Annotated in this window: 36 protein-coding genes and 2 pseudogenes; 17 read left to right on the top strand and 21 right to left on the bottom strand. The window is 39.7% G+C overall.

What is annotated here, in order from left to right; genetic code table 11:
• Positions 1-123: 123 nt before the first annotated feature.
• Positions 124-741: pseudogene (locus L2764_RS12035) on the top strand (outer membrane protein); the annotation flags it as partial.
• Positions 742-819: 78 nt separating this feature from the next.
• Here L2764_RS12035 and glnG read toward each other — a convergent pair.
• From glnG to L2764_RS12000, 7 genes and pseudogenes are all read right to left on the bottom strand, one after another.
• Entirely contained in the window at positions 820-2,226 is a 1,407-nt protein-coding gene (gene glnG / locus L2764_RS12030) for a nitrogen regulation protein NR(I) (RefSeq protein WP_248940489.1), read from the bottom strand.
• A gap of 60 nt (positions 2,227-2,286) precedes the next feature.
• Entirely contained in the window at positions 2,287-3,339 is a 1,053-nt protein-coding gene (gene glnL, locus L2764_RS12025) for a nitrogen regulation protein NR(II) (protein WP_248940487.1), read from the bottom strand.
• 372 nt (positions 3,340-3,711) lie between these two features.
• Positions 3,712-4,227: a DUF4124 domain-containing protein gene (locus tag L2764_RS12020; protein ID WP_248940485.1), complete on the bottom strand. Its 516-nt coding sequence runs from the start codon at positions 4,225-4,227 to the stop codon at positions 3,712-3,714.
• 125 nt (positions 4,228-4,352) lie between these two features.
• Positions 4,353-5,681 carry an MFS transporter gene (locus tag L2764_RS12015; RefSeq protein ID WP_248940483.1) on the bottom strand — a complete coding sequence of 443 codons (1,329 nt, stop codon included), beginning with the start codon at positions 5,679-5,681 and terminating at the stop codon, positions 4,353-4,355.
• Between the two features lie 310 nt (positions 5,682-5,991).
• Positions 5,992-6,634, bottom strand: a pseudogene (locus L2764_RS12010) (type 1 glutamine amidotransferase domain-containing protein); the annotation flags it as partial.
• A 54-nt stretch (positions 6,635-6,688) separates the two neighbouring features.
• Entirely contained in the window at positions 6,689-7,846 is a 1,158-nt protein-coding gene (locus L2764_RS12005; protein WP_248940481.1) for an iron-containing alcohol dehydrogenase, read from the bottom strand.
• Positions 7,847-7,894: 48 nt separating this feature from the next.
• The gene (locus tag L2764_RS12000; RefSeq protein ID WP_248940480.1) at positions 7,895-8,491 is read right to left on the bottom strand and encodes a TetR/AcrR family transcriptional regulator; all 597 of its coding nucleotides are present in this window, start codon (positions 8,489-8,491) and stop codon (positions 7,895-7,897) included.
• Between the two features lie 179 nt (positions 8,492-8,670).
• Between L2764_RS12000 and L2764_RS11995 the strand changes: the two genes are divergently transcribed.
• Entirely contained in the window at positions 8,671-10,284 is a 1,614-nt protein-coding gene (locus L2764_RS11995; protein WP_248940478.1) for a GGDEF domain-containing response regulator, read from the top strand.
• Positions 10,285-10,392: 108 nt separating this feature from the next.
• Here L2764_RS11995 and L2764_RS11990 read toward each other — a convergent pair whose 3' ends face one another.
• Both L2764_RS11990 and glnA read right to left on the bottom strand, forming a co-directional pair.
• Entirely contained in the window at positions 10,393-12,546 is a 2,154-nt protein-coding gene (locus L2764_RS11990; RefSeq protein WP_248940476.1) for a carbohydrate-binding family V/XII, read from the bottom strand.
• Between the two features lie 353 nt (positions 12,547-12,899).
• Entirely contained in the window at positions 12,900-14,309 is a 1,410-nt protein-coding gene (gene glnA, locus L2764_RS11985; RefSeq protein ID WP_248940474.1) for a glutamate--ammonia ligase, read from the bottom strand.
• An 809-nt stretch (positions 14,310-15,118) separates the two neighbouring features.
• Here glnA and typA point away from each other — a divergent pair.
• Positions 15,119-16,948, top strand: a complete 1,830-nt coding sequence (typA, locus tag L2764_RS11980; protein ID WP_248940472.1) for a translational GTPase TypA — start codon at positions 15,119-15,121, stop codon at positions 16,946-16,948.
• Positions 16,949-17,056: 108 nt separating this feature from the next.
• On the opposite strand, the gene L2764_RS11975 is transcribed toward typA, so the two are convergent.
• Complete coding sequence (locus L2764_RS11975) at positions 17,057-17,275, bottom strand: hypothetical protein (RefSeq protein ID WP_248940471.1); 219 nt, start codon at positions 17,273-17,275, stop codon at positions 17,057-17,059.
• Positions 17,276-17,349: 74 nt separating this feature from the next.
• Between L2764_RS11975 and L2764_RS11970 the strand changes: the two genes are divergently transcribed.
• The 4 genes from L2764_RS11970 (at position 17,350) to L2764_RS11955 (ending at position 20,027) form a co-directional block, all read left to right on the top strand.
• Complete coding sequence (locus tag L2764_RS11970; protein ID WP_248940470.1) at positions 17,350-18,228, top strand: virulence factor BrkB family protein; 879 nt, start codon at positions 17,350-17,352, stop codon at positions 18,226-18,228.
• 85 nt (positions 18,229-18,313) lie between these two features.
• Positions 18,314-18,751, top strand: coding sequence for a D-aminoacyl-tRNA deacylase (gene dtd / locus L2764_RS11965; RefSeq protein WP_248940469.1), 438 nt, complete (start codon positions 18,314-18,316; stop codon positions 18,749-18,751).
• A gap of 50 nt (positions 18,752-18,801) precedes the next feature.
• Positions 18,802-19,260 (top strand): thioesterase domain-containing protein, encoded by a 459-nt coding sequence (locus tag L2764_RS11960; RefSeq protein ID WP_248940467.1) that lies wholly within the window; start codon positions 18,802-18,804, stop codon positions 19,258-19,260.
• A gap of 173 nt (positions 19,261-19,433) precedes the next feature.
• On the top strand, positions 19,434-20,027 hold the full coding sequence (locus tag L2764_RS11955; protein ID WP_248940491.1) for an FMN-dependent NADH-azoreductase: 594 nt from the start codon (positions 19,434-19,436) through the stop codon (positions 20,025-20,027).
• 8 nt (positions 20,028-20,035) lie between these two features.
• On the opposite strand, the gene fucP is transcribed toward L2764_RS11955, so the two are convergent.
• The gene (fucP, locus tag L2764_RS11950; RefSeq protein ID WP_248940465.1) at positions 20,036-21,310 is read right to left on the bottom strand and encodes an L-fucose:H+ symporter permease; all 1,275 of its coding nucleotides are present in this window, start codon (positions 21,308-21,310) and stop codon (positions 20,036-20,038) included.
• Positions 21,311-21,683: 373 nt separating this feature from the next.
• On the opposite strand from fucP, the gene L2764_RS11945 reads away from it, so the two are divergent.
• On the top strand, positions 21,684-23,825 hold the full coding sequence (locus L2764_RS11945) for an LruC domain-containing protein (protein WP_248940464.1): 2,142 nt from the start codon (positions 21,684-21,686) through the stop codon (positions 23,823-23,825).
• Between the two features lie 5 nt (positions 23,826-23,830).
• Positions 23,831-24,454: a hypothetical protein gene (locus L2764_RS11940; protein ID WP_248940463.1), complete on the top strand. Its 624-nt coding sequence runs from the start codon at positions 23,831-23,833 to the stop codon at positions 24,452-24,454.
• 43 nt (positions 24,455-24,497) lie between these two features.
• Here the strand turns inward: L2764_RS11940 and L2764_RS11935 are convergent, their stop codons facing one another.
• Together L2764_RS11935 and rsmD are read right to left on the bottom strand one after the other, a co-directional pair.
• Entirely contained in the window at positions 24,498-25,511 is a 1,014-nt protein-coding gene (locus tag L2764_RS11935; RefSeq protein WP_248940462.1) for a glycosyltransferase, read from the bottom strand.
• A gap of 63 nt (positions 25,512-25,574) precedes the next feature.
• Positions 25,575-26,150, bottom strand: coding sequence for a 16S rRNA (guanine(966)-N(2))-methyltransferase RsmD (gene rsmD / locus L2764_RS11930; RefSeq protein ID WP_248940461.1), 576 nt, complete (start codon positions 26,148-26,150; stop codon positions 25,575-25,577).
• 210 nt (positions 26,151-26,360) lie between these two features.
• Between rsmD and ftsY the strand changes: the two genes are divergently transcribed.
• From ftsY to rpoH, 4 genes are all read left to right on the top strand, one after another.
• A complete protein-coding gene (ftsY, locus tag L2764_RS11925; RefSeq protein ID WP_248940459.1) occupies positions 26,361-28,076 on the top strand; it encodes a signal recognition particle-docking protein FtsY in 1,716 nt (571 codons plus the stop codon).
• A 54-nt stretch (positions 28,077-28,130) separates the two neighbouring features.
• Positions 28,131-28,826 carry a cell division ATP-binding protein FtsE gene (ftsE, locus tag L2764_RS11920; protein ID WP_248940458.1) on the top strand — a complete coding sequence of 232 codons (696 nt, stop codon included), beginning with the start codon at positions 28,131-28,133 and terminating at the stop codon, positions 28,824-28,826.
• The gene (ftsX, locus tag L2764_RS11915; RefSeq protein ID WP_248940456.1) at positions 28,826-29,797 is read left to right on the top strand and encodes a permease-like cell division protein FtsX; all 972 of its coding nucleotides are present in this window, start codon (positions 28,826-28,828) and stop codon (positions 29,795-29,797) included. The genes ftsE and ftsX overlap by 1 nt, the downstream gene beginning before the upstream one ends.
• 279 nt (positions 29,798-30,076) lie before the next feature.
• Positions 30,077-30,934 carry an RNA polymerase sigma factor RpoH gene (gene rpoH, locus L2764_RS11910; RefSeq protein ID WP_248940454.1) on the top strand — a complete coding sequence of 286 codons (858 nt, stop codon included), beginning with the start codon at positions 30,077-30,079 and terminating at the stop codon, positions 30,932-30,934.
• 54 nt (positions 30,935-30,988) lie between these two features.
• Here the strand turns inward: rpoH and L2764_RS11905 are convergent, their stop codons facing one another.
• Positions 30,989-31,417, bottom strand: coding sequence for an Lrp/AsnC family transcriptional regulator (locus tag L2764_RS11905; protein WP_248940453.1), 429 nt, complete (start codon positions 31,415-31,417; stop codon positions 30,989-30,991).
• Between the two features lie 152 nt (positions 31,418-31,569).
• On the opposite strand from L2764_RS11905, the gene yjeH reads away from it, so the two are divergent.
• On the top strand, positions 31,570-32,817 hold the full coding sequence (yjeH, locus tag L2764_RS11900; RefSeq protein WP_248940451.1) for an L-methionine/branched-chain amino acid transporter: 1,248 nt from the start codon (positions 31,570-31,572) through the stop codon (positions 32,815-32,817).
• Positions 32,818-33,030: 213 nt separating this feature from the next.
• Here yjeH and L2764_RS11895 read toward each other — a convergent pair whose 3' ends face one another.
• Together L2764_RS11895 and L2764_RS11890 are read right to left on the bottom strand one after the other, a co-directional pair.
• A complete protein-coding gene (locus L2764_RS11895; RefSeq protein ID WP_248940450.1) occupies positions 33,031-33,480 on the bottom strand; it encodes a tellurite resistance TerB family protein in 450 nt (149 codons plus the stop codon).
• 40 nt (positions 33,481-33,520) lie between these two features.
• A complete protein-coding gene (locus tag L2764_RS11890) occupies positions 33,521-34,087 on the bottom strand; it encodes a DUF2780 domain-containing protein (RefSeq protein WP_248940449.1) in 567 nt (188 codons plus the stop codon).
• A 174-nt stretch (positions 34,088-34,261) separates the two neighbouring features.
• On the opposite strand from L2764_RS11890, the gene L2764_RS11885 reads away from it, so the two are divergent.
• On the top strand, positions 34,262-34,999 hold the full coding sequence (locus L2764_RS11885; protein ID WP_248940448.1) for a hypothetical protein: 738 nt from the start codon (positions 34,262-34,264) through the stop codon (positions 34,997-34,999).
• 84 nt (positions 35,000-35,083) lie between these two features.
• On the opposite strand, the gene L2764_RS11880 is transcribed toward L2764_RS11885, so the two are convergent.
• The gene (locus L2764_RS11880) at positions 35,084-35,446 is read right to left on the bottom strand and encodes a hypothetical protein (RefSeq protein ID WP_248940447.1); all 363 of its coding nucleotides are present in this window, start codon (positions 35,444-35,446) and stop codon (positions 35,084-35,086) included.
• A gap of 136 nt (positions 35,447-35,582) precedes the next feature.
• Positions 35,583-36,563 (bottom strand): LysR family transcriptional regulator, encoded by a 981-nt coding sequence (locus tag L2764_RS11875; protein ID WP_248940445.1) that lies wholly within the window; start codon positions 36,561-36,563, stop codon positions 35,583-35,585.
• A 109-nt stretch (positions 36,564-36,672) separates the two neighbouring features.
• Between L2764_RS11875 and L2764_RS11870 the strand changes: the two genes are divergently transcribed.
• Positions 36,673-37,878, top strand: a complete 1,206-nt coding sequence (locus L2764_RS11870; protein ID WP_248940443.1) for a multidrug effflux MFS transporter — start codon at positions 36,673-36,675, stop codon at positions 37,876-37,878.
• A gap of 57 nt (positions 37,879-37,935) precedes the next feature.
• Here L2764_RS11870 and L2764_RS11865 read toward each other — a convergent pair whose 3' ends face one another.
• Positions 37,936-38,883, bottom strand: a complete 948-nt coding sequence (locus L2764_RS11865) for a hypothetical protein (RefSeq protein ID WP_248940442.1) — start codon at positions 38,881-38,883, stop codon at positions 37,936-37,938.
• 203 nt (positions 38,884-39,086) lie between these two features.
• Between L2764_RS11865 and L2764_RS11860 the strand changes: the two genes are divergently transcribed.
• On the top strand, positions 39,087-39,683 hold the full coding sequence (locus L2764_RS11860) for a tRNA-uridine aminocarboxypropyltransferase (RefSeq protein ID WP_248940441.1): 597 nt from the start codon (positions 39,087-39,089) through the stop codon (positions 39,681-39,683).
• Positions 39,684-39,744: 61 nt separating this feature from the next.
• Here L2764_RS11860 and L2764_RS11855 read toward each other — a convergent pair whose 3' ends face one another.
• Together L2764_RS11855 and L2764_RS11850 are read right to left on the bottom strand one after the other, a co-directional pair.
• On the bottom strand, positions 39,745-40,629 hold the full coding sequence (locus L2764_RS11855; protein ID WP_248940440.1) for a hypothetical protein: 885 nt from the start codon (positions 40,627-40,629) through the stop codon (positions 39,745-39,747).
• A 327-nt stretch (positions 40,630-40,956) separates the two neighbouring features.
• A complete protein-coding gene (locus tag L2764_RS11850; protein ID WP_248940438.1) occupies positions 40,957-41,796 on the bottom strand; it encodes a putative porin in 840 nt (279 codons plus the stop codon).
• Between the last annotated feature and the right edge of the window lie 912 nt (positions 41,797-42,708).

The following is a 42,708-nucleotide window of genomic DNA, read 5'->3' as shown; positions in this document are numbered from 1 at the left end:
AATGGTTATCTTGCCATGATTTTATCACTTTTGATGCACTCAAAGAGAGTGTAAAAAACATCATGGATAATTATCCGTCAAAATATACGATAACTTTTAGTTAAGCACTTATTAACGGGTCTTTTTGGATCGACATCAGTTGTTGCTGAGACTGACAGAGAAGGTTTTTATGTGGGTGCTGATATTGCTCATGTGACAGTGACGAATGAAGAATATGATATTTTTAATAAAGCAGATGAATCAAATACCAGTTTAGGTTTATATACTGGGTATAATTTTTCTGATTGGTTTGGAATTGAGGCTAATTATTATCAAATAGATTTCAGTGATATGAGTTATGGTGAGGATAATGGTTTTTTTGCTTATGATGTAAATATCAAGCAAGATGCAAGTGTTTTTTCTTTAGCGCCTATATTCAGTTATGCATTTGACGATACGTATTCTATTTACACTAAAGTCGGCATTAACTATATGTTCAGTCGCCAAGATATTTCTGGTGAAATGAGATTTTCTAATAGTTCAGCTTCATCTTTTGACACTAAATTTGACTATTCTGGCATTGGTTATGTTATTGGTGCAGGGCTAAGAATGGCTGTCACTGAGAGCTTAAATATCAGGTTTGCCTATGAATTTGTCTCTACATCTCTTGAGTATGATGATGATAACTATGATGATTATAGTTACGATGACATCGATGTGAATGTTTCTCGATTCAGCTTAGGTATGCATTACCAGTTCTAGATTATTATTGAATTGATAGCATTAAATCAAAGGGATCATGATGATCCCTTTGTGTTTTTATTGCTAATAAGATTTATTTTATTCGATGGTTAATTCTTTTAATTTCCGCGTAAGCGTATTGCGACCCCAGCCTAAGCGTTTTGCGGCTTCTTGTTTATGCCCATGAGTATGTTTCAAAGCCGTCGTCAGTAAAATACGCTCAAAGGTGGGCTGTATTTGTGTTAATAAATCATTATCCCCTCGACTGAGACGTTCATTAATTAACTGTGTTAGCGCTTGCTCCCAGTCATTCACCTTATTGTCGGCTAGATCTGTGGTGGTTGCTTCTAATAATTCTGGTGGCAGATCTTGAGGTAAAATCTCTTGGCCTGAAGCCATGACGGTTAACCATCGACAGGTATTTTCCAGTTGACGCACATTACCTGGCCAAGGTAGTTGAGTTAATTTAATGGCCGCTTCTTCGGTTAAAATTTTACTATCGACGCCTATTTCTCTTGCTGCAGTATTGAGAAAATGATGAGCCAATTGAGGAATATCTGCTCGACGATCAGAAAGGGTGGGTAGGTGGATACGAATGACATTTAAGCGATGGAAGAGATCTTCTCTAAACTCTCCGATAGCGACTCTTTGTTCTAAATTTTGATGGGTCGCGGCGATAATGCGTACATCAACCTTAACGGGTGCATGGCCACCGACGCGATAAAACTGCCCATCGGCTAATACTCTTAATAAACGTGTTTGTACGTCAATGGGCATATCGCCAATTTCATCGAGAAATAAGGTACCGCCGTTGGCTTGTTCAAATCGACCTTGTCTGATCCCAGAGGCGCCGGTAAAAGCCCCCTTTTCATGGCCGAAGAGCTCTGATTCAATTAAATCTTTGGGAATGGCGGCCATATTGATTGCAATGAAAGGTTGCTGCTTTCTGGGGCTGTGCTTATGTAATGCACTGGCAATGAGCTCTTTTCCTGTACCTGATTGGCCATTGATGAGGACACTAATGGAGGAGCGAGATAATCGTCCAATGGCGCGATAGACCTCCTGCATAGCAGGTGCTTCACCAATGATCTCAGGGGTGTTGATGATGGACTCTTGTTGTTTCTTCTCTGGTTCATTTTCATGTGAGAGTGTGATCGCCCGTTCAATTAAGGTCGTTGCTTCATCGATATCGAAAGGCTTGGGGAGGTATTCAAATGCACCTGCTTGATAAGCGCTGACAGCACTGTCTAAGTCTGAATGTGCTGTCATGATAATGACGGGGATATGAGGATAGTGGGTTTGTAACCTTTCGAGTAAGGTTAAGCCATCGGTACCAGGCATGCGAATGTCAGATATGATGACTTGTGGTTGACTCATTTCAAGTGCTTGCCATAAAGATTCAGCCGCAGCAAAACTAGCACAAGTAAGCGGTACGCTTTGTATTGCACGTTCAAGTACCCAGCGTATAGAGGTATCATCGTCTAAGATCCATACTTGTTCTGTCATATCATTGCCTTAATCTTACTTTGATAAATGCTTCACTATTTTATTTGTTGATTTAGTATGCTAATTTTTACTTTGATGGGTGACGGGCAGTAAGAGAGTAAATTGGGTCCCCGCAGTGGTAGAATGACAATCGATTCTTCCGCCATGAAGGCGAGCCACGTTATGAGCAATGGATAATCCTAAGCCCGATCCTTGTGCTTTATCGGTCACCATAGGATAAAAAAGAGTGTCGATTAAATCAGGATTGATACCGGGTCCAGTATCAGTAATACTCAGTGCCAGTACGAGCTTATGTCTCTGGGTACCTATGGTTATTTGATGTTGGGTACGGGTTTGTATTTCAATGTTTCCCCCTTTATTTTCAAGTGCTTGAATCGCATTTTGAACAATGTTGAGTAATGCTTGTTGCAACTGTTCTGGATCCATTTTCAGATTAGGAATAGAGGGATCATAGTCTTGTTTTATTTGAATGTTTTCAGGCAGTGTAATCGTGATTAACGAGAGTACTTTTTGAATGATTTCGTGGATATTAAACATGCCATGTGCAGTTGGACGTTGAGGTCCTAATAGGCGATCGACGAGATTACGTAATCTGTCTGATTGTTCTATGATGAGATCGGTAAAATCATTGTGATCCGTATTCAATAGTTCTCTAGATAATAATTGTGCTGCACCTCTTATTCCTGCTAAGGGGTTTTTGATTTCATGCGCAAGGTTACGGACTAAAAATTGGGCCGCTTGTTGTTGTGCATCTTGAGATAGTTGCTGGTGGATCCGCTGCTGTTGATCGACAAGTCTTAATTCTAATAAGGCGCAACCTTGCTCTTCTTCAATGGGGCTTAAACTGATATCGAGAGTGTGTTGCTTACCATCCAGTGTCGTCAATGAAACAGTATTGACTGTCAGCCCTTGATTCTTTTGAATCGCATTACGCCACAATTGAGGATCCATACCAAGAGAGAGATAATGCTCGGTTAACGCGTGTTCAAATAGTCGATTATTGCTGATTTTAAACAATTGCTCTGCCGCCGTATTGGCGTAAAGAAGCTTAAGATCATGATTAATGACCAATACGGCGGTGACAAGGTGATTAAGTAATCTATGGCTATCCATTTAAAGCGCCTAATTCATAAATCAAAAAATATAATATTGCATTCATATTCAATGAGTATATACCGTTGCTCATTGAAAGTGCTGTTTTCCTAGCGTGTAAAAGGGCGCAATTCAAGACGCATTATTGAAAGAATGTAGGCACCTTTTTATGTGATGAAACACAAAAATGGGTTCTTTTACACGCTCCTAATAGGCTGACTTTTACAAATACAGAGGGTCCTTTATTGCTCTTATTTAGTGCGCCCGTTTAATTACTGTTGACATTGCACCATTATAGTGCGAACTGCAAATCATTCCTTTTATGACCTGCAATATTAAGTTTTAATTGGTAATAAATTGAATATATTTACTTAATATGGTTTTCCACCTTGCTTAGGAAGGTTTGTTTTTAATACTTCGGTGTAAAAAAATCGTTCTTGGTAAGCTTGATGCAATTATTTTGCCGTTTTTATCGAGAAGTTTAATGATGATGCTATGCTGACCCCTGTTAATATTCTTGAGGGTAAATATTGAAGATGTTTGTGGTTTACCGAGTGCTTGATTGTCTAAATATAATTGTAATTTCGATTGGGCAGGGGCTTTGGGGTTGAGCTGAGTGCTAACGGTAAAGTAACCACTATTATTGCGTATTGTTTCTTCTTCCACAGGATTGGTGATGGTTAATTGATACTTGATTGATTTGGGCTTTTGTGGGCTGTTATTTGGGATGCTGGGAGGGGGAGGCATGCTGACATGATTTTTGGTATTGTCTTCAAATTCTACCGCGATGGCATCATTAATAGGCTTGTCCGTGTAGTGTATTTGGCCCTCTTCATCGATCCATTTATAGACAGTTGCATAGGAAAATGAGTTAACCAGTATCATGGTGATGATGATGAATAATCGCATGGGATTATTTCCAAAATAAAGTTAAGTATGGAGTAGATTAGCTTGTTTATTTATAAAAAGCATGACGCTACTAAATTAAATTATTCACCAATAATTTAATTTAGTAGCTAAATATGGAGAATCATTCAAACTTTTTTAAGAAGATTACTTGAATGATCTTGTACTGAAGTTGATGCTTTTAATACAATTAAGTTTTTTGATATTTCTGGATTCTCTTGAGTATATTCCATGAAGTGGGCTCTTTTAACCTCTGTAAAGTACATGATTAGTAAAGATACACAAGTGATCCCGTACATTAACATAAAAGCAGATGAGCGAATTTGAGTTAAATCCAGTAAGATACCAAACATAATGGGCAGTACAAAGCCGCCTAGCCCTCCTGCTAATCCGACAATACCCGATACAGCCCCCATATCATTAGGGTATGATTCTGAAATATATTTATAAACAGAGGCTTTCCCAAACGCCATTGCGACCCCCATAATAAAGAGTAATGTCGTGAATATTGCAGGGGTTAAGTAAATATGGAATGTTTCAGGGCCCTCTACTGTTGTGACGATGAATTCAGTTTGAGGGTAAGACATAATAAATAGACAAACCCAGCACACCCACATCACCCACCAAGTGATGCTATGTGGGCCGTATTTATCAGAGAGCCAACCTCCAAGGGCTCTCAGAATGCCACCCGGTAAGGAAAATGCGGCTGCGAATATGGCGGCAGTTTTTAAATCAAACCCATATTCGCCGATATAATACTTAGTCATCCATAGCGCCAGTGCAACATAGCCACCGAATACAAATGAGTAGTATTGGCAGTATCGCCAAATGCGAGGATCTTTCAAAATGTGTAATTGTTGCTTCAATGAAATATTTGAGTTGATGTGATGAGCTGGGTTATCGAAGCTGAACATCCAAAAAATGATGGCCATGATGAGCATTATTCCAGCGTAGATCTGTGGCACCATTTGCCAGCCAAGAGTGACGACAATTGCGGGAGCGATTAACTTGGTTAATGCAGCGCCAGCATTACCAGCACCAAAAACGCCCATAGCGAGTCCTTGATGGCGTTTATCAAACCATTTTGCCACATAAGCGACACCGACAGAGAATGAACCTCCAGCCATACCAACAAAAAGTCCGAGGACGAGAAATTGCCAATACTCTGTAGCATAGGAAATGAAAAATATGGGAATAACGGTGCTTAACATCAAAGTAAATAATACGATTCGACCTCCAAAGCGATCACCAAAAATGCCTAGGGGTAAACGTGTCAATGATCCCGTTAATACGGGTGTCGCAGCGAGTAATCCAAATTGGGTTTCGTTTAAGGAGAGCATGTCTTTGATGGGGATCCCGATGACAGCAAACATTAACCAGATCATAAAGCAGACGGTAAATGCGACGGTGCTTGATGTCAGAACCATTCCTTTTTTTACATTATCTGAGATCATCATTCATTCCTTCAAGTGTCATATCATGAGTAGCACTTGTTCATTTTTGAGCTTATTTTATGTAAAACCTAGTTGTTTTTATATGCCTAATGGTGGGTAGTTAATTGATTCAATTGGGTTAGGTTTTAGGTTTATTATTGATGTGTTCTGTACTCATCGAGGCTGTGTATTGAGATTAATTTGAGCAGTAATAAGGGCGGTTAGAGGGGTAAATTATTAGGATCAGTGATTGGGCGAGAGGGAAGTCATTCAATACCCAAAATAATGGGTGTGTTAACGACCTTGGATGGCGATTTTGTCTACATTGTGATTTTGTCAGCTGCGCAATAATGTCATCGGCAACCGCAACAGATGAACCGGGGTTTTGACCAGTAATTAAGTGTCCATCAATGACGAGGTAACTGCTTCAATCTTCACTCTTACTGTAATCTGCACTATGTGCAATAAAGTATATCTTCAACTAAAAATGGCACTACATCGGTGTGTTGTACTGCATCTTTTTCAGAATGAGTGAAATCTGTGACTTTTTTGCCCTGAACTAAGGGGCCCCGTCTTTGGCTTTGACATGCCTAGAGCATGACAAACTAGCCCAACCGGTTTACCCGCTTGGTAGGCTTATTCAATGAGGTCAATGGAGTTGAGATTCCATAATGGCCCGTGACCACCAGGGTAAAATACGGCATCGTAGTCGTAGTCATTATATGGGCTAACTGATGAGTATTTGCCAGTAATGCATTGGCCTCATTATTTTGGCTAAAGCGATCGGTGTCGGCCGTTTGACTGTCTGGCTTATCACTTTTTGGCGTTGCCCTTCCGTCGGCGAAGCTAAGGTCATATTGAACTGATGGTCTTTAAATCGATAATAAGGGCTTGTCAGTTCTTTTAATCAAAAGCCTGTTTGTCTTCCGGTGTTACCGAGGTTTTTCGTGTGAAGTCAGAATAATGATAATATTCATAAAGCGTTCCAATACCAAGTACCTTTTGGGTACTCGGGTATTGAGATGGCTTAGTTATAAGCTTCGTTCTAAAATATGTCGGCTTCTTTCAATATCAATGTCTTGGTGTTCGCCTAGTGCTGTCATGCCGTGGAATTCTAGTTTAGTCAGGATTTCTTCTACGTGAGTATAGTTAAGATCGTAATCATTCAGACGTGTTTTAATCCCCATTTCTTCAAAAAAAGCACGTGTTCTAGCAATCACTTCATCTATACGTTGTTCTTCACTACCCTGAGTGATATTCCAAATGCGTTCGCCATATTGTAATAACTTTTCTTTTTTAGATTCTCTCTGACAATCAAGTAAGCTCGGTAACACTATAGCGAGGGTCCTAGCGTGATCTATATCATATAAGGCTGTTAGTTCATGGCCTATCATATGAGTCGCCCAATCATGAGGCACACCTCGTCCAATAAGCCCATTGAGTGCCATTGTCGCAACCCACATTAGATTGGCGCGAATGTCATAATCAGTAGGATTGTTCAATGCTTGTGGACCTAACTCGACTAAGGTTTGTAATAATCCTTCTGAAAATCTATCTTGTACAGGGGCGTTGACCGGATAGGTAAGGTATTGTTCGATAATATGAACGAAAGCATCGACAACCCCATTGGCAACTTGTCTTGTTGGCAATGTAAAGGTTTTAGTGGGGTCTAAAATTGAGAATTTAGGAAAAACATGATCGCTCATAAAAGAGCGTTTAGACTGGATATCTTTGCGAGTAATGACACTACCACTATTCATTTCTGAACCCGTAGCGGGTAAAGTCAATACACTACCAAAAGGCAGGGCTTGGATGACGTTATTTCCCCAATTTAATAAAATGTCCCAAGGCTCTCCTTCAAATAAAGCCGCTGCAGCGACAAATTTTGTGCCATCAATCACCGATCCCCCACCGACAGCGAGGAGGAAATCGATTTTTTCTTCTTTAATAACGGCGACGGCTTGCATTAGTGTTTCATAGGTTGGGTTTGCTTCAATACCACCAAATTCGATAATATCTCTTTCGCCAAGCGCCATAATGACTTCATCTAAGGTACCCGTTTTTTTAGCGCTATTACCACCAAATAACACTAATACACGAGCGTTTTCAGGGACCAGTTTATTTAATCCTGCAATTTTATTTTTACCGAAGCTGATATGGGTCGGGTTACAATAATCGAAATCTAACATGCTACATCCTATTGTTAAAAAATATTATTATCGAGATATTTGTATTGTTTAATTTTTTATTGATTGATTGAATACTTTTTGGGTTTGTTCCATTGCGTTATTAATCGCACTTCCATCGCGGTGGAGCTTATTAAGTAAGCTTGCTCCTAGCCACATCTGATATAATATTTTGGCTGTCGATAAAGGATCCATTGGTTTTATAGAACCATCTTCGATACCTGATTGAATGCAATGAGTAATGTGATTAATGACATTATCTGAGCCCACTTTTAAGGCTAGACGCATAGGTTCAGATAAATCGGCGACTTCGGCGCTAAGTTTGACCACAAGACATTGCTGAAAATGCTGATTATTTATTTGCCTGGCTTCCCATCGCTGCCAATAGCGCATTAATTTTTGGTAGCCGTTTTCATCTGGGGTGTTAAAAAGCTCACCCAGAGAGTGTAAGTAATCTTTAAAATAATGATGAATGATGGCTTCGCCAAATTGCTCCTTTGATGAGAAGTAGTGATAGAAGGATCCTTTCGGAACATTCGCAAATTTTAAAATTTGTGACAAACCGACATTGGTGAAGCCTTGCTGAGAAATTAAGGCATATCCTGAGTCGATTATTTGTTGTTTGGTTGTATGAGGCGTTTTTTTCATGAGCTTAGAATAATATTAATTAGACCGGTCGTCTAGTATTTTTGTGCTTAATGTCAATAAACGTTCCTATTCTTTAAATGGCGGGGGGTGAGGGGGGGAATGAAGTTATTCAGGGTAAGTTGAAGCAGGAGGCTATACTTTATCGATGGGCTTGATGAAATAAGAGGAAAGGAAGCCTGATGATGAATACCCAGCAGACTGTCGTTAATGTGTTACCTCAAAGAATTACTTACGAAGTGAGAGATTTATTGAGTCGTTGGCGAGAATTTTATGCTCCACCCAATAATGTCGATGTAGAAAAAACGAGTTTAACAACCCATGAATTAGATGAGTTGATTGATAAAGTCCATGATTTATTTCGTGAAGTGAAAGAAGTTGATGCGGTTGATTTATTAGATAAGGTTATTAAAGTTCAATTGCAGTTACATAGTTTTCAGCAAATGAATCGAAATTTAAAATATGAAGAACTTGTCTCTTTAGATTATGACATTAATATACTTACTAAAATTGTTTTACGTCATGATGATAAGTTAGATCCGGCTCAATATATTCCTCAAAAACATCCCATATTACTCGCATTAAACTCCGAGCTGGCAGAGAAGTTGGCTGAGCAGTTAGTTTTCTTTGATGTATATAGCAAGATTATTACCGATAAGCAGGATTTTATTGCACATTCCCACCAGTTTATTCACAGTGCCATTATTATAGATATTGATTTTGACGGAGAAGGGCAAGGTTTAGCATTAATGAAGTCCCATCAAGCTAATGTGCCGAAAATATTTATTACACATAAGGAAAGTGTTTCTATAGAGTCGAGGTTATCAGCTTGCCATGTAGGAGGATCCGGTTTTTATGTTCGACCAACAGTGGCTCAATTACTGCGTTCGGTTGAACAGTTTTATAGTAGTCCTTCATTAAAGCCATATAAAGTATTGATAATGGATGATTCTCACAGTCAAGCCTTGTTCTGTGAGCATGCTTTAAATCGAGTTGGAATGGTGACATATATTGTGACAGAACCTTTGACAATCTTGGATGCAATGGAACTATTTGAACCTGAAATTATTATAATGGATATGTATATGCCTGGATGCACGGGTACTGAATTAGCCAGTGTTATTAGGCAACAAGTGGCTTATTTACGTTTACCTATTTTATTTCTTTCTGGTGAAGGAAATAAAGATATCCAATTGAATGCAATGAAACTGGGAGGGGATGATTTTTTAACTAAGCCTGTTGCGCCTAAACATCTAGTGTCAATTGTCCAAACGCGCTGTGAGCGAGGGCGAGTGCTGAATGATTTAATTATACGTGATAGTTTAACAGGGTTATTTAATCATACCCATATACTCGATAAATTAAAGCAGGCTTGCCGTCATGCCAAAGAGCACAATGAAGACTTATGTTTTGCCATGGTTGATATTGATTTATTTAAAAAAGTTAATGATAGCTATGGGCATACAGTGGGCGATAAAGTGATTTCGACATTATCTTTATTTCTTAAGCAGAGATTGCGGGGGAGTCATAGTATCGGTCGATATGGTGGGGAAGAGTTTGCTGTTGTTTTTCCCAATACAGAGGAAGATGAAGCGCTTTTTGTGATGAATGAAATTAGAGAGGCTTTTAATCAGCTAGAGCATAGTAGTGAGCAAGGGGAGTTTAAGGTGAGTTTTTCCTGTGGAATTTGTCGTTTTACGGGTGAAAATGAAGAACATATTATTGAGCAAGCAGATGAAGCTTTATACAAAGCGAAACATAGAGGTCGTAATAATATTCAATGTTTTCAATTTTAGGGGAATTTAGGCGATCCCCTCGCTGCTGTGATTCTTAAATAACCGACTATCAACAGTTGAAATTGAATCCCCAAGACCACAGCGATCTTGGGGATCTTACAGGCTTAACTAATGGCCTCTTAGGCTCCTACCTTGATTGCCTTGGCGTGTGTTTCGGGTGTTATTTAAGCTGTTTCGATCAATGCTACGATTGTTCATTTGTTGCTTAAAGTCATTGGGTAAGCCACCTTGTGAGTGACTGGTATGATCCTGCGTCTTGTTCATAAGATTATTTTTTTGAGTCTGTGACATTGTGTGTTCAATATCCGTATTTTTCCATTGCTTGTTACTTCTACTTTGCCATTGCCCATTATGATCGCGAGCGACATTGCCATTTTTGTCAGAAAAAACGTTGTTTTTTCGTGCTGGGTTATGAGTGGCTTGAGTAAAGTTTCGGTTCAATGTTGATTTATTTGCGTTTCTAACACGATTTTGAGGGTTATTATAAATATTGTTTTTGGTTATATTGTTACGTTGGACTTGATTGTTAATATTGGTCCTATTACCAAAGTTAATATTATTGCCAATATTAATATTCCCCGTATTAATAATGATGTTGCCATTATTGATAAAGACTGGCGAGCGATAGCCTCCTCCATGGTAACCTCCAGCGTAATAACCTCCGCCCCAAGCGACGCCCCAAGCAAATCCTGCACTGTAAAATCCATAGCCCCAAGAAACCCCATAGTTCCAACCAATCCAAGGGTTATAGCCCACATATACGCCCCAAGTAACTGGTCTTGGATAATAATAAGGCCCCCAAAGAGGAGGGTAATACCAGCCAGTACCGTATACAGGTACACCGTAATAAGGGTAGGACCATAAATAACCTGAAGTGTAACCGACATAAACGACATCAGGGGTAGAGTCATAAATTTGTACATAAGCTGTGTTGTATACTGGAGAGCTCGGGGGGATTTGTGCGATTTGTTCACTGGGAATATGATCGGCAACGATCCAAGGTCCAGTTGGCGATGACGCGATAAACCACACACCGTTATCCACAGCGTAGTATTTACCATCAACTTTTAAGACCTGTGAGTCAGTATTCAAGGCATAGGCGACTTGAGTGCCTGGGATCATCTCAAACTTAGGATCTCCGTTATAGGTGACTTTGGTGGTGGTACCGCTTCGTTTAATGGCTGCAGTTTGAGGGATTTTTGCATTAATAACCGCTTTGTTGGCTTCACTCGTACCCGCAACGGATACACGCACCCCACCAATATCGGAATCAGGTGGAATATTACTAAAGCTTTCCGGTAATTTATCGGCCCTGACAAAAGTCCAGGGGCCCGATTCTTTCGTTGCACTAAACCAGCGTCCAGAAAGAAGTACATACATTTTATTATTTGAGGTATCTCTTATCCAAGGCACTTCAGTATTAGTGACATAAAGTAATTGTCCTGCAATTAAGCTCTTCCATTTGGGTTGTCCCTGAGTTGAAATCAGTTCAGTGGGCGTCGTGGTGGCGTAAATAGCAGGAGGTGTGCCACTGGTGGAAGAGGTTGTTTTCGGTTTTGGCATCAATTTAACCAAATCGGCTGGTGGCTTGCGGGTTAATGTCCAAGGTCCTAAAGGATCAGTGGCTTCGTACCAGAAATTACCACTGCTTAAATAGAGTTTTTTTGTTTCTTTATTGCGGGCAACAGCAAAGGGAGTATTAATGACTCTTTCATATTGAGAATTATCGATAGCACGATAAATAGGCGCGCCATCATAGGTTAATAAAATGGTTAATTGTTGTTTGAAGAGGATGGTGGGAGCGGTGTTTTTAAGTTCTTCTAAGCTTTTTCTTTCTTGTTTTGAACTGGTTAGGCTCGCTGTAAGATTCTTCATCGATAATTGAAATGTTGTCGATTTTAGCGCGTTATCGACAACAGTATTGAGTTTGTCAGTATTCGGCGTTGATTCAGGCCATTTTACTTGTGTGACATCAACATCTCTGACCTGTGCTGTTTCTGTTCCAGTATCAATCCTAGCGATAAACCAAAAGGCGCCAAAAATCGGAGTGCTTTGCCCCGTTAACTCAATGGAGAATGCGGCTTTTCCTTGGAGTGTATTTCCTGACAGAGAATCAGGCTGTAATTGATAAACAACGACTTTTCCTTCTGGCTCTGCAATTTCTTGTGGCCAATCAGCGGCTAAGGAGGATAAGGGGGATAAACTTAAAAGTAGCACTCCCCAGATTGAATATCTAAATAAGCGCATTATTTGCATTATCATGACGACTCCCTTTTCAATATTGGGTTCACTAATATAATATGAAAAATAACCGCATAACGTTAGCCACTTTTGCTGATAACTTTATTGACTGAGTATGATTATTTCTCATTTAAGTTATTGATATTAACATGAATTAACTGAATTTATACTTACAGATTAAGAAAATACTTATGTCACTACCTACTGGTGTGGTTTTTATAAAGTGTAGTCAGTTATGGAAAGTTTGGCTGGAACTTGAAGCTTTAGGGGGGTTGTGGAACATAAAAAAACCGCCTCTAGGAGGCGGTTGAGCGTTTATTTCTCGAAGGCATTACTGGCTTAACGTATTGACATCCTATTAGATACCAATGCTATTAAAGGCTGTAGTAAAGTTCAAATTCTACTGGGTGAGTCGTATTGTTCACTTTTTCAACATCTTCTTGCTTTAATTTAATGTATGAGTCAATGAAGTCATTACTGAAAACATTACCGCGTGTTAAAAACTCACGATCGGCATCTAGACATTCAAGTGCTTCTTGTAATGAGCTGGCAACTTGTGGGATTTCAGCTGCTTCTTCAGCAGGTAAGTCATAAAGATCTTTATCCATGGCTTCACCAGGATGGATTTTGTTTTGAATACCATCAAGGCCGGCCATTAACATGGCAGAAAAAGCAAGATAAGGATTGGCCATTGGATCGGGGAAGCGAACTTCAATACGACGACCTTTAGCACTGGGTACGACTGGGATCCGAATAGAAGCTGAGCGGTTACGTGCAGAGTAAGCAAGCATAACAGGTGCTTCAAAATGAGGGACTAGACGTTTGTAAGAGTTCGTTGCTGGGTTTGCAAAAGCATTAATGGCTTTGGCGTGTTTAATTAACCCACCAATATAATAAAGCGCCATTTCACTTAGGCCACCATACTTATCACCTGCGAAAAGGTTTACACCATCTTTAGCTAGTGATTGGTGTACATGCATCCCGCTACCATTATCACCGACAATAGGCTTTGGCATAAAAGTTGCTGTTTTTCCGTATGCATGAGCCACATTATGGATCACATATTTGAGTACTTGAACTTCATCAGCCTTGAGGGTTAATGAGTTAAAGCGAGTGGCGATTTCATTTTGGCCAGCTGTAGCCACTTCATGGTGATGGGCCTCGACCACTTGACCCATTTCTTCAAGTACAAGACACATCGCGCTACGTAAATCTTGGGCTGAATCGACGGGTGCGACTGGGAAGTAACCCCCTTTGACACCGGGTCGATGACCTGTATTACCACCTTCATAGCTTTTACCTGAGTTCCAGCTGGCTTCTTCGGCATCCACTTTATAGAAGCAGCCTGACATGTCGGATCCATATTTAACATCGTCAAATAAGAAAAATTCAGGTTCGGGACCCACTAATACGGTGTCAGCAATACCGGTAGAGCGTAAATACTCCTCCGCTTTTTTGGCGATCGAGCGAGGATCTCGATTATAGCCTGACATCGTTGTGGGTTCTAAAATATCACAGCGTATGTTGGCCGTGACATCAGCAGTAAAAGGGTCGAGAACAAAACTACTAGGATCAGGCATAAGAACCATATCTGATTCATTGATGCCTTTCCATCCAGAAATGGAAGAACCATCAAACATTTTGCCATCTTCAAAGAAATCTTCATCAACTTGATGAGATGGAATCGAGACATGTTGCTCTTTACCTCGAGTATCGGTAAAACGCAAATCAACAAATTTAACTTCTAATTCTTGTAATTGCTGTAGAACTGATTCAGCTGACATTATATAAAGTCTCCGAGTGGGGTAAAGTAACATTCTTTTACTTGCATCATATTTTTGGCTAGATGCGGTTTAAAGGACTATTAGCGAGAGTCGTGCCAATATTTTAACATTATGATTTATAATGATTATGTAATATAGATGATCGATTTTATTGAGTGTTTAGCACTATACTGGTGCAATAGGCGCACTAATATAGTGCAGTTAGTCGCATCATATCGGTGCGTACAATTATAGTAAGGCAAGGCTTTACGATATAAGAGTAAATACTCTATAACTCATCACTTTATAAACGAGTATGAAACAGGGTCGTTGGTTATTATATCATGTGTTTGAAATAACCGCTTTATTACTGGTTTTTTTGCTCGATTTTTGTGCATCTATTTTCAAGTGCAGTATCTCAGTATTTTAAACAGTTTATTGATTGCTTTGATTATTCGGCTTAGTGTCACAGTCTGTATTTTTTCATCAATAAAAGCCTACTCAGTGATCATAAATGTTTGAGGCGAGCGTCTGTTATTTTTTAGCGTCATTATTTGCTTTACGGCTAAAACGCATGTTTTTCTAGAAATAAAAGCATGATTAGTCGGTATGAACGTATTCGAATACTTGCAGTTTATTTTTAAATAGAGTGATTATTGAGTCGGTTTACTAGAGGTAAACACTGAAAGCTGCCCAAAAGGCGTCTTTATTGTGATTGGTTAAAAATAATCCTGTGAGATTATCCTAGGCTAGAGTAGAATGGCACGCTTTTTATCGTAACAAGCGAATGAAGAGCGTTCGATTCGTTACAATACCCTATATTTATACCGATGGTAAGAGGTTTAGCCGTGTTAGAGAATTTACGTAACATCGCCATTATTGCACACGTTGACCATGGTAAAACTACCTTGGTTGATAAGCTGCTGGCGCAGTCAGGAACCCTTGAGACTCGAGGAGAAGCCGCTGAGCGGGTGATGGATTCAAATGATCTTGAAAAAGAACGTGGTATCACGATTCTGGCCAAGAACACTGCCATCAAGTGGAACGATTACCGTATCAACATTGTTGATACTCCAGGTCACGCCGATTTCGGTGGTGAGGTAGAGCGTGTTCTATCTATGGTTGACTCAGTATTGCTACTCGTTGATGCAGTCGATGGTCCAATGCCACAAACTCGCTTCGTGACTAAGAAAGCTTTCGCTCAAGGTCTTAAGCCAATCGTTGTTATCAACAAGATTGACCGTCCCGGCGCCCGTCCCGATTGGGTTATCGACCAAGTATTCGACTTGTTTGACAACTTAGGCGCAACCGATGAGCAGCTAGATTTTCCTATCGTTTATGCTTCTGCATTGAACGGTTTTGCAACCTTAGATCCAGACGAAACTAGCGAAAATATGACGCCGCTGTTCGAAACTATCGTTGAAAAAGTTTCATTCCCTGATGCTGATGCTGACGGTGATTTTCAGATGCAAATCTCTCAAATCGATTACAACTCTTATGTAGGTGTTATCGGTATTGGCCGTATCAAGCGTGGTTGCGTTAAGACTAACCAACAGGTGACTATTGTTGGCTCTGATGGCAAGAAACGTAACGGTAAAATAGGCACAGTATTAGGTTACATGGGTCTAGAACGTAATGAAGTCGAGATTGCTAACGCTGGCGACATCATTGCGATTACGGGTCTTGGTCAATTGCAAATTTCAGATACTGTTTGTGCAACGACTAACGTAGAAGCATTACCCGCTTTGTCTGTTGATGAACCAACGCTAACGATGACCTTCCAGGTGAACACTTCTCCATTCGCGGGTAAAGAAGGTAAGTACGTCACTTCACGTAACATTCTTGAGCGTCTGCAGCAGGAATTAGTTCATAACGTTGCATTGCGTGTTGAAGAAACTGACAGTCCGGATCGTTTCCGCGTATCGGGTCGTGGTGAACTTCACCTTTCAATTTTGATTGAAAACATGCGTCGTGAAGGTTACGAGCTAGCGGTTTCTCGTCCAGAGGTGATCGTTAAAGAGATCGATGGCGAGATGTGTGAGCCATTCGAAAACTTGACTGTTGACGTTGAAGAGCAGCATCAAGGTAGTGTTATCGAGAAGCTTGGGATCCGTAAGGGTGACATGAAAGACATGCAGTTAGACGGTAAGGGTCGTGTACGTATCGATTTTGTTATCCCTAGCCGTGGTCTAATCGGTTTCCAAACTGACTTTATGACAGCCACTTCAGGTTCTGGTCTTATTTACCATTCATTTGATCATTACGGTCCTGTTAAAGGGGGTGATATTGGTCAACGTGCACGTGGCGTTTTGGTCTCTAACGCAACCGGTAAAGCACTGACATTCGCATTGTTTAATCTTCAAGCTCGTGGTCGTCTGTTTATTACCCACGCTGCAGAAGTGTATGAAGGTCAAGTGGTTGGTCTTCACGCTCGAGCAAATGATTTGACGGTTAACTGTTTGAAAGGTAAGCAGCTGACTAACATGCGTGCCTCTGGTACCGATGAGGCGCAAGTACTGACACCACACATCGAAATGACACTTGAGCAAGCGCTTGAGTTTATCGATGATGATGAATTAGTCGAAGTCACGCCGCTGAACATTCGTGTTCGTAAGCGTTACTTGAGCGAAAATGAGCGTAAGCGTCATAATCGTAAGTAAAATAATGGTCTAAACCATTGTTGTAAGAAAAAGCCTAGAGACGAAAATACTCTAGGCTTTTTTTGTATCTAATGCTTTATTTGTTATATTCTTATAGTATTGAGTGGTTCAACTTTTATACGTTGCTGCATCTAGAATGCACCAAATATGTAAGAGTAATCCTATAATAGGAGGAATAATAAAGACCCACATGGCGTAAGCTGCACCAATGAAGACAAAAAACAATAGGGCGGCCAAAACACGTCCTTGTACTAGCTGCCCAAGACCGGGAATGAAAACGCTAGCGATGGCTGCAATCACATTTCCTGCTGAACCTTGTTGAGACATAGATCTACCTTCGTAATTTGTTAATATAAACTTAAAGATACTTAAGCAACTAGGGCAAAAGCAAGAGAAACCTTATGAAAAAAATGATGAATATTAAAAAACTTCTCAGTCTGTTTCAGGGTTTTTGGGATTTTTGTCTGCATTTATTAGCAAGATTAAAGACGGATCAAGTGAATATTCGCGCGGGGCACTTAGCGTATGTGACGTTGCTCTCTCTAGTGCCTTTGGTGGCTGTAATGGTCTCTATGTTATCGGCTTTTCCGGTATTTGTAGGATTGCGAGAGGAAATTGAAGGTTTTGTTTATAAAAACTTTCTTCCTGCGGCGGGGGATACCGTTCAAGTGTATTTAAATGAGTTTGTTGATAACGCATCTAAAGGGACAACAGTGGGGATCGCAGCGCTTGTACTCGTGGCTATTTTATTGATTTCAGCCATTGATAAAGCCCTTAATAGTATTTGGCGTACTAAGGATAAGCGGCGCAGTATGGTGTCTTTTTCTATGTATTGGATGGTACTCACCCTTGGCCCTGTATTAGTGGGGGCCAGCTTAGTCGCAAGCTCGTATATTGTATCTTTAAAAATTGTTAGCGAAACAGATTTAGTCAATGTCGCCCCTTTAATTAAACGTTTGCCGATGTTTTTTTCTATGTCCGCTTTTTTATTGCTTTATATGGTTGTTCCTAATCAAAAAGTGAAATTTATTCACGCATTATTTGGTGCTTTTGTGGCAGCGCTTTTATTTGAGTTGAGTAAAAAAGGCTTTACCTTATATGTCACTCAATTTCCGACTTATGAAGCCATTTATGGTGCATTAGCCTCTATTCCTATTTTGTTTGTATGGGTCTATTTATCTTGGGTTATCGTATTAATAGGCGCTGAAATTACCGCGGCGTTGCCTGAGCATATTGATCAGCAATTACAGAAGCTTATTGCTAATGGTGATGAGGTTTAATGGATCGATGTGACATCAATAATACTTCATTTCAATCAAATGCTAATATGATTTCAATATTAACAAATAACGCTATAGGTTAAAAATGATCGCGCTAATTCAGAGAGTTAAAGAGGCCAAGGTTGAGGTGGATGGTGTTATGTGTGGCGAAATTAATCAAGGCTTGTTGGTGTTATTAGGTGTCGAGCAAGATGATAGCCATGAAAAAATGCAGAAATTGGCCAAAAAGGTGATGCCGTATCGGGTTTTTTCTGATGAAAATGGAAAGATGAACCTCAATTTGCAGCAAGTTTCTGGGGAGTTGTTGATCGTTTCTCAATTTACTTTAGCCGCGAATACTCAAAAAGGTTTACGTCCCAGCTTTTCAGGTGCAGGTACTCCAGAACAAGCCGAAGCACTCTATAATGATTTTGTTGATTTTTGTAAAAACCAAGGCGTTAATACTCAAACAGGCCAGTTTGCCGGAAACATGCAAGTGTCTTTGGTTAATGATGGGCCTGTGACGTTTCATTTACAGGTTTAAGGAGATCGATTATGTTTAATCAATTTTGTGGGATTTGAGGTGGAATGTTTATGAGTATTGAGCTATCAAGTCTTGATTGTTTATTAAAAGAATTAACCTCTACTTGGCATAAAACAATCCCTCTCAGTGAATTTATGCAAGTTAGCGCAGATGAATATGATGAGTATCAGTTGTCGGTTTCAGCGCCTTTAGCGCCTAACATTAATCTACATCAAACAATGTTTGCTGGCAGTATCTACACCTTAATGACATTAACGGGTTGGGGAGTGATATGGTTGCAGCAAAAGCAGCAACAAGTAACGGGAGACATTGTTTTAGCTAAGGCAGATGTGAGGTATATCGCGCCCATTAATGAGCGACCTAAAGCGGTTGTGACTTGGCCGAATATTGATTTGTCAGTATTAGAAAAAGGTCATCGAGTAAAATGTAAACTGCTGGTTGAGCTTTATTGTAATGATAAGCTTTGCGCATCTTTTGAAGGGGTGTATATCACGACTCCTCGAAAATAAGGCATATCATTAACCTTTCGAATTTTTGAGTTATTAACAGGGATTTTATGCGCTTTTACTCTATTTTATTGGTGTTTAGAATGAACCAGTAGTTAAAGAGAATTTCTCTCTTTATATGAGTATATATCCAAGCCTGCTGAATTCAGTATCTTGGGGTATAAATGGAGTAGATGATGTCTAAAGTATTAGTATTAACTTCGAGCATATTAGGGGAATACTCTCAATCAACCAAGTTAATTGATTATGCGGTAGCACAACTATCTGAGCAAGGCGCTGAGATCACCATTAGGGATCTTACATCAAGTGAATTACCCACATTGGATGGCGAGTTGGCAGCGGGTTTAAGGGGGTTGGATGCACTGAGTGCTCGCCAGCAAGACGTTATCACACTATCAAATCGTCTAGTGCAAGAGTTAAAAGCGCACGATCAAATCATTATCACTGCACCTATGTATAATTTCACGATACCTACCCAACTAAAGCAATGGATTGATCTTGTTGCCCGAGCAGGGGTCACTTTCAAGTATACGAATGAAGGACCTGTTGGGTTACTAACTGATAAGAAAGCAATTGTGATCACGACTCGCGGCGGTGTTCATCGAAATGCAACCAGTGATCATTTGGTGCCTTATTTAAAAACAGTATTGGGATTCATCGGTATTGATGAGCTTGATATTGTTTATGCTGAAGGGTTAGCGATGGGTGAACCTACCGCGAAAGAAAGCATAGAAAAAGCGCAGTTTGAGCTTGACTCACTTTTAGTGTGAATCATGGGTCATATCTGATCAGTTCTTATTGTGTTGAGATCGAACAAGGCATAACAAGTCACAGCAATAAAGCAAATAGCCGGAATAATATAAGAGAAAGCGACACCATATTGATCAATGAGTAAGCCTTGAACCATTGGGATCAAGGCGCCCCCTAGCATTGCCATGACTAATCCAGCTGCGCCAAATTGTGTATCTTTTTTGAGTCCTTGTAGTGCAATACCATAAATGGTTGGGAACATTAAGGACATGCAAGCCGATATTGCAACTAGTGCCCAAACACCATAGATTGTAGGGTTGTACATCATATAAATGGATAAACTGGCTGCGACAATTGTCGATAGTACAAGTAATATCGTCGGCTTAATAAACCCCATTAACCAAGTCATAGCAAACCTCGACAAAAGAAAAGTAATCATACTGTATTGCAAATAAGTTCCCGCATTATCTGTATCGGTTGAGAGTGCATTCATCACGTAGCGGATTGTGAACGTCCATACGCAGGTTTGAGCTGCCATATTAAAAAATTGGGCAATGACGCCATATTTATAATGCACATTTTTAAATAGATTCGTGAAAGTCGTCGATAAATTAATTTTGGGGTGGATTTTAGTTAAATGTATTGAGGGGGCTTTCGTTATTGCAATCGCCAACCAAATTAATAGGAGTAATAGCGCCATTCCCACGTAGGGTGTCATAACGGCGTTAAGCTCGGCCGTTTGTATGGTGGTTAATTGTGTTACCGACATGTCTATTCGTTCTTGTGCTGTCGCAGGATTGAGATTTGGAAGGATTAGGCTCGCAGCGAGAAAAACACCAATATTTGTCCCGATTGGATTGAATGACTGGGCGAAGTTGAGTCGCTTAGTGGCATTTTCACTCGGTCCCATGCTAATGACATAAGGACTAGCAGAAGTCTCTAAAATGGACAAGCCCCCAGCCAGAATGAAAAGAGCGGTGAGAAAATAGCCATAGGTAAGTGATTGGCTAGCAGGGTAAAATAGAAATGCACCAATGATGGCTAAGCCTAATCCGGTCAAGACACCCGTTTTGTATGAGTAACGTTTATTGATAAACGCGGCTGGAATGGCCAAGCAAAAATAAGCACCATAATATGAAAATTGCACCAGTGCAGATTGAAAACTAGACATAGTAAAGATTTGACTAAACACCTTTACTAAAGGATCTGTCATATTCGCAGCCACGCCCCATGCGGCAAAACAGACAAGTAATAGAATAAAAGGTAGGCGCATCTTAGGGAAAATAAGAGGGGGTTTTTTCATGCTTTTATTCACTTTATCAGTTTAATTTAATCGATTAACTCATAATAACCATAAGATATATTGATGATAAATCAATAGAACAATTTTAGTGTAAAGAATTTCAATTAATGACTGAGTATTATCGATTGTGTAACGTTAACCGGATGACTAGTTCAAACAATTTACTTTGTTCTCTAAATAAAATAACAACGAATATTCTCTCTTCACTAGAAGATAGAAAGTAAAAAGTGTTCGAAGATAAAATGCATTGCAAAATGCGAATATAGATTATTCACTATTATACGAATATTAGTTTACTATTGATTTTAATGTATTTTATTTTATGGCATAGCTATTGCTTAGTTAATGTATCAACTTTGGCGAAGGAGCTGCTATGTTATCTTTAAGGCATATTTCATTCACTTTCATTATTGGAATAATCTTTTCATTCTCTGCGCATGGGGCACCTTTTGAGGAATGCCCAACCAAAGCCTTTATTATTCAAAAACCCTCCTCTATACCTAAAATGTTTGGCGTGGACTTAGGAACCGGAAGTTACACCACTTTATCTTCCGATATGGGCAGTGGTGCTGCATTTAACGGTGTCGGTTTTAGTAAACACGATAGCTATATATATGGTTGGGATTATTCAAGTGGCACTTTAGGAAAGGTAGGAGATGACTATCAGGTAGTTGCACTTGATATTTCTAAAGACGGGCCTTCTGCTAGTGCTGGCAATTTTTATGTTGGTGATGTGGCACTCCATGCAAATGTTTGGTATGGCTACCGGAAAAATAAAGGGTTATTTAAAATTCCCTTAGATGGGGATGAACCATATGAAATGACTCTGGTTGCAGGCAGTCAGTCTAATGCGAATTATAATATTACCGATTTTGCTTTCCATCCTCACAATGGATATTTGTACACAGTCACTAACGGCTCTACAGCAAAGTTATTAAAAATAGATAGAACATCAGGTGCTGCTGAAAATTTAGGCACCCTTTTAACCACAGAAGGAAGCTTTACTTTCGGTGCTCAGTTCTTTGATGTGAATGGTCATTTATATATCAGCAACAACTCTAATGGTTACATTTATAAAGTCACTAATTTAGATAGTGAGCCGAGCGTGAGTGGCATTTTTGCGTATGGGCCTTCTTCTACGAGTAATGATGGTGCTAGATGTGCGTTAGCGGGTGTGCCTGTTGGGGATGCGGTTGATTTTGGTGATGCGCCTGATTCTTATGGAAGTAACATTACCAATAATGGCGCTCGACATGCAATAGTGTCTGGCATTCAATTAGGTGCATTAATTGATAACGAAGGTGATGCTTATGCTTCCCCTCTTTCTGATGATGCTAGTGACAACAGTGATGATGAAGATGGTATTAGCATGCCTACTGGATTTGAGTCAGGAGAGGAGACGATTCTCATTGCCGATGTTGTTGGTGATGAAGGGTATTTAAATGCCTGGATAGATTGGAATCAAGATGGTGTTTTTGGTCCAGATGAGCAAATTATTGCATCTGAACTTATGAACGAAGGAGACAATAACATTACTATCCAAGTGCCGTTTTGGGCTGAGGCGGGCGATACTTGGGCGCGTTTTCGTTTAAGTACGACTCAAGATTTAGGTGCAACGGGCGGGGCGAGCGATGGTGAAGTAGAAGATTACCCTATTACAATAACAGAAACCGGCGTGACAACAGGTTATTACCCTGTTGGAACGGAAGGCGTGGCGACGATTGTGTATGAGGATTTATACCCACTTGAAGGGGACTATGATTTCAACGATGTAGTGATGGAAGTGAAAATTAATGAATTTGAAAAAGAGGGGAAAATTAGACGAGTGAAGATAGAAGTAAAAGTATTGGCTGTGGGGGCAACATTTCATAATGGTTTTGGTATTCAACTGCCGGGCATTCTTCGTTCAGCGATAAAAGAGTCCGGGATCCGTTGGGATTTGGATGGCGTTAATCAGTCCCATAAGATATTAGAAGAAGGGCAAACTAATGCGGTATTTATCATTACGGAGGATGTTCACTCCTATACCACGGTTCCCCCTGGTTGTGAGTTTTTAGGCACGCAAGTAGGTTGTACTCAAACTGTGCATCCGACTTGGACTATTACTATTCCTTTTGAAACGCCAATCGATAGAAATCATATGCCTGAATTGCCTTACGATCCGTTTATTTTTGCTAATCCCAATACTCCGCATGGTGCGTTACCAGAAGCGGTATTGGGGGAGATTCCTGGTCGTGCCTTAGAGGTTCACCTTAAGAATAAAGTACCTACAGATAAGTTTGATACTCGATTGTTTGGTACGGGAGATGATGCATCGAAGCCAAACGAAGGGCTTTATTTTCAAAATGCGAATGGTATGCCTTGGGCGTTAATTATTCCAAAAAGATGGTCATATCCGGTTGAAAAAATACCGCTAAATGAGGCATATCCTGATTTTGAAAGCTATGCAACAGGGGCTGGTAGCCTTGATTGGTATCAAAACGGCAATCCTGGTCTTACGATCCCAAATGAGTAGAGGGAATGATGATGAATTATTATCCTTATATGAAATGTATTTTTATTTCAATATTATTTTTAAGCCTAGTGGCCTGCGGTGGTGGAGGTGGAGATGATTCGAGTTCTTCTGATGACACGAGTTCGTCGACTACAGCTTCTTCAGCTTCAACAACAGGTGATTCAATAGCAGATGATTCAACAACAGATGATTCAACAACAGATGATTCAACAACAGATGATTCAACAACAGATGATTCAACAGTAGATGATTCAACAGTGCCTAAAGTTGATCAGCAAGAGTTGCTGGCTTCAGGAACAATACCATTAGAGGATCTTGTGGTTGGAGCCGATAATACTTTAAGTTCAGAATATAGTTTATTTGTGGGCATTCAATTGGGCGATATTCGTCGAGCTTATGTCTCTATTTGTGAAAAGTTTAATGCAATCGATTCGGGTTATAGAGTAGATTATGATTCTTGTGTGTTAAGAGGGCCGTTGAACGAAGGCGTGTTCGCATCTGATGTACTGCTTGGGAGTGCTCAAAGAAAGTTGATTGTGGCTATTTGGCTATATGATGGTAGTAGACCTATTTATTATGTATGGAATTATGATGATAATGCCGATAGTCAAAGCTTGATGATCAATTGAGTTCATTTGGTGGCGAAAAAAAAAGGGGGGGGCTTTCCTCCTTTTAACTATTATTTTTTTTATTGATAAAATCTCTAAATAAGCTCTTCCATTGGTTTAATGTGTCTTCCCATTTTGCTAGTAATTGATTGCGTTGTTCTGGCTTAAGTATTTTGGGTGGATTTTTAATACAGTGTAGTAGGGCATTGGCAATGGACTCGGCTGATTGTTTAAATAATCCCTCTTTATACTGAGGGTGTATGATTTTGCTTTGCTCAAGTAGCCCATCGACACCTGAATGCAAAATAGGTTTGCCCGCTGCGAGTGCTTCTTGAAAAATCAAGCCAAAAGGTTCCCATCGTGATGGGATGATGATTGCGTCACATTCATTTAAAAATGCTGAAATATCATCGCAGAAGCCAACAAAATGAATATTAGTTAGCGGAGAGGCAAGTTTTCTTAATTCGTATTCTAATTCACCTGAACCTACAATTTTAAGTGTAATATTGGCATGTGGTATGAGTTTTATGGCTTCGATGAGCATATCAAACCCTTTTTGCTTATGCAGCCGACCATAGGCACCAAAAACATAGTTTGATTGCGCTTTTTTTACAGGTAACGAAACTAAAGGTGTTAGATTGCTGCTTTGACCTAGCATGATGAGCTTTTTTGTATTGACGAGATTATTTTGTATGATCCACTGAGCTTGATGATCGGATACTGCGATGACTTTATTCATTAAGCAATAGCTGAGCTTAAGCATCAATAAAAAACGTTTTTGATTAGATACTTGATGTTTCATAAAACCATCACAATAATGATGTTCTTGATAGAGTAACGGGGTACGAAAGTGCCGAAGTTTCAGTGACAGTATTTTAGGAAGAGATTGCCAGCTTAAGGCATGATGTACACATAAAATATCGGTTTGATAATTGCCGAATGATCTTTCTTTTAAGTTGGTTCTTTGAATTTGAAACTCAAAATCATTTTTTAATCGAGATGCCGATAAGCGTTGAATCGCAGATTGAATACCACCAAAATGTGAATCATCAATTAAATGTAGGACTTTAGGTCGCAAGTGTTTATCCTAGGCTTAGGTATTATATCATTTACCTAAGCCTAGGATAATGAGGGGTCGATGTCAGCTTGCACTTTGATATAAACGGTAAGTCACCTGTCCTGCCGTTTTTTCTTTCAAAGCTGTCCATGTTGGGGGGATATTAAGGGGGCCTAGTTCTGTTTCTGTTTCTAAGTAAATAAGCGCATCTTGACTCAACCATAGGTGTGTTTCTAATAATTGGACACATTGTTGAGCGAGCCCTTGGCGAAACGGAGGATCGATAAATATAATATTAAACGGCATCTTGGGTGGTGTTTTGAGTAACGCTAAGGTGTCACCTTTAGTGACTTCTGCATGTTCACATTTTAATGTGGCTAAATTTTGTTTGAGTTGTTTAGCTGCTGAGGCTTGTAACTCAAACATTTGTGCAAAACTGGCATAGCGTGATAATGCTTCAAAACCTAAGGATCCACTTCCTGTAAAACAATCTAATACTCGTGCGCCAGGTAAATCAGCACTAATCCAGTTAAAAAGTGTTTCTTTAACGCGATCGGTTGTTGGGCGTAAGCCCTCTAAATCATGGATTGGTAGGCGGCGTGATCGCCATTGTCCTGAAATGATACGAACCTGACCCATATTAGGTTTTTTTTTGGTCATTTTGTCCTCATGATTTTGCCTGAAGAAAGAAAGTGGTAGACTGTCTTGTTTGATTTAAGGTCGTTATTTTATATTAAAGTGGGCATAAAAGGTGAGATACCGTCGTTTTGTCGATTAACATCTCTATTTTAGTGTTTCACTGAGGTGTTTTTAGGCGTCCTCCACCCTAATTGCATTATATATACAGTTATTTGAGCATTGGTACCTAACATGGCAAAAAAAGGTTTTTTTTCTTGGTTTCGTAAAGATAAATCTAAAGATGAAGCAAAGGCTGCAGACGTTGAAATAGTCGCAGAAGATAAAGTACAAGATGAGAACGTAAAGCTTGAGCAACAAGCATCAGTGGACGTTCAAGGGCTAGAAGAGCAAGCTCATTTACAGGTTAAACAAGAGGAGGAGGCTAAAAAGCAAAAAGTTAACGCTCAGGAAGCTAAAATTCAAGAAGAGCAGGCGCAAGCAGGCAAAATCAGGCAAGAGCAGCAAGCGTTAGCGGAGGCCCAAGCGTTAGCGGAGGCCCAAGCGGCAGAGACCGAGGCGCAAGAACAGGCGCGTTTACAGGTATTAAAAGAAGAACAAGAAGCGCAGGCAAGGCAAGAGCAGCAAGTGTTAGCGGAGGCTCAAGCTGCAGAGGCGCAAGAACAGGCGCGTTTAAAGGTATTAAAAGAAGAGCAAGAAGCGCAGGCAAGGCAAGAGCAGCAACGGTTAGCGGAGATTCAAGCTGCAGAGGCGCAAGAACAGGCGCGTTTACAGGTATTAAAAGAAGAGCAAGAAGCGCAGGCAAGGCAAGAGCAGCAAGCGTTAGCGGAGGCCCAAGCGGCAGAGGCGCAAGAAAAAGTACGTTTACAGGCATTAAAAGAAGAGCAAGAAGCGCAGGCAAGACAAGAGCAGCAAGCGTTAGCGGACGCCCAACCAGCTAAAATAGCAGAGGAAAGTAAAGAGTTAGTAGAGGAAGAGCTGCAGCCCGAGCCTCAAGCAAAGCCAACGAAAGAAGGTTTTTTTGCTCGCTTGAAGCGAGGACTAAAGCGAACCAGTGAAAATATTGGTAGTGGTTTCGTTGGTTTGTTTCGTGGAAAAAAAATCGATGATGATTTATTTGAAGAGCTCGAAGAGCAATTATTAATGGCTGATGTGGGCGTGGAGACTACGACCCGTTTAATTAATAATCTCACAGAGCAAGCTAGCCGTAAGCAATTAAAAGATGGCGAGGCTTTATATGATTTACTACGCGAAGAAATGCAGAAAACACTAGAGCCTGTTTCTGTTCCTTTGGTGCCTGAAAATAAAGAAGGGCCTTTTGTTATTCTTATGGTAGGAGTGAACGGTGTTGGTAAAACGACAACCATAGGTAAACTGGCTAAGCAATATCAAGAACAAGGTAAATCTGTGATGTTGGCAGCGGGAGATACCTTTAGGGCGGCAGCGGTTGAGCAATTACAAGTGTGGGGGCAACGGAATAATATTCCTGTTGTAGCTCAACACACTGGAGCCGATAGTGCATCGGTATTATTTGATGCATTGCAATCAGCCAAAGCGCGTAATGTTGATGTATTAATTGCTGATACTGCCGGTCGCCTACAGAATAAAACCCACTTAATGGATGAACTTAAGAAAGTCGTTCGAGTGATGAAGAAGCAAGATGAGAATGCACCTCATGAAGTGATGCTGACGCTTGATGCATGTACAGGGCAAAATGCGATTAGTCAGGCTCAGTTGTTTAAAGAAGCGGTGGGGGTGACGGGCATTACGATTAGTAAATTAGATGGAACGGCTAAAGGAGGGGTTATTTTTGCGATTGCCGATAAATTTGGGATCCCAATTCGCCATATTGGTGTGGGTGAACACATTGATGATTTACGGACCTTTAATGCAAAAGACTTTATTGACGCTTTATTTAGTCAAGAGAATGCCGATAACCTTGATAAGTAAATAATGAGTTTAGGTTTTCCGTGTTGAGGAAACATCGAATATTCAGGAGAATGAATGATTCAATTTGAGCAAGTGAGTAAAGTTTATTCCGGTGGTCAAAAAGCATTGTCAGATGTGAGCTTTCACTTAAAAGTCGGAGAAATGGCTTTTTTGACAGGACATTCTGGCGCGGGTAAAAGTACCTTGCTCAAGTTAATTACCGTTATTGAAAGAGCAAATGGTGGACGTGTCTCTATTAATGGGCATGACATAGCGAGAGTGAGTCGGGCTCAAGTCCCTTATCTGCGTCGTGATATAGGGATGATTTTTCAAAGCCACCATTTACTTATGAATAAAAGTGTTTTCGATAATGTGGCCTTGCCTTTAATGATTGAAGGTTTCTCTCATGGAGAAATTCGTAAACGGGTTGCCGGTGCATTAGATATGGTTGGCTTATATGGCAAAGAGAGGCATCAGCCCATCATGTTATCAGGTGGTGAGCAGCAAAGAGTCGGCATTGCTCGAGCGATTGTCAATAAACCTCCGTTGTTATTGGCCGATGAGCCTACTGGCAATTTAGATCCTAAATTGTCGATGGATATACTGCGTTTATTTGAAACGTTTAATCATGCTGGGACGACAGTCTTAATCGCCACTCATGATCTAGGACTGATAGCGCGGATGAAGTACCGCACTCTCACATTAAAGCAAGGAAGAATGCTTGGGGCGCAAGAGCTCGATCCATCAGCCAGTGTAAGTGGGGAGCGATGATGAGTAAATCGAAATCGGTTTCATTGAGTCGTAGTAAATTGCCTTTATCGGGTCGATTTGTCATGTTCTTTGTGCGTCATGTACAACATGCGATGACTAGTATGGGGGAGCTTTGGCGTAATCCCATTTCATCTTTGATGACCATGTTAGTACTGGGGTTTAGTTTGAGTTTACCTGCGGCCTTACAGGTTCTTGTCAAAAATGCAGAAGCCATTACACATTCCTGGAATAGTGCGGCTGAAATTTCACTCTTTATTGAAAAGCAGTCCAGTGATAGGGTCATGCAAAGTTTAATTACCCGAATTAAGGCTTATCCTGAAGTCAGTGAAGTGAATTTTATCGATCGTGATCAAGCATTAGCTGAGTTTCAGCGCCTTTCTGGTTTTGGTGAAGCGTTGTCTTATTTAGATTCCAATCCCTTACCTGCTGTGATCACGGTTATTCCGACGCTGCATTACTCAAGTCCTGATGGTGCGAGAAGATTGCTGACGAAATTAGAACAAGAATCTGAGGTGAGTTTTGGGCGTTTGGATATTGAATGGTTAGAGCGACTGCAAGCCATATTAAATTTACTTGAGCGCACTGTATTGGCGATCGCAACGCTATTAGTGTTAGCTGTCGTGCTGGTCATTGGTAACACGATACGGTTAGCGATTATGAACAGGCAAACTGAAATTGAAGTGATGAAGCTGGTGGGCGCGACAGAAGCCTTTATTCGGCGGCCTTTTTTGTATACTGGGATATGGTACGGCATTATTGGTGGCATACTCGCTTGGTTGATTATTAATATATTGGTTTTATATCTGACATCTGCATTAGGTGAACTCTTAGGTTTATATGGTAGTGAACTGAAAATGCAGTCATTAACTTTCTCAGAGTTAATACAGTTGGTGTTGTTAGCGTCCTTTTTAGGTTGGTTAGGGTCGTATTTATCGGTACGCCAACATTTAAAAGCCATTGAACCTTCTTAGCTACTTTTATTTTATTGTTGAGAGGCTAATTGGGTATATGAACGAGACTTCATTTGCATTTGTGGGTTATTGTTGTAAAAATAAGCATAAATGCAGTGTATTTACAATGAGAAATAAGATCGTAATCACACTTAATGATATACTATTGGGGTACAATCAAATGGGATTTCCTCGTAGGAATAGTTGACATATTCTGTCAGATAGCCGATAGTTCTTCAACCTGCTATTTTTCCAAATGAAGCAGTGTATTGATAGAGTTTTAGTAAAGTAGGAGCATAAATGACTGATCAAACGCAAACAATGGCACTAATGGTTCCTCAGAGTAGTGGTAGCTTAGAGTCTTATGTTCACTCAGCACAAAGCATTAGCATGCTTAAGCCTGAGCAAGAATATGAGCTGGCGAAGCGACTTCAAGAAACGGGTGACTTGCAAGCGGCAAAGCAGTTAATTATGTCTCACTTGAGATTTGTCGTACATGTCGCGAAAGGCTATTCGGGTTATGGTTTACCACAAGCAGATTTGATCCAAGAGGGTAACATTGGTTTGATGAAGGCCGTTAAGCGTTTTGATCCCGATGTTGGTGTTCGTTTAGTGTCTTTTGCAGTGCATTGGATAAAAGCAGAAATTCATGAATACGTCCTTAAAAATTGGCGTATTGTGAAAGTGGCAACGACGAAAGCACAACGTAAGTTATTTTTTAATTTACGTAAATCGAAAAAACGTCTAGGTTGGTTCAGTGACGCTGAAGTGACGATGGTTGCTGAGAATTTAGGTGTTTCGAAAGCTGATGTGACTGAAATGGAGTCACGTATGGCAGCACAAGATCCTGCTTTTGATTTATCCAGTGATCATGATGATGAGCATGACTTTGCCCCAATGCATTATTTAGAAGATCATTCGTCTGATCTTGCCTCACAAGTCGAAAATGATAACTGGGACTCTCAGAATCATTCACGTTTACTCTTGGCGATTAAAACCTTAGATGAGCGTAGCCAACATATTCTTCAAGCTCGTTGGTTAAATGACGAGAAAACAACATTACAAGAGCTTGCGGCGACCTATCAAGTATCGGCTGAGCGTATCAGGCAACTTGAAAAAAATGCCATGAATAAGTTAAAAGGTCGAATGGAAGCATAAACTTTATGCTTACCTATGACTTAAAAAAACCTGCCGCGGCAGGTTTTTTAGTTTCTAGCCTTGATTGTCTATCCATTCGCTCATCACCACATGAGTTTTTATTTTGATAATATCGGTTTGAGCATCAATATACTCTCTGATCTCGTGTAATCGCTGCATTGACTTGGCTTGCACATACACTAACAGATCCATATCGCCAGTGATCCCACGGCAGGTAACGACTTCAGGAATAGATTGAAAAACATGGACCACATCGGCACAACGTGGGCAATGATGTTGAATTTCGAAATAAGCAGAAACCCCGACTTTTTGAGATTCACTTAATAAGACTTGATAGCCCCTAATAATGCCCGTCTGTTCCATTTTTTTGATCCGCTCCGATACTGCAGAGCGTGACAAACTTACTTGTTCCGAAATATGAGAGATACTTTGTCTGGCATCGATCTTTAAGAGATTTAAAATAGCTGAATCAAATTTATCCATGATGATATTCGGTCAAAATGAGCTTGATTGGAGAGTATTCCGACATTTTAACGGAAATGGAGTGAGTATGACAGCGCGCTGAATCAGATTTCAGTCTCGGTAAAGTTTATAATAGGTGAATAATAAACTTGATAAATAGTGTGAAATAACCAATGACTGGAAAGATTGGACGTTGGCAAGGTGCAGGGTTAATGGCCACCACTTTGCTTGGAACGGGGGTTTTTATTTTACCGCAACTCACAATAGAGGTGGCGGGTAGTGGGGCTTTGATTGCATGGTTATTATTAACGCTAGCGATTATTCCCGTCACTTTGGTTTTCGGGCGATTAGCCAGTGTGCTTCCTCATGCAGCAGGGCCCGCATATTTTGTTGAAAAAGCCTTTGGGCAAAGTGCTGGCCGTACAATCGGGTTGTTATTTGTCCTTGTAGTGCCTTTAGGGGCTCCAGCAGCTATTTTAATGACGTTTCAATTTGTAAACGAGTTAGTGTCATTATCCGGTTGGTCCCAGGTGGGAGTGGAACTTTTATTGCTCAGTATGCTGTTTTTACTGAATCAAAAGGGGATCCAGGTATCGGCCAAAATCCAGTTCATGCTGACATTAGGTGTGGTGGCTGTTGTTGTTGGACTTTTTGGTGCTATAGGGACGAATGTAGAGGATATAAAGGCATTCACTATGCATATTGAACCTAATGCAAACACCATCGCCATTGCTGCAGGTATTGCATTTTGGAGTTTTCTCGGTGTTGAGGCCATGACACATCTTGCTAATGATTTTCGCGATCCGAAAAAAGATATGATCCCAGCAATGATGATAGGAACCTTGCTTGTCGGTGTGGTGTATTTAGGATGCACTTTGTTATTATTACTGGTGCCAACGGATGGTGGTGTAGCCATGGTGGGAATATTTAATCAGTTATTGGGTGGCTATGGAGCACAAATCATCGCTGTATTAGGGATTGCGAGTGGTTTAGCGACTGTGAATGTTTACACTGCGAGTGTCTCTCGCCTTATTTGGAGCTTTAGTTGTGAGGGGGTGCTACCAAGGTATTTTTCTAAACTTAGTGAGAATGAGTTGCCTGTGAGAGCGTCGAACACGGTATTAGTTGTCATGGCGTTAGTCGTTGTATTAACGTATATGACGGGGCAAGCATTAGAAGATTTGATTTCATGGACAAATGGGGTTTTTGTGGTCATTTATTTCGCTTCTATGCTCGCTGCTGGGCGTTTATTAAGTCGACGTTACCTGCCATTAGTGATGATGAGCAGTTGTCTATGTTTGGTATTAGGTATCGCATTGGCGGCTAACATGATTTATGCATTATGGTTGGTGATTATTTTGTTTGGCGGTTTAGAGTGGCATAAACAATATCAAAAAAGGCGACAAGCGGCTCTGGTTTAATCCTATTAGGGTTTAATTCCTCGCTGCTTGCGGCGTATAAAGAGTGTTTTGACTTTTGAATCACTTAGGTAGCCCTCTTCGCGTAGCGAATTTGAGTTTAAGCGAAAAGCCTTGGCGTGGGGTTGTTGATTTTTTATACTGAAGGTTAACTGTCCTAAATAAAAGAAGTTACAAGATGTGGCTTCTTTTTCATTTTTTAAAGTGTCAACACTCTTAGAGTGTTTTCAGTGCAAGATTTCGCATTTGTATGAGTTCGCTGTGCTTTAAATATAATAATTCAGCCATTCGTCGAATGAGATGGTCTTCGTATTGGCACAAATGACCATCAGCATAAGCTAAGCGCCACATAGCGAGAATAAGCTGCTGTTTTTGTTCAATAGAACATTGCTCATTTATTTCCGAGGTGAATTCATACAGAGATGTACTTTTTTTCTGTTTACGTTTTGCGTCACTAATGAGTTGTTCAACTTCATTGCTATTTAACTTGAGTGCTTTAGAAAGTAATTCTGGTAGTAAGTTAGCCTCTTCTGCTGAAAAAGACTCATCGGCATAAATGACTTCTAATAAAAGACAAGCAGCGGCTACGTTAAGATGTTTTGCTTTTTCTTCTGGAGGAAGCTCTTGAGCATGAAAATTCAAGAACTGCTTTAATTTCTCTATCATAGTAATACTCAGTATTGATGACAATCAGCCTACTTTTAGTTTATTTCAGGTCGAGAGGATCTTGGGTGACGCTTAAAGGTGTTAATGCCTTCATGAGTAAGTCGGATGCCCCTTGAGTGCCATCGGTGTTTAAATAATCTTCAATAATGTCCATCATAGGATCAACCAAGCCTTTGGACAAGCCTAATTTATCAAAAGCATTATATACCATAAGGCCACCTTTAGCGGAAGGACTTAGATTACCCATTTGGTTACTTAGAGCGGACAGAGGAGAGGAGGTATCCAATTGAGGAGTGGCTTGCAGTAAGGTATTAATATTGGGAATAGAATTGGCTATGGGACTAAAACGATTATCCCCAAGACTCGATTTAGCCATAGAGAGTAGGCTCCCCAATCCACCTTTGGCTTGAGTTTGACTGATCCCGAGTTGATCCATTGTCATTGTGACTAAATCTCTTTGACCTTTGGTTACCATTGGAGTCACGCTATTAGTCATATTGCTCATTTTATTCATGGTTTCTGTTAAATTATCGATTTGAGAAGCATGAGCGTTGGGAGTGAACATGAGTAGCAGTAATAATAAGCGTAAGCAGGCTGAGAGTGTCATTAGTGGCTATCCTTTATCATTTGATATCAATAATTTTAGCTTTTTTGTACTATATAGTGATTTTTTTTACAAGAAGGGTGGAATAATTTTAATCTTTGTATTGTGCATTCAGGTTAAAACTTGGGTATCCTTAGCACTAATTCGTACTATCTACATTATTTATTGGAAAGACACATGTCATTGTCTGCAATTTTAAATCAAGCTTTGAATTTTTTTAGAAATAATATTAGTCAATTAGCGACATTAACGATCCCGATTTTGTTAATTCAAGTTGGATTGCAGATGTGGTTAAGTTTAGAGATCACTAGTGCTGATGTGAAGGATCCTCAATTTAATGCCAGCCATATGATTGTGATGATGGTCTTGTTGCTGCTTTTTTCTTTGTTAATTGCAGCGCTGACGTTATTTTTAGAGTTACGTTCCTTAGGGCATAATCCAAGTAATGGCTTAGTACTCAAAACCAGTTTGAATTTTGTGCCAGGATTATTATTAGCTGGCGTGTTTTCAGGTTTAGCTATTTTGGGGCCTTTCTTTATATTGGTGGCGATTGCTCCCATATTGGGTGTCGTAGGTTTAGCCGCCAGTTTTTATCTTTTTTCCCGTTTGGCTTTTGTCAATTTCATGGTGGTGGTTGAAAGGTTAACCCCAATGGAAGCGATAAAGCGTAGTTTTGCTTTTAGTGGCCCGATAGTATACAAAACGATGATGATCGTGAGTCTTTATATTCCCCTATTAATATTAGGTGGTGGGTTAGCGAAGCTGACAGAAAGCCTGGGATTACCCGTGCAATATCTAATGGATGTTATCGTGGCTTTTATTGGTTTATTTATTAATGTGGCTTTGTTTCGTTTATATATGGTGTCACGTGAGCAGACTGATGAAAGTCAAAATATCAGTAAAAAAGACGAATAGTATTAGATAGCACCCACTTGAGAGGACTCAGGTGGGTGGTGCCAAGCTATTAGAATAAGTTTGTTTTAGAACAATCCAAATGATCTATTTTTCATTCGGGTTATGTTCGAAGGTACGTCCTAGAGAAGAAGCTTCTGAGGGCGATGTGTTGATGTCTTGCTCTTGCTGCTGGCGAAAGCGGGCCAATTGACGTTTTAAAAAAACGCGGCCAAATAAACCTAAGGTAATGAAGCTCACTGCCCCAATGAGTAAAATAAAAGGCAGCGCAACTAATATTAGTGCAAGAAATAAAATACCTATTGCAAAGGAAACCCAGCCACGAGCACCCGATAATCGATTTTGCAATTGGGCTTGTTTAAATTGGCTGTAAATCATAATGACTCCAAAATAAGTTGATGATTGGTTATAGGCGCTTTTTCGAGATGCCGACACCAATGTCAAGTTCATATATTGCACCCAGTAGCGTCTAGGATCACGTTAAATTCGCTTAATATTCTCATGATATACCTAAACAGCCTAAAAAGGCTAGTTTCAGAGCCTATCAAGTCATGTGATAAGCTAGTGTTGTCAAGCTTAGATTCAGTTAGCTTAAGTTGGCACTTTCATTAAGTTTAAAAATTTGAGAAACACTTCTGCATATGGTTTCTTTTACCCATAAGTGGCCGGGTTCTTCTGAGTTGCTGGTGTGCCAAAGTAAAACATAAGCCATGGAAGGAAATGATACCGGTAGGGGAAGCTCGACTAATGGATAGAGTTTTTTTGCATGACAAGCAAAACTACTTGGAAGTGTGAAAATTAAATCACTGTGAGCACAAACGCTTGCCGCACCATAAAAGTCAGAGACTGTCGTGCTCAGTTTTCGACGTAATCCTAAGTCGGCGAGATGATAATCTAGCATCCACCAATTATTACCTTCGCAGCGCACTTGAACATGTTGCATATTTAAATAGCACTCTAGATCCCATTGGCCCAATTTAACGGTGTCTAGAATCGGGTGATCTTGTCTTGCAAGACATATTTGATGATCGGTAAATAAGGTTTGATGTGCGATACCTTCAGGGAGTTGCTGGATCCGTAAGTTGGACTTTGGATGTAAATCCCTACCAGAAATACCAAAATCAATTTGTCCTTGCTGAATGGCTTGCATGGATTTCTCTGTCCAGATATAAGAGTCTAGTTTTAGTTTTGGTGCTTTATTAAGTAATGGTCCAATAAAATAAGGAATTAAAGTGTCGTAAGCACTCTCCACCATAGCAAAAGAAAAATGTCGTTCACTATTATCTGGAGTAAATTGCGGGGGCTGTGTGAGCTGATAAATTTGCTGTAGTAGCGGCGGGAGTTTGTCTGTTAAATACAGAGTGTGAGCAGTGGGCTTTAAGCCATGTGCCGTCCGAATAAAAAGAGGATCGCCTAAGGCTTCTCGTAAACGATTTAAACTCTTACTCAAAGATGATTGACTTAGGTGAAGACGATTAGCTGCTCGTGTAACACTTTGCTCTTCAATTAATATTTGTAAGATCACGAGTAAATTTAGATCAATACGAGCTAAATTATCTAAATTCATAGATATTCCTCATAGGAAATATGGTTGGTAAATTATATCATTTCTATTCATAACATGTATTGGTTAAAATATGTGTTCTATCTATTAACAAAAGAGAGTTCATTTCAGTATGCGTCGTAATTTATTACCGATATTAATGTCTATGGTGGTATTAAGCCCACTCGCTATCGATATATATTTACCCTCAATGCCTAATATGGCAACGGAATTTGGGGTGTCGGCAAGTGACATTCAATCGACGTTGATATTGTTTCTTTTTGCTATGGGTACTGGTCAGTTATTCATTGGTCCATTAGCGGACCGTTATGGAAGACGACCGATTGCTTTGGCGGGTATTTTATTGTACGGCATGAGTAGTTTGCTAGCAGCAACGGCCATGGACTTCCATTGGCTGCTCATTGCAAGAGTATTGCAAGGTTTAGCGGCATGTGCGACTTCCATTGTCGTTTTTAGTGCCGTGCGGGATTGTTTTACTTCTCAAGAAGGGGCGCATTATTACAGTTATTTAAATGGCATGATCTGCGTCATCCCCGCATTAGCACCCACCCTTGGTGGTGTCTTGGCATTGCAGTTTGGTTGGCGTTCAACGTTTGTGTTTATGATGCTATACGCAGTATTAGTTCTTATTTATGTGGGATATCGTCTGCCTGAAACGAGACCTGCACATACTGTAACAGAAGGAGGTTTATATCGTTGGTCACGCTATAAACCTGTGATAATGGAGCCGCATTTTCTGTTTTACGCTTTTGTTTGTATGGTGGGTATGACATCAATTTTAAGTTATGTCTCTTATGCTCCCGTTTGGATTATTGAGCATTTAGGGATGTCTGAGCTGACCTTTAGCGGATTATTTGCGTTAAATGCTGTGATCAATATTATGGCATGCTTTGCTGCTCCTCTTGTGATGAAACAACTCGGTAATCGAGGGACTGTGATCCTCGCATTACTGTGTTTGTTCTTTGCCGGTGGATTACAACTGGTGATGCAACAGTGGGGGCCTGATACTGGATTTGAAGCTGCGTTGAGCTTTATGTTACCGATCTTGTTATTATGTGTTGGCTTTGCATTGTTATTAGGACCTGCAACTAGTATGGCGCTATCGGCGTTCAGTGAGCGGGCAGGTACTGCCACGGCTATATTAGGTTTTATTCAGATGAGTGGGGCATCTTTGCTTGCAGGTTTAGTTCAACAAACGGATCTCAATGCACCTTATGCCGTTGGTTTAGTTATGTTGGTTTTATCAAGTATCACATTAATTATTATGAAGATAAGAAGATTTTCTCATTGGCATGAGCAAAAGATATTGAGCGTGTGAAAATGCCAATCACATCGCCAGACATGTGTCTGGCGATGTGATTGGCATTAGATAGTTTTAGAATCGAGCATCAACGCTAAAGCGACCATAAACGCCGTCTAAGCGAGGTTCTAGCTGTTTTGTGACTTCAAATCGGGTAGAGAAAATATCTGTCATTCGCCAGAAATAGGCGGCAGTAACACTATAGTCATTGTCACTGTCATCATCATCATAATCGTTGTCATCAGTATGGTATTTCCCTCCGATTGAGAATGACTGAGTGAGATACCAATCTAATGCTAAGTCGAGATTATTAATTGAGTCGTTGTAGGTTATATCATAACCAGTGTGTTCTTCATCGTAGGAAGTGTAAGTATATTTAGCGACCATATACAGCCCGGTTGTACTGACAAACTCAACAAAGCTGTTTACCCCAATACCAAAATTATCGGTTGTGGTTTTTAATTCCAAATCGTCGGTGGTAAGAATAGTGCGATAATTCTTTAAATTACCCCGACGATAATCTAAATATAGTGATGATGTAGGATTAAAATAATATCCAATGGCGCCAATATATCCATCAGATTTATAATCTTGTACGGTAAAATTTCTATCAATATCCATACCGTAAAAATCATCATAGTCCCCTAAACTAAAATAACCATTAACCTCATAGTCTTTTAGTTCAGTTTTATAATATTTTGCGGCAATAAAAATTTTAGAATCGAATACATACTCAAGATCGACATGATAATCTTTGCCATTACCATTAAATCCCGCATAATGAGTACCGAAATTGGTTTTTTGAGACAGCTCCCCACTTAAAGTGTAGGGAACTGAACTTTGGTCAACGCCATCACCGCCAAAATAGCTGCGTTGACTAAGTCCATAACGCCCATAAGAAAAATCTTCACTAGAGGAAGAGTAATAGGCCTGTATGTCGTGTTTATAATTGTTATCATCTGCTGCGATGACGGCAGAGCTTGTTAAACTAAGTAAAATAGCAATTGCAGTTGTACGTTTCATAATCATCTCCCTTTTGATGAGACTAGGAGACGAGTATTATTAAGGGTACGACTTAATCCATAAATTTATTTTGGCATTGAGTTAGTTAACCTATGCCTACGCTCCCAGCATTGTGAATATAGACTAGAAGTTTAAAACACGCCAATATCAACATTGAGATTTTAAATGCTCTGTGGCTATCATTTTATGGAGAGAATTATCCTGTGTCGCGTCAGATTTGTTTGAAGTGTCAATACCCAATGATTGCTTGTCTTTGTGAGAGTATCAATGTGATTAATATCACGAACGAAGTGATTGTGTTACAAGATCCAAACGAAGTCAAACATGCTAAAAATACCGTGAAATTGCTTTCACTTGTTATTCCACAAGTGAAGATTGTCGTGGGTGAAACACCTGACGATTTTGCTTCATTAATTTCTTTTTTAACTCACACTCAAAAAGCGATTTATGTTATCTATCCTGCAAAAGAAAGTGCGTGCATGGATGATATTAAACCTGACAAGGATGCCATATTGCTCTTTTTAGATGGCACGTGGCGTAAAGTCTTTAAAATGATGTCGCTAAACCCTTGGTTAAATGATTTTCCTGCTTTACATCTAAACCTTGATGCTCCCTCCCAATATAACATTCGTAAAGCACCTCGTGAAGATAGTTTATCCACGCTTGAAGCCGTGGCATTAAGTTTGCAAGCCATTGATAAACAAAATAATATTAACCCTTTGCATCAAGCGCTTAATGCGATGGTGGATAAGCAGCTTCAATTTATGCCAGAAAAAGCGAGAAAACGATACGATAAGTGAGCGTGAACAATGATGTATTCCATGATGAACATATGTTCACCATGGAATGATCTAAATTGAATTAGAATCTTGCATTCACACTCAGGTTACCATAAACCCCATCTAAGTCGGGTTCAAATTGTTTGACGACATTAATGCGTGCTGATAGCACATCATTAAGACGTAAAAAATAAGCAGTGCCAATACCATAATCATCGTTGTCATTACTGGCATCATCGGTATGGTAGTAGCCACCGAAGGACCAAGAGCGGGTAAAATACCAATCGGCTGTTAAGTTAAAATTATTGCTGGTTTGCTCGGTTTTTCCGCCAAAACCGATACCGCTATATTTTGTTTCAGTATCGGCATACTGATAACTTGCATCGATATAAATGCCTTCAGTAACGGTCATAGGGACTAAGGTTTTTAACCCTAAACCATAATAATGCCCCGTAACGTCTTCAGTATACGTGCGATGACTATCATCGGTGCCATCGCTGTAGTTGTATGATAGATAAGCTGCACTGGCTTTATTTAAGTAGTAGCCTCCAGTTACTTGATAAGTTTTTGAATCAGGAGTAGTAGTCTTATAGGAGTCAATCAGCTTGAGATTGTTAGAATCATTAATGTCTGTTTTTTTAAATCCTAAGCCAATAAACCATTTCGAATCGAAAACATAGGTTCCATCGATATAATACCTTGTGTCATCATCTCCTATGCCGACATATTGCCCACCAATATTCGAGGTTTGGGCTAAATAGCCACTGAGTGCATAAGGCACTGTTTCTTGATTAACTGCCGTTGCATAATAACGATATTGAAGACCCCATTGTCCATCTGAAAACTCTTCACTCGACGTGAGATAGTCAACCTGAGATTCATGAAAATAGGCTTTGTCTTGTGCGGCTATGGCAGAATGACAGGCTAAATTAAGCAAAATAAGGGTAGCAATGGTGGTTTTTTTCATTAATTTTGTCCCTGTAATTAAAATAAGGCTAGGAGACAAAAATGGTTAGACATAAAATGGGGGATTGAGAAGTGAGTGACTACCTTATCCATAAGTCTATATTAAGAGGTTAATGAATGTGTTAACCCTTGGCTCCTAGCGCCGACACTATAAGCTAAATGCCGAGAAATATGCAAGAGAAGTCAGCATGCTTTAATGATATTGACTTTACATCTTAGCCTATGAAATAAACAATGAATGCGCAATACAGATAATGAGCATTCATATGTAAAGAGACCATGATTTATATCTGGGGTAAAAATCATGGTCATTTTATTTAATAATGAATTAGAAGCGACCGTTTAGGCTTAATGTACCAAATACACCATCTGAATCAGGTTCAAATTGCTTAGCGACTAAAATACGTGCTGAGATTGAATCAGTAATACGTAAGAAGTAAGCAGTGTTTAGCGCATAGTTATCATCGCTGCCACTTTCATCGGTAATTTGATAAATGCCACCAAATGACCATGCACGCGTGATATACCAATCAGCCTTCATGTCGAAAGTATTAAGTGTTGAGCTTACGTTGTAGTCTGAATATGAAAAATGATAATTATTGTATTCTGCTGCTAACAGTATGCCTTCTGTTGTTTTGAAAGGTAAGTAACCTTTAACGCCAAACGCAAAATTGTCGGTATCAGTATCAGAGACATAATTAGGGAAATAACGAGAGTCAAAATTATGGTTAGTGCGGCTGTAAGTAGCATAAACGGCTGAAGTATCATTGAAATAATAACCACCTTGAATGCCATAACTATCGGTATCTGCAACATCATAGTCAGTACGATCAATGATTGCACCAATAAACCACTTCGAGTCAAAGACATACTCACCATCAATACCATAGCGATTGATGTCATTATTGTTACTATTGTCAAAACCATAATGAGCACCCACATTTGAGGTTTGTGCTAAAAAGCCACTGAGTGCATAAGGTACGGTCTTTTGATCTACTGGGGAGGTGTAATAACGGTAATTGAGATCCCAGTTACCATCTGAAAACTCTTCACTTGATGTTTTGTAATCTAACTGAGCTTCATGTTGGTAGTTATTATCATTAGCCGCCAATGCGGATGCACTGCTTAAACCAAATAAAATAGCGGCTGCGATTGTCGATTTGTTCATTTATTCATTGTCCCTGTAATTAAATTAAGGCTAGGAACAAAAATGAGAGCGGTGAGGTTTAATAAACTAAAGTTAAACTCATCCATAAGTTATTATTAGTGTCTTAATGTATATTAATGAACACTGGTTGCTCCTAGCGCCGACAAATATACAGGTGTTAAAAATAAAAAACAATGAAATAATAAAATAATATTACTCTTGATGTCATTCGTTGATTGTTTATTTTAGAAGTATAGAGGTTGGCTTATAGGAATAATTAGATAATAAATTATTTAATTAGTGTAAACGTTTATTTTTTCACATTGTTTTAAATATAGTAGTTATCCGTTATTTAACATAATTAAGGTTTATCAGGTAAGTAACATTAAAAAATAATATTACCTTTACTTTAGTCTTAATTTATTTAAAAATCAGTCGATGCGTTTGTGTTTCAGAAAAATCAATCTAACTTTAAATTGTTTTTAAAAATTAATAAGAGTGGTTATGATAAAAGGTCTGCAGAGACTTTATTCATGGGGAATTATTTAAGTTATTGGATCGATCATTGTTGGAACGACTAATTTATGTGCTGAGGAGGGGATGAAACAAGAGGCGAGTCAGTTTACGGTACAAAAGAATAATGTTCTAAGTACCTGAGTATTAAATTACCATAAATTTGTTTACTATTAGAGCAGTGAGATGATTTCAGTGTTTAGAGCATCATTTAACTTGTGTATATACCTTTACTTTTGTATAAATATCATCAGCATATGAATTATTACTTTTTATAAATGAAACAAATTAGAGTCTTGTCTGAACACTAACTCATCACATTGGAAGAAGCATTCAAAAATCATCCAAAACATCGTTGCCGGATACGTGCTCATGCGATTATCAATAGCTATCATGGATTCAGTATCAAACAGATAGCAC

It is taken from the genome of Shewanella surugensis (assembly GCF_023284005.1).
Classification (GTDB): domain Bacteria; phylum Pseudomonadota; class Gammaproteobacteria; order Enterobacterales; family Shewanellaceae; genus Shewanella; species Shewanella surugensis.
This window is presented reverse-complemented; position numbering and strand designations above follow the sequence as displayed.

Excerpts from the sequence above, each read along its gene's own strand:
- glnG (WP_248940489.1), bottom strand. The coding sequence starts at position 2,226 with ATGACAGAACAAGTATGGATCTTAGACGATGATACCTCTATACGCTGG.
- glnL (WP_248940487.1), bottom strand. The coding sequence starts at position 3,339 with ATGGATAGCCATAGATTACTTAATCACCTTGTCACCGCCGTATTGGTC.
- L2764_RS12020 (WP_248940485.1), bottom strand. The coding sequence starts at position 4,227 with ATGCGATTATTCATCATCATCACCATGATACTGGTTAACTCATTTTCC.
- L2764_RS12015 (WP_248940483.1), bottom strand. The coding sequence starts at position 5,681 with ATGATGATCTCAGATAATGTAAAAAAAGGAATGGTTCTGACATCAAGC.
- L2764_RS12005 (WP_248940481.1), bottom strand. The coding sequence starts at position 7,846 with ATGTTAGATTTCGATTATTGTAACCCGACCCATATCAGCTTCGGTAAA.
- L2764_RS12000 (WP_248940480.1), bottom strand. The coding sequence starts at position 8,491 with ATGAAAAAAACGCCTCATACAACCAAACAACAAATAATCGACTCAGGA.
- L2764_RS11995 (WP_248940478.1), top strand. The coding sequence starts at position 8,671 with ATGATGAATACCCAGCAGACTGTCGTTAATGTGTTACCTCAAAGAATT.
- L2764_RS11990 (WP_248940476.1), bottom strand. The coding sequence starts at position 12,546 with ATGATAATGCAAATAATGCGCTTATTTAGATATTCAATCTGGGGAGTG.
- glnA (WP_248940474.1), bottom strand. The coding sequence starts at position 14,309 with ATGTCAGCTGAATCAGTTCTACAGCAATTACAAGAATTAGAAGTTAAA.
- typA (WP_248940472.1), top strand. The coding sequence starts at position 15,119 with ATGGTAAGAGGTTTAGCCGTGTTAGAGAATTTACGTAACATCGCCATT.
- L2764_RS11975 (WP_248940471.1), bottom strand. The coding sequence starts at position 17,275 with ATGTCTCAACAAGGTTCAGCAGGAAATGTGATTGCAGCCATCGCTAGC.
- L2764_RS11970 (WP_248940470.1), top strand. The coding sequence starts at position 17,350 with ATGAAAAAAATGATGAATATTAAAAAACTTCTCAGTCTGTTTCAGGGT.
- dtd (WP_248940469.1), top strand. The coding sequence starts at position 18,314 with ATGATCGCGCTAATTCAGAGAGTTAAAGAGGCCAAGGTTGAGGTGGAT.
- L2764_RS11960 (WP_248940467.1), top strand. The coding sequence starts at position 18,802 with ATGAGTATTGAGCTATCAAGTCTTGATTGTTTATTAAAAGAATTAACC.
- L2764_RS11955 (WP_248940491.1), top strand. The coding sequence starts at position 19,434 with ATGTCTAAAGTATTAGTATTAACTTCGAGCATATTAGGGGAATACTCT.
- fucP (WP_248940465.1), bottom strand. The coding sequence starts at position 21,310 with ATGAAAAAACCCCCTCTTATTTTCCCTAAGATGCGCCTACCTTTTATT.
- L2764_RS11945 (WP_248940464.1), top strand. The coding sequence starts at position 21,684 with ATGTTATCTTTAAGGCATATTTCATTCACTTTCATTATTGGAATAATC.
- L2764_RS11940 (WP_248940463.1), top strand. The coding sequence starts at position 23,831 with ATGATGATGAATTATTATCCTTATATGAAATGTATTTTTATTTCAATA.
- rsmD (WP_248940461.1), bottom strand. The coding sequence starts at position 26,150 with ATGACCAAAAAAAAACCTAATATGGGTCAGGTTCGTATCATTTCAGGA.
- ftsY (WP_248940459.1), top strand. The coding sequence starts at position 26,361 with ATGGCAAAAAAAGGTTTTTTTTCTTGGTTTCGTAAAGATAAATCTAAA.
- ftsE (WP_248940458.1), top strand. The coding sequence starts at position 28,131 with ATGATTCAATTTGAGCAAGTGAGTAAAGTTTATTCCGGTGGTCAAAAA.
- ftsX (WP_248940456.1), top strand. The coding sequence starts at position 28,826 with ATGAGTAAATCGAAATCGGTTTCATTGAGTCGTAGTAAATTGCCTTTA.
- rpoH (WP_248940454.1), top strand. The coding sequence starts at position 30,077 with ATGACTGATCAAACGCAAACAATGGCACTAATGGTTCCTCAGAGTAGT.
- L2764_RS11905 (WP_248940453.1), bottom strand. The coding sequence starts at position 31,417 with ATGGATAAATTTGATTCAGCTATTTTAAATCTCTTAAAGATCGATGCC.
- yjeH (WP_248940451.1), top strand. The coding sequence starts at position 31,570 with ATGACTGGAAAGATTGGACGTTGGCAAGGTGCAGGGTTAATGGCCACC.
- L2764_RS11895 (WP_248940450.1), bottom strand. The coding sequence starts at position 33,480 with ATGATAGAGAAATTAAAGCAGTTCTTGAATTTTCATGCTCAAGAGCTT.
- L2764_RS11890 (WP_248940449.1), bottom strand. The coding sequence starts at position 34,087 with ATGACACTCTCAGCCTGCTTACGCTTATTATTACTGCTACTCATGTTC.
- L2764_RS11885 (WP_248940448.1), top strand. The coding sequence starts at position 34,262 with ATGTCATTGTCTGCAATTTTAAATCAAGCTTTGAATTTTTTTAGAAAT.
- L2764_RS11880 (WP_248940447.1), bottom strand. The coding sequence starts at position 35,446 with ATGAACTTGACATTGGTGTCGGCATCTCGAAAAAGCGCCTATAACCAA.
- L2764_RS11875 (WP_248940445.1), bottom strand. The coding sequence starts at position 36,563 with ATGAATTTAGATAATTTAGCTCGTATTGATCTAAATTTACTCGTGATC.
- L2764_RS11870 (WP_248940443.1), top strand. The coding sequence starts at position 36,673 with ATGCGTCGTAATTTATTACCGATATTAATGTCTATGGTGGTATTAAGC.
- L2764_RS11865 (WP_248940442.1), bottom strand. The coding sequence starts at position 38,883 with ATGAAACGTACAACTGCAATTGCTATTTTACTTAGTTTAACAAGCTCT.
- L2764_RS11855 (WP_248940440.1), bottom strand. The coding sequence starts at position 40,629 with ATGAAAAAAACCACCATTGCTACCCTTATTTTGCTTAATTTAGCCTGT.
- L2764_RS11850 (WP_248940438.1), bottom strand. The coding sequence starts at position 41,796 with ATGAACAAATCGACAATCGCAGCCGCTATTTTATTTGGTTTAAGCAGT.